Annotated in this window: 47 protein-coding genes and 1 pseudogene; 26 read left to right on the forward strand and 22 right to left on the reverse strand. The window is 73.2% G+C overall.

What is annotated here, in order from left to right:
• On the forward strand, positions 1 to 1,761 hold a 1,761-nt coding region (locus MNY60_RS13230), incomplete at its 5' end, for a J domain-containing protein (protein ID WP_242360771.1).
• 6 nt (positions 1,762 to 1,767) lie between these two features.
• Entirely contained in the window at positions 1,768 to 2,235 is a 468-nt protein-coding gene (gene yhbY / locus MNY60_RS13235; protein WP_242360773.1) for a ribosome assembly RNA-binding protein YhbY, read from the forward strand.
• A 176-nt stretch (positions 2,236 to 2,411) separates the two neighbouring features.
• On the opposite strand, the gene MNY60_RS13240 is transcribed toward yhbY, so the two are convergent.
• Positions 2,412 to 2,714: a hypothetical protein gene (locus MNY60_RS13240; protein WP_242360774.1), complete on the reverse strand. Its 303-nt coding sequence runs from the start codon at positions 2,712 to 2,714 to the stop codon at positions 2,412 to 2,414.
• 110 nt (positions 2,715 to 2,824) lie between these two features.
• Here MNY60_RS13240 and MNY60_RS13245 point away from each other — a divergent pair, with 110 nt between their 5' ends.
• A complete protein-coding gene (locus tag MNY60_RS13245; protein ID WP_308197131.1) occupies positions 2,825 to 3,445 on the forward strand; it encodes a putative metallopeptidase in 621 nt (206 codons plus the stop codon).
• A gap of 139 nt (positions 3,446 to 3,584) precedes the next feature.
• Here MNY60_RS13245 and MNY60_RS13250 read toward each other — a convergent pair whose 3' ends face one another.
• Positions 3,585 to 4,178 carry a fumarate hydratase C-terminal domain-containing protein gene (locus tag MNY60_RS13250; protein ID WP_242338323.1) on the reverse strand — a complete coding sequence of 198 codons (594 nt, stop codon included), beginning with the start codon at positions 4,176 to 4,178 and terminating at the stop codon, positions 3,585 to 3,587.
• A 220-nt stretch (positions 4,179 to 4,398) separates the two neighbouring features.
• Here MNY60_RS13250 and MNY60_RS13255 point away from each other — a divergent pair, with 220 nt between their 5' ends.
• Positions 4,399 to 5,334, forward strand: coding sequence for an RluA family pseudouridine synthase (locus tag MNY60_RS13255; protein ID WP_242338325.1), 936 nt, complete (start codon positions 4,399 to 4,401; stop codon positions 5,332 to 5,334).
• Between the two features lie 95 nt (positions 5,335 to 5,429).
• On the opposite strand, the gene MNY60_RS13260 is transcribed toward MNY60_RS13255, so the two are convergent.
• From MNY60_RS13260 to MNY60_RS24305, 4 genes are all read right to left on the reverse strand, one after another.
• Entirely contained in the window at positions 5,430 to 5,885 is a 456-nt protein-coding gene (locus MNY60_RS13260) for a biopolymer transporter ExbD (RefSeq protein WP_242338327.1), read from the reverse strand.
• A 2-nt stretch (positions 5,886 to 5,887) separates the two neighbouring features.
• Positions 5,888 to 6,304 carry a biopolymer transporter ExbD gene (locus MNY60_RS13265; protein WP_242338329.1) on the reverse strand — a complete coding sequence of 139 codons (417 nt, stop codon included), beginning with the start codon at positions 6,302 to 6,304 and terminating at the stop codon, positions 5,888 to 5,890.
• A gap of 43 nt (positions 6,305 to 6,347) precedes the next feature.
• Positions 6,348 to 7,106 carry a MotA/TolQ/ExbB proton channel family protein gene (locus tag MNY60_RS13270; protein ID WP_242338331.1) on the reverse strand — a complete coding sequence of 253 codons (759 nt, stop codon included), beginning with the start codon at positions 7,104 to 7,106 and terminating at the stop codon, positions 6,348 to 6,350.
• A 65-nt stretch (positions 7,107 to 7,171) separates the two neighbouring features.
• Positions 7,172 to 7,915 carry an energy transducer TonB gene (locus MNY60_RS24305; RefSeq protein ID WP_242338333.1) on the reverse strand — a complete coding sequence of 248 codons (744 nt, stop codon included), beginning with the start codon at positions 7,913 to 7,915 and terminating at the stop codon, positions 7,172 to 7,174.
• 488 nt (positions 7,916 to 8,403) lie between these two features.
• Here MNY60_RS24305 and MNY60_RS13280 point away from each other — a divergent pair, with 488 nt between their 5' ends.
• Both MNY60_RS13280 and MNY60_RS13285 read left to right on the forward strand, forming a co-directional pair.
• Positions 8,404 to 11,820 carry a TonB-dependent receptor gene (locus MNY60_RS13280; protein ID WP_242338335.1) on the forward strand — a complete coding sequence of 1,139 codons (3,417 nt, stop codon included), beginning with the start codon at positions 8,404 to 8,406 and terminating at the stop codon, positions 11,818 to 11,820.
• A gap of 22 nt (positions 11,821 to 11,842) precedes the next feature.
• Positions 11,843 to 12,397 (forward strand): hypothetical protein, encoded by a 555-nt coding sequence (locus MNY60_RS13285; protein ID WP_242338337.1) that lies wholly within the window; start codon positions 11,843 to 11,845, stop codon positions 12,395 to 12,397.
• 279 nt (positions 12,398 to 12,676) lie between these two features.
• Here MNY60_RS13285 and tsf read toward each other — a convergent pair whose 3' ends face one another.
• The 3 genes from tsf to MNY60_RS13300 all read right to left on the reverse strand — a co-directional run bounded on the left by tsf (position 12,677) and on the right by MNY60_RS13300 (position 15,814).
• Complete coding sequence (tsf, locus tag MNY60_RS13290; protein WP_242338339.1) at positions 12,677 to 13,336, reverse strand: translation elongation factor Ts; 660 nt, start codon at positions 13,334 to 13,336, stop codon at positions 12,677 to 12,679.
• A gap of 83 nt (positions 13,337 to 13,419) precedes the next feature.
• Positions 13,420 to 14,373: a 30S ribosomal protein S2 gene (gene rpsB, locus MNY60_RS13295; RefSeq protein ID WP_242338411.1), complete on the reverse strand. Its 954-nt coding sequence runs from the start codon at positions 14,371 to 14,373 to the stop codon at positions 13,420 to 13,422.
• A gap of 421 nt (positions 14,374 to 14,794) precedes the next feature.
• Positions 14,795 to 15,814, reverse strand: a complete 1,020-nt coding sequence (locus tag MNY60_RS13300) for a competence protein CoiA family protein (protein ID WP_242338341.1) — start codon at positions 15,812 to 15,814, stop codon at positions 14,795 to 14,797.
• A 122-nt stretch (positions 15,815 to 15,936) separates the two neighbouring features.
• On the opposite strand from MNY60_RS13300, the gene bcp reads away from it, so the two are divergent.
• Genes bcp through mutM form a run of 3 tightly spaced genes read left to right on the forward strand, consistent with a single transcriptional unit; the run spans position 15,937 to position 18,631 of the window.
• On the forward strand, positions 15,937 to 16,392 hold the full coding sequence (gene bcp / locus MNY60_RS13305) for a thioredoxin-dependent thiol peroxidase (protein WP_242338343.1): 456 nt from the start codon (positions 15,937 to 15,939) through the stop codon (positions 16,390 to 16,392).
• A gap of 44 nt (positions 16,393 to 16,436) precedes the next feature.
• The gene (locus MNY60_RS13310) at positions 16,437 to 17,750 is read left to right on the forward strand and encodes an RsmB/NOP family class I SAM-dependent RNA methyltransferase (protein ID WP_242338345.1); all 1,314 of its coding nucleotides are present in this window, start codon (positions 16,437 to 16,439) and stop codon (positions 17,748 to 17,750) included.
• A gap of 53 nt (positions 17,751 to 17,803) precedes the next feature.
• The gene (mutM, locus tag MNY60_RS13315) at positions 17,804 to 18,631 is read left to right on the forward strand and encodes a bifunctional DNA-formamidopyrimidine glycosylase/DNA-(apurinic or apyrimidinic site) lyase (protein ID WP_242338347.1); all 828 of its coding nucleotides are present in this window, start codon (positions 17,804 to 17,806) and stop codon (positions 18,629 to 18,631) included.
• A gap of 203 nt (positions 18,632 to 18,834) precedes the next feature.
• On the opposite strand, the gene MNY60_RS13320 is transcribed toward mutM, so the two are convergent.
• Positions 18,835 to 19,221 (reverse strand): GFA family protein, encoded by a 387-nt coding sequence (locus MNY60_RS13320; protein ID WP_255821299.1) that lies wholly within the window; start codon positions 19,219 to 19,221, stop codon positions 18,835 to 18,837.
• A 165-nt stretch (positions 19,222 to 19,386) separates the two neighbouring features.
• Between MNY60_RS13320 and MNY60_RS13325 the strand changes: the two genes are divergently transcribed.
• From MNY60_RS13325 to MNY60_RS13365, 10 genes are all read left to right on the forward strand, one after another.
• Entirely contained in the window at positions 19,387 to 19,824 is a 438-nt protein-coding gene (locus MNY60_RS13325) for a VOC family protein (RefSeq protein WP_242338351.1), read from the forward strand.
• A gap of 145 nt (positions 19,825 to 19,969) precedes the next feature.
• Complete coding sequence (locus MNY60_RS13330; protein WP_242360776.1) at positions 19,970 to 20,314, forward strand: dihydrofolate reductase family protein; 345 nt, start codon at positions 19,970 to 19,972, stop codon at positions 20,312 to 20,314.
• Positions 20,311 to 20,634, forward strand: coding sequence for a hypothetical protein (locus MNY60_RS13335; protein ID WP_242338355.1), 324 nt, complete (start codon positions 20,311 to 20,313; stop codon positions 20,632 to 20,634). Before MNY60_RS13330 ends, MNY60_RS13335 begins: the two co-directional genes overlap by 4 nt.
• Positions 20,635 to 20,755: 121 nt before the next feature.
• Complete coding sequence (locus tag MNY60_RS13340; RefSeq protein ID WP_242338357.1) at positions 20,756 to 20,965, forward strand: hypothetical protein; 210 nt, start codon at positions 20,756 to 20,758, stop codon at positions 20,963 to 20,965.
• A 284-nt stretch (positions 20,966 to 21,249) separates the two neighbouring features.
• Positions 21,250 to 21,384: a hypothetical protein gene (locus MNY60_RS23860; RefSeq protein WP_277956999.1), complete on the forward strand. Its 135-nt coding sequence runs from the start codon at positions 21,250 to 21,252 to the stop codon at positions 21,382 to 21,384.
• Between the two features lie 402 nt (positions 21,385 to 21,786).
• Positions 21,787 to 22,752 carry a ribonuclease HII gene (locus MNY60_RS13345; protein WP_242338361.1) on the forward strand — a complete coding sequence of 322 codons (966 nt, stop codon included), beginning with the start codon at positions 21,787 to 21,789 and terminating at the stop codon, positions 22,750 to 22,752.
• Positions 22,753 to 22,868: 116 nt separating this feature from the next.
• Positions 22,869 to 24,482 (forward strand): CCA tRNA nucleotidyltransferase, encoded by a 1,614-nt coding sequence (locus MNY60_RS13350; protein WP_242338364.1) that lies wholly within the window; start codon positions 22,869 to 22,871, stop codon positions 24,480 to 24,482.
• A 90-nt stretch (positions 24,483 to 24,572) separates the two neighbouring features.
• Positions 24,573 to 25,322 carry a UMP kinase gene (pyrH, locus tag MNY60_RS13355; protein ID WP_242338365.1) on the forward strand — a complete coding sequence of 250 codons (750 nt, stop codon included), beginning with the start codon at positions 24,573 to 24,575 and terminating at the stop codon, positions 25,320 to 25,322.
• An 18-nt stretch (positions 25,323 to 25,340) separates the two neighbouring features.
• Positions 25,341 to 25,904 carry a ribosome recycling factor gene (gene frr, locus MNY60_RS13360; RefSeq protein WP_242338367.1) on the forward strand — a complete coding sequence of 188 codons (564 nt, stop codon included), beginning with the start codon at positions 25,341 to 25,343 and terminating at the stop codon, positions 25,902 to 25,904.
• Positions 25,901 to 26,110 (forward strand): hypothetical protein, encoded by a 210-nt coding sequence (locus tag MNY60_RS13365; RefSeq protein ID WP_242338368.1) that lies wholly within the window; start codon positions 25,901 to 25,903, stop codon positions 26,108 to 26,110. The genes frr and MNY60_RS13365 overlap by 4 nt, the downstream gene beginning before the upstream one ends.
• A 141-nt stretch (positions 26,111 to 26,251) precedes the next feature.
• Here MNY60_RS13365 and MNY60_RS13370 read toward each other — a convergent pair whose 3' ends face one another.
• From MNY60_RS13370 to MNY60_RS13380, 3 genes are all read right to left on the reverse strand, one after another.
• The gene (locus MNY60_RS13370; RefSeq protein ID WP_242338370.1) at positions 26,252 to 26,689 is read right to left on the reverse strand and encodes a hypothetical protein; all 438 of its coding nucleotides are present in this window, start codon (positions 26,687 to 26,689) and stop codon (positions 26,252 to 26,254) included.
• Between the two features lie 147 nt (positions 26,690 to 26,836).
• Entirely contained in the window at positions 26,837 to 27,172 is a 336-nt protein-coding gene (locus MNY60_RS13375) for a hypothetical protein (protein WP_242338372.1), read from the reverse strand.
• Positions 27,173 to 27,264: 92 nt separating this feature from the next.
• Positions 27,265 to 28,971: an NAD+ synthase gene (locus tag MNY60_RS13380; RefSeq protein ID WP_242338374.1), complete on the reverse strand. Its 1,707-nt coding sequence runs from the start codon at positions 28,969 to 28,971 to the stop codon at positions 27,265 to 27,267.
• A gap of 69 nt (positions 28,972 to 29,040) precedes the next feature.
• Here MNY60_RS13380 and MNY60_RS13385 point away from each other — a divergent pair, with 69 nt between their 5' ends.
• The 3 genes from MNY60_RS13385 to MNY60_RS13395 all read left to right on the forward strand — a co-directional run bounded on the left by MNY60_RS13385 (position 29,041) and on the right by MNY60_RS13395 (position 32,240).
• Positions 29,041 to 30,024: an ABC transporter substrate-binding protein gene (locus MNY60_RS13385; RefSeq protein WP_242355277.1), complete on the forward strand. Its 984-nt coding sequence runs from the start codon at positions 29,041 to 29,043 to the stop codon at positions 30,022 to 30,024.
• A gap of 253 nt (positions 30,025 to 30,277) precedes the next feature.
• Positions 30,278 to 31,639 carry a serine protease gene (locus tag MNY60_RS13390; RefSeq protein ID WP_242360778.1) on the forward strand — a complete coding sequence of 454 codons (1,362 nt, stop codon included), beginning with the start codon at positions 30,278 to 30,280 and terminating at the stop codon, positions 31,637 to 31,639.
• Positions 31,640 to 31,898: 259 nt separating this feature from the next.
• Positions 31,899 to 32,240: a LuxR C-terminal-related transcriptional regulator gene (locus tag MNY60_RS13395; RefSeq protein ID WP_242338380.1), complete on the forward strand. Its 342-nt coding sequence runs from the start codon at positions 31,899 to 31,901 to the stop codon at positions 32,238 to 32,240.
• Between the two features lie 168 nt (positions 32,241 to 32,408).
• Here MNY60_RS13395 and tkt read toward each other — a convergent pair whose 3' ends face one another.
• The 4 genes from tkt to MNY60_RS13415 all read right to left on the reverse strand — a co-directional run bounded on the left by tkt (position 32,409) and on the right by MNY60_RS13415 (position 39,667).
• Positions 32,409 to 34,409 carry a transketolase gene (gene tkt, locus MNY60_RS13400; protein WP_242360781.1) on the reverse strand — a complete coding sequence of 667 codons (2,001 nt, stop codon included), beginning with the start codon at positions 34,407 to 34,409 and terminating at the stop codon, positions 32,409 to 32,411.
• A 112-nt stretch (positions 34,410 to 34,521) separates the two neighbouring features.
• Positions 34,522 to 34,968, reverse strand: coding sequence for a histidine phosphatase family protein (locus MNY60_RS13405; RefSeq protein ID WP_242338384.1), 447 nt, complete (start codon positions 34,966 to 34,968; stop codon positions 34,522 to 34,524).
• A 3-nt stretch (positions 34,969 to 34,971) separates the two neighbouring features.
• The gene (locus tag MNY60_RS13410) at positions 34,972 to 38,028 is read right to left on the reverse strand and encodes a malto-oligosyltrehalose synthase (protein ID WP_242360783.1); all 3,057 of its coding nucleotides are present in this window, start codon (positions 38,026 to 38,028) and stop codon (positions 34,972 to 34,974) included.
• A complete protein-coding gene (locus MNY60_RS13415) occupies positions 38,012 to 39,667 on the reverse strand; it encodes a 4-alpha-glucanotransferase (protein ID WP_255821296.1) in 1,656 nt (551 codons plus the stop codon). Before MNY60_RS13415 ends, MNY60_RS13410 begins: the two co-directional genes overlap by 17 nt.
• Positions 39,668 to 39,774: 107 nt before the next feature.
• On the opposite strand from MNY60_RS13415, the gene gluQRS reads away from it, so the two are divergent.
• Complete coding sequence (gene gluQRS / locus MNY60_RS13420; RefSeq protein ID WP_242338392.1) at positions 39,775 to 40,734, forward strand: tRNA glutamyl-Q(34) synthetase GluQRS; 960 nt, start codon at positions 39,775 to 39,777, stop codon at positions 40,732 to 40,734.
• Positions 40,735 to 40,818: 84 nt separating this feature from the next.
• On the opposite strand, the gene MNY60_RS13425 is transcribed toward gluQRS, so the two are convergent.
• On the reverse strand, positions 40,819 to 41,349 hold the full coding sequence (locus tag MNY60_RS13425) for a hypothetical protein (protein WP_242338393.1): 531 nt from the start codon (positions 41,347 to 41,349) through the stop codon (positions 40,819 to 40,821).
• 123 nt (positions 41,350 to 41,472) lie between these two features.
• Between MNY60_RS13425 and MNY60_RS13430 the strand changes: the two genes are divergently transcribed.
• Together MNY60_RS13430 and MNY60_RS13435 are read left to right on the forward strand one after the other, a co-directional pair.
• A complete protein-coding gene (locus tag MNY60_RS13430; RefSeq protein ID WP_242338395.1) occupies positions 41,473 to 42,039 on the forward strand; it encodes a tRNA-(ms[2]io[6]A)-hydroxylase in 567 nt (188 codons plus the stop codon).
• Positions 42,040 to 42,316: 277 nt separating this feature from the next.
• The gene (locus MNY60_RS13435) at positions 42,317 to 43,357 is read left to right on the forward strand and encodes a zinc-dependent alcohol dehydrogenase family protein (protein ID WP_242338397.1); all 1,041 of its coding nucleotides are present in this window, start codon (positions 42,317 to 42,319) and stop codon (positions 43,355 to 43,357) included.
• Between the two features lie 65 nt (positions 43,358 to 43,422).
• On the opposite strand, the gene MNY60_RS13440 is transcribed toward MNY60_RS13435, so the two are convergent.
• Complete coding sequence (locus MNY60_RS13440; RefSeq protein ID WP_242355265.1) at positions 43,423 to 44,511, reverse strand: histidinol-phosphate transaminase; 1,089 nt, start codon at positions 44,509 to 44,511, stop codon at positions 43,423 to 43,425.
• Positions 44,512 to 44,649: 138 nt separating this feature from the next.
• On the opposite strand from MNY60_RS13440, the gene MNY60_RS13445 reads away from it, so the two are divergent.
• Positions 44,650 to 44,964 (forward strand): hypothetical protein, encoded by a 315-nt coding sequence (locus tag MNY60_RS13445; RefSeq protein ID WP_242338401.1) that lies wholly within the window; start codon positions 44,650 to 44,652, stop codon positions 44,962 to 44,964.
• 131 nt (positions 44,965 to 45,095) lie between these two features.
• On the opposite strand, the gene MNY60_RS13450 is transcribed toward MNY60_RS13445, so the two are convergent.
• The 3 genes and pseudogenes from MNY60_RS13450 to MNY60_RS13460 all read right to left on the reverse strand — a co-directional run.
• Positions 45,096 to 46,202: an arginase family protein gene (locus MNY60_RS13450; protein WP_242355263.1), complete on the reverse strand. Its 1,107-nt coding sequence runs from the start codon at positions 46,200 to 46,202 to the stop codon at positions 45,096 to 45,098.
• Between the two features lie 65 nt (positions 46,203 to 46,267).
• The gene (locus MNY60_RS13455; RefSeq protein WP_242338406.1) at positions 46,268 to 47,848 is read right to left on the reverse strand and encodes a leucyl aminopeptidase; all 1,581 of its coding nucleotides are present in this window, start codon (positions 47,846 to 47,848) and stop codon (positions 46,268 to 46,270) included.
• Between the two features lie 122 nt (positions 47,849 to 47,970).
• Positions 47,971 to 48,556, reverse strand: a pseudogene (locus MNY60_RS13460) (serine/threonine protein kinase); the annotation flags it as partial.

Below are 48,556 nucleotides of genomic sequence, written 5' to 3' on the forward strand. Positions count from 1 at the left end.
TACCGTCCTCCGCCCGCCCGCCCCACGCCGCCGCCGCCGGGCACCGCCCCCGCGGCGGCGGGCGCGCCGGAGGCCGCTGCGCCGCGCGCGGCGTACGGCCTCGCCGAGCGAGAGGTCACCGCCGCCGCCGCGATCGCGGCGGGCTTGCCGCGCGAGGGGACGCTCGCGAGCGACGGCGCGCTCCGGCTCTTCCTGCTCGCCGCCGCGAACCAGGCGCACGGCCGCCTCGCGCTCGCGTCGGGTCAGGCGCGGTACGCGCTCACCTTCCGCCGCGGCGCCGTCGAGCACGCCGCCTCGGCCGCACCCGAGGACGAGCTCGGCCGGTTCCTGGCGCGGCGCGGAGCGCTCACCCCCGAGCAGCTCGTGCGCGCGGAGGGCGCGCGCGCCGGCACGGGCGGCGACCTGGTCTCCGCCCTCCTCGCGGAGCGGCTCGTCGCGCCGGCGGACATCGCGGTCTTCCTCGCCGACCACGGCGCCGCCATCGTCGCGCGCGCTCTCGCGCTCGAGGCGGGGAGCTGGGGATGGGAGCCGGGCGTGGCGCCGCCGCCGTCGGGCTTTCCGCTCGGCAATCCCTACGCGATGGTCTCCGCCGCGGTGCGCGCGCTCGACGTCGTCGGCGCGGAGCGGCGCCTCGGCGAGCGCATGACGCGCGCCGCCTCGCGCGTCGTCGGACGCGTGCGGCTCGAGGACCTGCGGCTCACGCCGCAGGAGGCGCGCGCCGCGGGGAGCTTCGACGGGCGGAGCCCGGCCGAGCTCGCGGCGGCGCAGCCGGCCGAGGCCGCGACCCTCCTCCGCGTCGCGTTCCTGCTCGCCGAGGCCGAGCTGCTCGCGTTCGGAGCGCCGCGGGCGGCCCCGCGGGCGGCCCCGCGCGGCCCGGCTCCCACTGCGAGCCCGCCCCCGGTCGCCACTCCCGCCGCGCGCGCGCCCTCGGCCGCGACTTCGCCCATGCCCTCGCCCGGACCGCCCGCCGCGCGACCCGCCTCGCCCGCGAAGCCATCCCCCGTCGCTCCGCGACCCCCGCCCGCCGCCACCCGTCCGCCGGCGGCGCCCGCGGGGTCCCGCCCGAGCGCGCCCCCGCCGCCTCCTCCTCCGCTCGACGCCGGGGAGCTCCGAGTCCTCCTCGAGGGGCTCGCGAGCGCCGATCACTTCGAGGTCCTGGGCGTGAAGCGCGCGGCGACTGCGGCGCAGGTGAAGGTCGCCTACTTCCGGCTCGCGAAGACCTACCACCCGGACGCGGTCCCGGCGGACGCCCCCGCCGAGGTGCGTGCGCTCTGCGCCGACGTGTTCGCGAAGGTGAGCGCCGCGTGGAGCGTGCTCGGTGACGAGGCGCAGCGCGCGAAGTACGAGGAAGAGCTCGCGTCCGGCGGGGCCGCAGACGTGGACGTCATGCGGATCCTCCAGGCCGAGAACGTGTTCCAGGCGGCGACCGTCCTCGTCCGCGCCCGCCGCTACGCCGAGGCGCTCGCGAAGCTCCGCGAGGCGATCGTGCTCAACGCCGACGAGCCGGAGTTCGCGATCTGGGCGGCGTGGTGCGAGTTCCTCGTCGCGAGCGAGCCGCGGGCGCAGCACGCGGCGAGCGCCGCCTCCATCGAGGAGGGGCTCCGCCGGAACTCCCGCTGCGCGCCGGGGTACCTGTTCCTCGGCCAGATGGCCAAGCTCGTGGGGGACCTCTCCCTCGCCGAGCGCCACCTCAGGCGCGGCCTCGCGGTCGCGCCCGAGCACGTGGACCTCGTCCGCGAGCTCCGCTATCTCAGGAAGTGAACGCACATGCCTGCTCCCACGAACCCGAAGAAGCGCGCCCTGATGGCCTCGACCCGGCTGCGCAAGACCCTGCGCGCCGCCGGACACCACCTCTCGCCCGTCGTGCAGGTGGGCAAGGAGGGCGTGACCGAGGCGGTGCTGCGCCAGCTCGACGACGCGCTCGGGACGCACGAGCTCGTGAAGGTGAAGATCGGGACCGAGACCCCCGAGGATCGCTTCGAGGCGGCGGACCGGCTCGGCGCCGAGACCGGCGCGCAGGTCGCGCAGATCCTCGGGCGCACGATCCTCGTCTACCGGCGGCACCCCGAGAAGCCGCGCTACGAGGCCGCCCCGGCGCGCCCCGCGGCGGAGGCGCCCGAGCGTCCCACGCGCGCGCGCGCGACGAAGCGCACGTCGGCGCGCAAGTCGACGGCGGCTCGCGCGAAGCCCACCCGGGGCGCGAACCGGTCCGGACCCCGGACCCGCACGCGCTAGGGCCCGGCTCACGGGCCGGTCAGCGCCGTCTCACGTCCGCAGGGAGGGATGCAATCCCTCCCGGCGGGGAACGGTCGCGAACCCGCGAAGCGGGCGCGACCGGTCACGGGCCCCGCCGCGCAGGGGTGGGGCCCCAGCGGCTCTGCCGCTGGGGCGGGGACGCAGTCCCCGTTGGATCAATTCAGCTCGCCGTCGCGCGCCCGGTCGTAGCCCGAGGGCGCGTCGGCGATGAAGCGCCGGCGCACCGCCTCGATGTCGTCCTCGTCGGCGACGCCCTTCTCGAGCAGCACGTTCTCGGCGATCTCCGCCTGCGTGACGGCCTGGGCGACCTCCCCCTCGGCGGCCTCGAGCCGCATCCCGAGCTCGCTCACGCGCTCTCCCAGCTCGGAGACCTCGGCGACCAGGCCGCGCTCGCGGCGGACGAGCCGCACGAGCGCGGTGGAGAGCAGGGCGACGGCGACCGTGAGGAGCAGGACCATCGGCGGCCATCGTATCGGGCCGGCCCGGCGAAGTGAAGGATGCGGGTGCGGCGAACGGCGTCGCTGTGGGAGCTTGTCGCCCGGGCGGCGCTGGGCGATCCTGGCCCTGCGTGGCCCGGCTCAACGTGACGCTGGCGGTGAAGCGGCTCGTGCGCGACGTCGCCGCGCGGATCCCCGAGCTCGCGCACGTGCGCGCCTCCCGCATCCTCGTCGTCGCCGGCGAGGCGCGGCGCGCCTCCCGCGCCACCATCCGGCCGGCCCACTTCAGGCAGACGCGGGCCCGCGGCGACGCGGGCCGGAAGAAGCCGCTCATCCGCGTGAAGGGCCGCAAGATCCTCTACGTCGTCACGCTCCGACCGCTCTGGTTCCGCGCCTCGACGCCGGAGCAGCGGATCGGCACGATCCTCCACGAGCTCTACCACGCCTCCACGCGCTTCGACGGCACGCTGCACCGCGGCCGGCGTCACTCGCGGCTCGCGCGGGGACCCTACAACCGCAAGATCCGCAGGCTCCTCGAGCGCTACCTGGCCGAGGCGCCGGCCGAGATCGTCGCGCCCTTCTCCAAGCACGGGATCGTCCGGGCGCGCATGTGGCTCGAGCGGCCCTGCGGCTACTACCGCGAGGAGAGCTACCGCGGGCGGCAGACCTACACGGAGGCGCAGCTCTTCTACGGCCTCGTGCGCATGGAGCCGCCCGAGCGCCGCCGCGCGCCGCGCCGCAAGGCGCGGTGAGCGTTCGCGGGGCGGGGCGCCCGCGGGGCACTCACGGCCGGCCCGCGCGGCTCGAGCTCCTCGCCGAGGCGCCCGAAGGCGTCGCCGCGGGGCAGCCTTTCGCCTCGGCGGGAGCCGCACCGCCCGAGCGCGAACGCAATCAGAGGCTCGTCCGCTCCAGCAGCGCGCGCGCCGCCTCCGCCTCGCGCTCGAGCGTCGCGTGCAGGCTCTCGCCGTGCGCGTCCATGGTGACGATCGCGGGGAAGTCCTTCACCTCGATGTCCCAGATCGCCTCGCGCACCCCGAGCTCGTCGAGCCTGTGCACGCCGTGCACGCGCACCACGCGGCGGGCGAGCGTCACGGCGAGCGCGCCGACCGCGTGCAAGTAGACCGCGCCGTGGGCGGCGAGCGCGGCGAGCGTCGCGGGCCCCATGCCGCCCTTTCCGACGACGCCGCGCACCCCGTAACGCGCGATCACCTCGGCCTGGTAAGGCTCCTCGCGCAGCGACACGGACGGGCCGGCGGCGGCGAAGCGCCAGGCGTGCGTGGCCGGATCCTGGGCGACCACCGGGGCGCAGTGATAGATGAAGCGCCCTTCGACGAGCCCCTTCACGGCCGGATCGAGCGCGCGCAGGAGGGCGCGGTGGGCGGCCTCGCGAGCCGTGATCATGCGACCGCTGAAGAGCACCTCGTCGCCGACGTGGAGCGAGCGGACGGCCTCGTCGTCGAGGGGCAGGGTGAGCGAGGTCGGCATGATCCGGTCCTAGCCGGAGGTGGGGCGCTGCGCCGCGGCGGGGCGGCCGCTCGACCGGGGCGCTGCAGGCGAAACGCGGTTGCCTCGCCGGGCGGAGAGGCTCTATCTCCCTCTCGGGGCCGAGCCTCCCCGATAGCGTGGCGCCGCGAACCCGGCGCCGAACGGGGCCCAGGGGCTGGCTCCGCAAGAGGCCGCGCCAGGGGCGCGGAGAACGGATCGCATGCGACGGGAGATTCGACTGCCGCTCACCGCCTCGGGGCGGCTCGATCGGGCGCTCGCGGACGCGCTCGGGCTCGGGCGGGCCACGGTGAAGCGCGCCTTCCAGCTCGGCGAGGTGCGGGTGCGTGGACGCCGCGCGCGCGCGAGCGACGCGGTCGAGCCGGGCGCCCTGGTGGAGATCGACGTGGAGGCGCCGGCGGGTCCGCCCGAGCCCGAGCCGGAGGCTCCGCTCGCGGTGCTCGTCGAGACGCCGCGCCTCGTCGTCGTCGACAAGCCGGCGGGCATCGCCGTCCACCCGCTCGCCCCCGGCGAGGGCGGGACGCTCGCGAACGCGGTGGTCGCGCGCTTCCCCGAGTGCGCCGGCGCGTCGCCGGAGCCGCGCGAGGGCGGCGCCGTCCAGCGGCTCGACATCGAGACGAGCGGGTGCGTGCTGTTCGCGCGCGACGCCGAGGCGTGGGAGGCGCTGCACTCCCGCTTCTCGCTGCGCGAGGTCGAGAAGGTGTACCTCGCGCTCGTCGTCGGGCGGGTCGCCTCCGGCGGGGTCTCGTCCGTCCCGCTCGCGCAGCGCGGCGGCCGGTCGGTGCCGGTCCCCGATCCGGAGACGGAGGAGCGGCTCCTCGCGAAGGGGCTCCGGCCGCGACCCGCCGAGACGCACTGGGAGGTCGCGCGACGCTACGAGACGCACACGCTGCTGCGCGTCCGCATCGTCACGGGCGTCATGCACCAGATCCGCGCGCACCTCGCGAACCTCGGTCACCCGGTCGCGGGCGACGCGCTCTACGGCGGCGCGGCGTCCGAGCTCCCGGGGCTGCGCCGTCAGTTCCTGCACGCCTCGCGGCTGGCCGTGGACGGCCCCGACGGCGCGCGCGTCGAGGCGATGAGCCCGCTCCCGACGGAGCTCGAGGCGGTGCTCGAGCGGCTCGGCGCGGCCCAGTAGGGCTGGGGCCCCGGAGCCTGGGATCGGGGCGCGCCGCTAGTAATGAGAAGGGCCGGCGCGAGCCGGCCCTTCGAGACGCTCCGCCTGGAGCGCGGCTACTGCGGCGCGGGCTGCGCCGCCGCGGCCTGGGCGGTGATCGGCGGGTCGGTCATCATGCCGATGGTGTTCACGCCGGAGCCGTGCGCCTGGTCGAGCACGTACACGACCTGGTCGTACTTCACGGTGTCCTCGGCGTTGAAGAACAGCACCTTCGAGGGCCGTCCGTCGTACGCCACGTGGAGCCGCTGCATCGCGTCGGCGACGCTCATCTCCTGCTTGTTGAGGAGCACGTTCCCGTTCTGCAGCGCCGTGAGGATCGTCTGGTCGGGCGGCACCGAGTCGGGCGGGACCGGCTGCATCTCCGGCTGGTAGTCGGGGACGCGGATGAACTTCTGCTTCTCGGCGAGCGGCGTCAGCACCATGAAGATGATGAGCAGCACCAGCACCACGTCGATGAGCGGCGTGACGTTGATGTCCGAGGCGGGCTTCTTCGTCCCGAGCGCCATCCCCATGGCTATCTCTTCTCCTTGATCTCGCTCGCGGCGAGGCTCACGCCGAGCAGGTGCGTCTTCGAGACCTCCAGGATGATCTCGCGGACGCGCTTGTAGTCGACGGCCTTGTCGCCCTTGATCATCACGGGCGAGCCGGGCGCCATCTGCATCGCCACGTTGAGCTCGGTGGAGAGCTCTTCGAGGGGCACCTCCGCCTTGTCGATCCAGGCCTTCCCATCGGCGGTGATGGAGAGGAGGACCGGGTCGCCGCCGCCCTTCAGGGCGGAGACGTGCTTCGCGTCGGGGAGCTGCACCGGCTTCCCGCGCTGGAGCATCGGGGTGATGACCATGAAGATGATGAGGAGCACCAGCACGACGTCGACGAGCGGCGTCACGTTGATGTCGCTCTTCACCGACTTGCTGCCGACATCCATCGACATCGCGTTCGGCTCCTGAGAGGCGTCCCGGAGGTGCGCGCGGCGGCTACTTCGCCTCGCGGCCTTCCTTCATGAAGAAGTCGACGAGCTCCGTGGCGGAGTCGGTGATGTCGACCTGCATGTCCTCGACGCGGTTCGTGAGGTAGTTGAACATCATGACGGCGGGGATCGCGACGAGGAGGCCGAAGGCGGTGTTGATGAGCGCCTCGGCGATCGCGCCGGACACCGTGCCGAGACCGCCGGAGCCGGTGGCCGCCATGTTCTGGAAGGCCTTGATGATGCCCCACACCGTGCCGAGGAGGCCGACGAACGGGGCCGTCGAGCCGATCGTCGCGAGCGAGCCGAGGCCGCGGCGGAGGTCGTTGACGGTGCGGAGCGAGCTGCGCTCGACCGCGCGGTTCACGGCCGCGATCACGTCGAAGTCGCCCACGTCGTGGGGACCCTTGGTGCGGACCGCGTCGACGCCGCGGCTGTACTCCTCGATCGCGAGGCCGAGCACCTTGGGCAGGTGGCCGCGCTTCAGCTTCTTGGAGAGCTCCACCGCGTCGCCGAACTTCCCGCCGGGGAGGAGGTCGCGCAGGCTCGCGGCGTACTGGCGGGAGGCCTTGTTGGCGCGGGAGTAGGTCACGAGCCGCTCGGCCATCACGCCGAGCGAGTAGATGCTCATGATGCCGAGGATCGCGGCGACCACGATGCCGAAGCCCTCGATCGACTTCACCATGTTGACGAGATCGAAGGTGCCCGGGGCGGCGCCGGCGGCCTGGGCCATGACGAGGTTGTTCAAGGAAGCGAGCGGCTGGAACATCGACATCTCCTGTGGGCTGAAACTACTTCTTCGAAAGGTGAACGCCTCGACGCGGGAACGAGCGCCTAGCCTGCGGTGAAGCGGATGGGGAGGATCACCCAGATGGACACCGGGCGGCCCTGGGCATCCGCGCCCGGCACCCAGCGGCACCCCTGGACCGCCTGCCAGATCGCGGTCGAGATGCGCTGGTCGGGGACGTTGGTCATCACCTCGAAGCGCGACGGCGAGCCGTCCGGCCGGATCGCGAACTTCACGGTGATCGGGCCGGAGATGTAGCCGGCGAGCTGCTGCGGGATGCGGACCGAGCGCTGGACGCAGCCCGGCTCGGCCATCTGCGGCTTGCGGTAGCCCGCAGTGGCGAACGCGGGTGCGTCCTCGATCTCGTTCGTGGGCCGGGCGCCGACGACACCGCCGACCACGCCCTCGCCCTCGGCCGCGTCGCCGTAGTCGTACTCCGGCTCGGGCGCCTCGTTGGGATCCGGCGCCTTCATCTCAGGCTGGATCTCCTGAGGCTGGATCAGCGCCTGGGGCGGCGGCGGCTTGGGCAGATCCGTCCGCGGCTTCGCGTCGGGCGGCCGCTTGCGGGCCGCGGGGGGCGGCGCAGGCGGCGGGGGAGGGGGCGGCGGCGGCGCGGTCTTGACGAACTTCACGTCCACGACCGGCTCGTCGATCACCTTCGCCTTGATGGCTGCGGAGGCGGTGATGATCGCCGCGATGAGAATGCCCTGGAAAAGCGTGGAACCGAAGACGTAGCCCGCGCGACGCGCAGCGGCCTTACCGCCTTCCTTCTTGGTGACTTCGTCGAACACGCGCCGGCGGCCTCGCTGCTGCTGCGGTTGACGGCAGAATCAGCCGGAAAAATTGAAGACGCTTCCTAGTCTCCGCGCCTGCACGTTGTCAACAGCGCTGGCGAAAATAGTGCGCATGGCGCGGAGGCGAAGGCAAACCGTTGCGCGTGCTCGATGTGCGCTGACCACGGCCGGCCGACCTTCCAGCCGCTCGGGATCCCCCGAGGGCGTGCGAGCAGCGTCCCTTCTGCGGTGCCCTCCACGCCCTAAGCGGAACGTCGCGACTTGCCGGGGCTTTCGGAAAAAGCACGTAAACTCGGAGTGTTACGTCCCGGGCGGGGTGTAAGAGACAAGCTCGGCTAACAGTCGGCGTCGTCTTGACATTCCTCATAACGACTGCCTACAAGGGCGCACTGACCCGTCGGTCGATCGCTATGTGTGCCGTGATGTGCCCACACGAGCGATCGCCCGCCTGGCTGCGGCTGAGTGCTCTCTCCCTGGAGGAAGTCATGAGGAAGAAGTTGCTTCGCCTCGCGCGCCTCGCGCCGCTCGCGTTGCTGTTCGCGAGTGTCGCCTCCGCGCAAACCACCGGCACCATTCTCGGTGTGGTAACCGATGCTTCGACCGGAAAGCCGGTCGCCGGCGCCGTCATCGTCGCCACGAGCCCTGCGCTTCAGGGTGAGCAGACGGCCGTCACGGACAACAACGGCAACTTCCGCTTCACCCTTCTCCCCTCCGGCGCTTACCGCCTCGCGGTGCAGCTCGAGGGCTACAAGTCCACCGAGCGCTCCGACGTCACGCTGCGCCCCGACAAGACCATCCGCGCGAACCTCGCCGTCGTCCCCGAGGCGGTGCAGATGGAGGAGCAGGTCGTCCGGACGGGGGCCGCACCCGCGGTGAACGTCGGCTCCGCCGAGGCGGGCGCCGTCGTCTCCAAGGAGTTCATGTCGAGCATCCCGGTCGGCCGCGGGTTCGACGCCATCGCCGTCGTCGCCCCGACCGCCAAGCTGGACGCCACGGGCGTCGGGTTCGCCGGCGCGCAGGGCGCCGAGAACCAGTACATCGTCGACGGCTTCAACACGACCGACCCCGCGTACGGTACGCGCGGCGGCAACGGCGGCTTCAACGCCCCGCCCTCGCTTCGCTCGAACTTCCTCCAGGAGATCGACGTCAAGACGAGCGGGTTCAACGCCGAGTACGGCCGCGCCACCGGCGGCATCATGAACGTCATCCTGAAGTCGGGCTCGAACGAGTTCCACGGGTCCGTCTTCTCCACCTTCACGCCCAGCATGCTCGTCGAGCCGACGGGCAAGACGACGGGCGGCCTCGGCGAGGCGCTCGCCTACCGCGCCAAGCCGGACGAGGGGTCCTACGGCCTCGACTTCGGCTTCGAGGTCGGCGGCCCGATCATGAAGGACAAGCTCTGGTTCTACGCCGGGTTCTCGCCTGTCACGAGCCGGACCATGTACCAGCGGTTCGCCCGCCAGAACGCCACCGAGCTCAACTCGGGCGGCACCTGCCCCGCCGGGACGACGCCGGACGGCGGTCACGGTGAGTGCGTGGACGCGCTCCTCAACCCGATCCAGACCACGATCCCCGGGACGGAGCGGAACCTCCGGACGAGCCGCACCACCTACCAGTGGGTCGGCAAGCTCACCTACCTGCTCGACGAGAACAACAACTTCACCGTCACGGGCTGGGGTGCGCCGTCCTCGCGCACGTCGCTCAACGCCGGCGGTCCGTTCTACGGCGCCTCGCCGGCCGCGGCGGCCCGGAGCCGCGAGCTCCTCCCGCTCGACGAGAACCAGCTGTCGGTGCTCGGTCGCTACGGCGGCAAGTTCCTGGACAAGAAGCTCATCACCGAGGTCTCGGGCGGCGTCTACCACTCGAAGACCTCTCCCCAGGACAAGACCGTCGGCGGCGTCGACCAGTTCAAGACCGCCGAGGTGGAGTGGGGCGGCACGGAGCTGAACCTGACCGACTTCGAGGCCCTTCCGGCCGGCGCCGTGGCGCAGGGCTTCTGCAGCAACCCCGCCGACACGGCGGCGTGCCCGCTCGACGCGTACACGACGGGTGGCCGTGGCACGGTCTTCGACAGCACGAGTGACCGCTTCAACGGCAGGGCGTCCGCGGCGTACCTCGCCGAGCTCGCCGGCCAGCACACCCTCAAGGGCGGCGTCGACCTCGAGCGCGTCCAGTACAAGGTCGACGGATATCACTCCGGCGGCGCGATCTGGTACTTCGCGCCAGCGACTTCTACCCTGCCGGATCGCTTCTACGCGTACCGGTCGTTCGGCACGATCGTGAACCCGGGCGGCGGTCCGCTTCCGACCAACGCCAGCACGGGTTTCCCCGGCCTGGAGCTGTCTGCTATCCAGGCCGCGGCCGCGGCTGGTACGCCGGTCGTCACGCGCACCACCCAGACCAACAAGTCCGAGACCGACAGCTTCGCGTACTTCCTCCAGGACTCGTGGCAGCCCGGGTTCTTCCCGAACCTGACCCTCAACGCGGGCCTCCGCCTCGAGACCCAGTCGATGAAGAACCTGTCCGTGAAGAACGGCAGCTCGTTCGACATCACCGACAACTGGGCGCCGCGCGTCCAGGCGATCTGGGACTTCACGGGGAACGGCCGCGGCAAGCTCGCCGGTGCGTGGGGCCGCTACTACTACGCGATGCCGCTCGACATGGGTAACCGGTCGTTCGGCGCCGAGGTCCAGCTCCAGTACTTCCTGAACGCGTCGAGCTGCGGCTTCGCCGGGAACTTCGGCTCGTTCGACCCGAAGAGCCTCGACTTCCCGTCGGCGCTCGGCAACGGGTTCAACTCGACCTCCTGCGCGATCCAGCCCCGCTCCGGTGGCAACAACGACGTGCGCCTGTACGGTGGTGCGACCCCGATCGACCCGAAGCTCAAGGGCTCGTACAACGACCAGTTCGGCGCTCAGGCCGAGTACGAGATCCTCCCCGATCTCGCCGTGGGCGTCGATTACCAGGGCCGCCGCCAGGGCGCCGTCATCGAGGACATGTCCTCCAACGACGGCGGTACGTTCTTCATCTCCAACCCCGGCGAGCGGAGCGGTGACATCACCGTGAACGGGGTGGTCGTCGGCAACGCGACGAACGTGCAGACCTACGACCCGATGACGAACAAGACGGTCACGACGAAGTTCCCGAAGCCGGAGCGTTCGTACGACGGCGTCACCTTCAAGGCGACGAAGCAGTTCTCGAACAGCTGGCTCGCCCAGGCGAGCTACACGTACTCGTCGCTGCGCGGCAACTACTCCGGCCCGTACTACCCTGAGTACGGCCAGCTCGACCCGGGCATCACCGCCGCGTACGACCTCGCGTCGCTCATGGCGAACACGACGGGCTACCTCCCGGGCGACACCACCCACCAGGTCAAGCTCTTCGGCGCGTACACCTACAGCTTCAGCCCCCGCCTGAGCGCGACCGCCTCGGGCGCCTACAACGGCATCTCCGGCACGCCGGTCAGCGCGATGGGCGCCCACCCGGAGTACGGCTCGAGCTCCGCGTTCATCATCCCGCGCGGCCAGGCCGGCCGCACGCCGTTCGTGAACACGATCGACGTCGGCGCCGGCATCGGCTACACGGTGAAGCCGCCGTACGCGCTCAACTTCCGCGTCGACGTGTTCAACGTGTTCAACGCGCAGGAGACCCTGGAGTACGACCAGGACTACACGTTCGACACGGTCACTCCGATGAACGGGCTGAACTGCGACTCGAAGAACTCGATCGGAAAGTCTGACCCGATCGGCGCGATCCAGAAGGACTGCCCGGGGCTCGCCTACCTCAAGAGCGTCGACGGCCGTCCCGTCACCGTCAACCCCAACTTCGGCCGTCCGAGCCGCGCCACCACCGCGTACCAGCTGCCGATCTCGCTGCGGCTGGGCGTGGCGCTCTCGTTCTAGCCCGGTCCAGGGAGGAAACGACATGAAGAACACCAAGTGGTTGTCCCTGGTGGCGGTGGCGGCGCTCGCCGTCGCCTGTGATCCGTACTCGGACGCGAAGAAGGGCTCGCCCCAGATCGTCGCCGTGACCGCGGCGAACCTGGCGGGCGGTGCAGACGCCGTCTCCGCAGACCGGACCGGCGAGGCGTGGAGCTCCGCGGGCACCTGCGGCGGGATCCTCGACAAGGATAAAGCTGTCGTGAATCCTGGCCAGTTCGACGCGACGACCATCTTCGTCACGTTCGATCGACAGGTCGACGGCGGCCTCGTGCAGACGTCGCTGACCGACTGCACGCCCGCGGCCGGCTGGCTCACCGTGACGCCCGCCGCTCCGGCGGGATCGGCCTGGTACTCGTGCTACTCGCCGTCGTCGCCCAGCGCGGCGGAGGGCGGGTCGGTCGTCGTGTACCTCGGCCCCGCCGCCGGCTCGGACGGCTGGGGGGACGCGGAGTTCATCGACGGCTCCGCTCCGGTCCACATCACCGGCACCGTCGCTGGCAGGGCCATCGACGTGACGCTGGGTGCCTGCGCGCCGTAAGCGTCGCGAGCACCACGTAAGACATGAGAGGGCCGGCCTCCGGGCCGGCCCTCTTCTATTTGCGGGTGACGCCAACAAGCCCGCCCCAGCCCCCCGCGCGACGCGACCGACCCGCGACCCCCGCGACCCGACCGAGAGTTCTCGCGTTCGTCCGGTGAGTCCGTCCCGCGGACGGTCGCGCTGCGGCGCCCGCTCCGTGGAAACCCGTGCCACGACAAAGCCCCGGCCCGCTTGCGCGGACCGGGGCTTCGGATGCTGCGAGGCTTCTGGAACCGCTGCCTACTTCTGCAGGCCGGCCGCCTTGGCGACCTCTTCGGCCAGGTTCTCCTGCTTCTTCTCGAGCCCCTCGCCGAGCACGAAGCGGGCGAACCGGCGGACCTGGATGTTCTCGCCGATCTTGGCGACCGCGTCCGTGAGGACCTCGGACATCTTCTTCTTGTCCTCCTTCACGAACGGCTGGTCGAGCAGGCAGAACTGCTCGTAGAACTTCTCGAGCTTGCCCTGGGCGATCTTCTCGAGGATCGCCTCGGGCTTCTTCTGATCGCGCATCTGCGCCTTCGCGATCTCGAGCTCCTTCGCGACGATCTCGGCGGGGACCTCCTCGCGGCGGACCCAGGTGGGCGACGCGGCGGCGATCTGCATCGCGATGTCCTTCACGAGCGCCTGGAAGCCGTCGGTGCGAGCCACGAAGTCGGTCTCGCAGTTCACCTCCACGAGGACGCCGATCTTGCCGCCCATGTGGATGTAGCTCGCGACCTGGCCCTCGGTGGCGGCGCGGGAGGACTTCTTGGCCGCGGCGGCGAGGCCCTTCTTGCGGAGCACCTCCTCCGCCTTCGCGAAGTCGCCGCCGGCCTCGGCGAGCGCCTTCTTGCAGTCCATCATCCCGGCCCCGGTCTTCTCCCGGAGCTCCTTCACCATGTTCGCGTTCACTTCGGCCACGGGTGTTCTCCTTCGTGCGTTGAAAAAGGATCGGGGGCGGACCCGCCGGGCCCGCCCCCGGAAAGCTCCGGGATGCGCCGGGTCTACCGGTTCGCGTCGCCGCCGGGCGCAGGCTGCGCCGGCGCCGCCGTCACGTCGCCCTTGCGGACGACCTCGACGTTCGCGCTCGCGGCGGCGCGGTCCTCGCGCGGCTCGCGGCGCTCGCGGTCACGGCCACCTCCGCGGCGGTCGCGGCGGTCGCGGCGATCCTTCTGCCCGCGCTCGCTCGACGCGTCGCGATCCTCCTCGCCCGGGCGCCGCTCCTCGCCGTGCTGCGCGGCCCAGGCGGAGTAGCGGGCGCGGCCCTCGATGCAGGCCTCGGCGACCTTGCCGGTGAAGAGGCGGATCGAGCGGATGGCGTCGTCGTTGCCCGGGATGACGTACTCGATGCCCTCGGGATCGCAGTTCGTGTCGACGACCGCGACGACCGGGATGCCGAGCCGGTTCGCCTCGTGCACCGCGATGTGCTCCTTCTTCGTGTCGATCACGAAGATCGCGGCGGGCAGGCGGCTCATCTCCTTGATGCCGCCGAGGTTCTTCTCGAGCTTCTCGCGCTCGCGCTCGAGCTGGGCGACCTCCTTCTTGGGGAGCCGCTCGTAGGTGCCGTCCGCCGCCATCTTCTCGATGGTCTTCAGCCGGTCGATGCCCTGCTTCACGGTCTTGAAGTTCGTGAGCGTGCCGCCGAGCCAGCGGTTCGTGACGTGGTACTGGCCGGAGCGGGAGGCCTCCTCGCGGATGGCGTCCTGCGCCTGCTTCTTCGTGCCGACGAAGAGGACCATGCCGCCCTTCGCGGTGGCGTCCGAGACGAAGCGGAGCGCGCCGCGGGCGAGGCCGACGGTCTTCTGGAGGTCGATGATGTAGATGCCGTTGCGGGCGCCGAAGATGTACGGCTTCATCTTCGGGTTCCAGCGCTTCGTCTGGTGGCCGAAGTGGACGCCCGCCTCGAGGAGCTGCTTCATCGTGATGGCGGTGCCCGTCGTCGTGAGGGCGCTCGCCATCGTGGGCTCCGCGGCCTGGGCGGCGGGGGCCGCCTCCGGCGCCTCGGGCGTCGGCGTGGGGGGAGCGATCGGGTCCTGCTGCTGCGGCTGCTGCTGGTTTTCCATGTGATCTCCGGTTTGTGTCCGCCACCTCGCCGGGACTGAAGACGCGCCTTTTGACCCACGGGACGGGCGAGAAGCCGCCGTCGCCGGGAGCACCGGAGCGCGCCGATGCGGGAGGTGTGTGAATTTGCTGCGCCACGCGTCCCAGGCTGCGGGTCGCGCCACCGCGAGCCACGAGGGCGCACGGGGGACCGTCCTCTAACACAACGGACTCCCCGTCGCAAGGCGACCCGACGTGGACGGCGAGTGGCGGAGGATGTCGAAAACCTCCGTGGTTGCCGCGGCTTGCGGGGGACTTTCCTGCGCCCTCCGTGAAGGGTCAGCGCCGCCACCAGGACAGCGCCACGACCGTGCCGTCGTAGCCCCGCCAGGCGACCGGCCGCGCGGTGCGATCGGGGCAGGCGTGGCGGGCGATGCGCGCTCCGAAGCCGAGCTCCCCGCCGCCGCACTCCGGGCAGCGGAAGCGCTCGGCGAGGTCCGCCCGATCAGCGTCGGAGAGCGGTGCGTCCCCCTTGGCCGCCGCGGGGGTGGCGGAGGCCAGCGCCGGCCGGGCGCCGAAGAAGCCGCGCGCCCGGTACGCCTCGAGCTCGGCGATCTCCGCGTGCTCGCCGCCGAGCGCCCGATCCGCATCCGCCCGCGCCTCCGCCGCGCAGGCGGGGCAGGGGCGAAACCCCAGGCTCCGGAGGCATGCGACGGAGATCCCCTCCGCGTCCTCTCCCTCCCACTCCTCTCGAGCGTCGATCTCGACCGCCGGGACGCCCGCCGCCGAGAGCGCCGCCTCCTTCTCCGCGTCCACCGCGTGCGTCACGACCACCTCGATCGCGAGCGCGGGACGCTCCCCGGCGAGGACGAGCACGTCCGCGCGGAGCGCGCCGACGGCGCCCTCGGTCAGGGCCCGATCGCCCTCGCGGGCGAGGTCCCGGGGCGCGGCGCGCCGGCACGAGGGGCAGCGCGCGAGGAGCGTCACGCGGCGGCGGCCGGCGAACGCGTCCTCGCAGAGCGCGAGCAGCCGCTCCTTCGCGTCGAGGTGGAGGGCGGTCTCGGGCGCGGTGAGCGGGCAGGCCGAGCCGGCCCGGTGGGCGAAGTGGCGCCTGCGCACCTTGCCGAGGTGCGGCACGAGCTCGTCGCCGCAGCCGAGGCAGGTGAACGGCGCGCGGCGGCGGCGGTCCGCGGGGTCGAGGCGGAGCGCGTGGACCTTCCTGCCGTCGCGGTCGCGCGCCCAGGCGAGGAGCACGTCGTCCGCGGCCCCCGGCGCGGTCGGACGGGCGCGGGGAGCCGCGGGCGAGGCTCCGGGCGGCGCGAGGGTAGGGCCGTGCCTGGGCTTCGAGCGGCGGCGCATCGGTCGGAGTGTAGCGCCGTCCCCGCCCGGGATCCTGCGCCCGCGCTCCGCGCCGGGTACGGGTACGCGGTCGCTTCCGACAGCCGGTCGTGACCGCGCCGGCGGGAGCCCGAGGAGGATCCATGGCGCTCGAGGTGGGCCAGAAGGCCCCGCAGTTCGCGCTGCCGGACGAGGAGGGGAACGAGGTGAAGCTCTCCGACTTCGCCGGGAAGCGCGTCGTCGTGTTCTTCTACCCGAAGGCCGACACCCCCGGTTGAACGCGGGAGGCCTGCGACTTCCGTGACGAAGTCGACGCGTTCAAGAGGAAGAAGGTCGCGGTGGTGGGGATCTCGAAGGACACCCCCGCCGCGCAGAAGAAGTTCAAGGAGAAGTACGACCTGCCGTTCCCGCTCCTCTCCGACCCGGGCGCCGAGGTGATGCAGGCCTGGGGCGTCTGGAAGGAGAAGAACATGTACGGGAAGAAGACGATGGGGACCGAGCGGACGACCGTGCTCGTCGGCCCGGACGGCAAGGTCGAGCACGTCTTCCCGAAGGTGAAGGTGGAGGGGCACGTGGCGGAGGTGCTCGAGAGCCTGTAAGGTCCGCGCGCCCGCCGGCCCCCGCCGGCGGGCCCCCGACTGCCATGCCGCGCAAACCGCTCCGACCCCGCCCGAACCGCCTCGACCTCGTGGACCCGCTCGTCCTGGAGGTCTACGGCCTCGTGCGCGACCAGGGCTGGCTCGCGGATCGCGCCCTGGAGCGCGCGCTCCGCCGCGACCCGAAGCTCTGGGCCTCCGAGCGGCGAGCGGTCGCCGAGTCGGTCTACGGGCTCATCCGCTGGCAGGCGCAGCTCGACTACCTGCTCGGCGGCGCGCCGGATCTCGCGACGCGCTACGCCGCTTGGCTCGTCCGCTTCGAGCACCTCGCCCCGGCGGACGCGGCGCGGCGGCTCGCGGTCTCCCCGGCGGCGCTCGCCCGGCTCGAGGGCGCCGAGGCGCGGATCGCCGCGATCGCGGACCCGATCGAGCGGCTCGCGCTCGAGGCCTCCTTGCCCCGCTGGATCGCCGAGCGCTTCGCGGGCGAGCTCGGCCTCGACGAGGCGCGCGTGCTCGCGGCCGCCATGAACGCGCGTGCGCCGCTCACGGTCCGCACGAACCTCCTCAAGGGCGACCGCGAGGAGCTGCGCGGCAAGCTCGGCTCGGAGGGCGTCGCCGCGGAGCCGACCCGCCACTCTCCATGGGGGCTCGTCCTCGACGGCCACCAGAACGCCTTCGCGCTCGGCTCGTTCCGCGAGGGCCGCTTCGAGATCCAGGACGAGGGCAGCCAGCTCATCGCGCTCGCGTGCGGCGCGCGGCCCGGCAAGATCGTGGTGGACGCCTGCGCGGGCGCGGGCGGCAAGTCGCTCGCGCTCGCGATGGAGATGCACAACAAGGGCTCGCTCCACGCCCTCGACACGGACGCGGACCGGCTCGAGGACGCGAAGAAGCGCGCCCGCCGCGCCGGCGTGCACAACCTCCGCGCCCGCGTCATCGCCGCAGGGCCCGAGGCCGAGGGGCAGCTCCAGGACCTCGCCGGTCAGGCCGACCTCGTGCTCGTGGACGCGCCGTGCAGCGGCCTCGGCACGCTGCGCCGCAAGCCCGACGCGCGCTGGCGCCTCACGCCCGAGGACCCGGTCCGCTTCGCCGGGATCCAGCGCACCCTCGTGCGGCGCTTCGCGGCGCTGCTCAAGCCGGGCGGGCGGCTCGTCTACGCGACCTGCTCGATCGGCCGGACCGAGAACGGTGAGGTGGCGGACTTCGCCGAGCGCGAGGTCGGGCTCGTGCCGGTCCCGCTCGCGCCCTTCCTCGGCGAGGAGCGGGCGAAGGTGCTCGGGGTGGACGGCGCGCGGCTCGAGCTCTTCCCGCACCGGCACGGGACGGACGGGTTCTTCGTGGCGGCGTTCGAGAAGCGGAAGTAGGGCGACGGCGGTCGCGGTGGGGATCGAGAGCGGGCTCGAAGCCGAGGTCACGCGTGCCTGAGCTTCCCGAGGTCGAGATCGCCGCGCGTAATCTCCGCCGCTGGACGAAGGGCCGGCGCATCGAGCGGATCGAGCCTGACCCGAAGGCGCGCTACGTCTTCCGGCCCGCGAGGCCGGCCGCGTTCGCGCGCGGCCTCGAGGGCGCGCGCTTCGGTTCGATCCGCCGGATCGGCAAGCAGCTCCTCGTCACGCTCGAGAAGGACGGCGCGCCGGTCGGCCTCCTCGCCCACCTCGGCATGACGGGCAAGTGGCTCCGCCGCGACGGCGACGGCGTCCCGACCCGCTTCTCCCGCGCGCGTTTCCACCTCGACGACGGCGCCGTGCTGCACTTCGACGACATGCGGCTCTTCGGCCGGCTGCGGGTCGTGCCGGGCGCGCGCTTCGAGGAGGTGCCCGAGATCGCCGAGCTCGGGCCCGATCCGCTGGAGCAGGGCATCGATCTCGAGCGGCTCGCGAACTCGCTCGGCCGCTCGAAGCTCCCCGTGAAGGTCCGCATCCTGGACCAGGCGCTCCTCCCCGGCGTCGGCAACATCCTCGCGAGCGAGTCGCTCTTCCGCGCGAAGATCGATCCACGCCGGCAGGCCCGCTCGCTCACGCGCGCCGAGGTTCGACGGCTCGCCGACGGGATCCTCGCGACAGTGAAGGAGACCATCGCGCGCGAGGAGGGCCCTGAGATCACCTACGTGGAGGAGGGGGCGGAGAACCCGTTCCTCGTCTACGCGCGCGAGGGCGAGCGCTGCCCGCGCTGCCGGCGGGCGGAGATCGTCCGCATCGTGCAGGCACAGCGCTCGACGTTCTACTGTCCGCGCTGCCAGCGGTGAGGGTCACGGCCGGCTTCGGGACGAGGAACCGCACCCGCGCGCCAGATTGCGATTTCGAATCGTTCTCCCGCGGACCTCGACCCGAATTCTCCGCCTCGCGACGTGAGCGCCACCGAGACGTGGGCGCTTGGCTCGCTACGGCGAGCCGGAAGGAGCGGGGCGATCAGCTCCCACGTGCCATCAGGAATGTTCCGGCCGTCGCTCTAGAGCGCCTTCCCGTTGATGACCTGGACTTCTAGGGAGAGAACATCGAGGTCATGAACGCAGCCGAGGTTGACCCGATAGTCCCCCAGCCTTGCGGGTCCTTGGTAGTCGGGTGGTACGGACGCCACCGTGCTGAACGGAGATATGCCGCAGGTGCGGCAGAAGAAGTGGTTCATGGCCTTGTCCCCGAACTGGTAGAGGGCCAAGTGCTCTTTACCTTCCACGTCGACATCCGATGGGCGGAAATAGTTCGAGGACATGACCGCCCCCTTGCGGATGCAGATGGAGCAGTTGCACCTTCGGCCGCTCGTGATCTCCTCGCACGTGAACGTGAAACGGACGGCACCACAATGGCAACTGGCGCTGTAGGTTCTCGGTGTTGTCATGTCATGCCTGATTAGCCGCTTAGCGCCGGCCACGAATTCGCGACATCCGAGCCACTCCGGCTCGCTACGCTGACCCGCGCGAGACCGTGCATCACGAGGCGTGACCTCCTAAGTCAACGGATGGCGAGCACGAGGCGGATACAGGTACTGGAAGGCATAGCGTCGATGACGGTCAAGCGCATGGACAACGTCGGGATCGTGGTGGAGTCGCTCGATACCGCGATCTCGTTCTTTGGTGAGCTGGGCCTGAAGCTCGAAGGACGAGCCACGATCGAAGGAGAGTGGGCGGGGCGCGTTACCGGGTTGCGCGACCAGCGCGTCGAGATCGCCATGATGCGCACGCCGGACGGCCACGGCCGGCTCGAGCTGTCTCGATTTCTCACGCCCCGTGTGGTCGCCGATCACCGGAACGCCCCAGTGAACGCTTTCGGTTACCTACGTGTCATGTTTGCCGTCGAGGACCTCGACGATACGATCACCCGGCTCCGCAAGCGCGGCGCAGAGCTCGTCGGCGACGTGGTCCAGTACGAAGACACGTATCGGCTCGCCTACATACGCGGGCCCGAAGGACTTCTCATCGGGCTCGCCGAAGAACTCGGCTGAGCGCTCGAGAGTGTATGCGATGCACGGACCCCGTGTGGCGGCCAGGTGATCCCCACAACGACATGAACATCGCCATCTACATCGCCACCTCCGCGACGGCTTCATCTCAAATGCCCGCAACGTCCCCGACAGCGAGGGGGGCCTCGTGGTGGTGCTCACGAGCCACGCGGGCGCGGCCACCCCGAACCCGAGCGTCGTGTTCACGAGCGCCCGTCCCCACGAGATCGTCTCGATGCTCGAGGGGAAGGGGTTCTCGGAGGCGGTGATCGTCGGGGGCACGTTCACCATGAGCCAGTTCGTCGATGCTGGGCTGGTGAACGACATCATCCTGGTGGTGGAGCCGGTGCTCTTTGGTGGCGAGGCCCTACCGCTGCTGAGAGGGGTCGCACACGACCACGAGCTCCACCTGATCGACAGCGCAAAGCTGAATGACGACACGATTCGGCTGCACTACCGGGTCGCCGCGCGAAGCCGTAGCCACTCCACGTGAACGACGTGCCAGACCCGATCGACGACATCGTCAAGATCTCCCCGGAGATCCACGAGGTCATCTTCGAAAACGACCGGATCCGTGTGCTCAAGGTAACGGTCAAACCCGGCGACCGGGTGGCCATGCATAGGAACCCGGAGAACATCAACTACATCCTCAAGCCGGGTACGCTGCGCCTTACCAGCCTCGACGGCTCGGTCGTCGACGTGGCGCTCACCGACGGGCAGGTGATCCCTGCTCCCGTGGGCTCACACGCGGTCGAGAACGTCGGCGGCACGGTAGTGCAGACCATCTGCATCGAGCTCAAGAGCGGGGGATGACCGCGCCGTTCCCGCTGCTTGCCGTCCCGGATCCTCACCATCCAGATGTGGGTGCGCAGCAGCACGTTCCGGCGGTCGTCAGCCCGGGATCGTATTCTGGGTTCGAAGCTATGAAGCGATCGTGGCCATCTGGCTGAGAATCTCCACCGAGCGCCAGAAGATCGACTCGCAGAGGAATGCCGCCGAGCGTTACATAAGGGTTCCCGCTGCCGTCGAGCGAGCCTCCGAAAACCTCGAGCGGCTTGGAAAGACGGAGGCCGCGGCTGCGTTGGTAGCGATCGAGAAGGAGCAGGTGGAGAGGGATCGAGCCGAGCGAGAGGTGATCCGATGATGATAGGTCGATCCGGGAAGAAGCTGGCCTGGGCGCTCGCGCGTATGAAATGGACTGCAGTGGCCGCTGCTGTTCCGTTGTGGTGTGGGTGCTTCGGGCCGTGCGATGTGAAGGTGATTTCAGAGATGGTCGCACCATCGGGTCAACGTCGTGCGGTCGTGTTTCGGAGAAGTTGCGCGACTGTTAGCGATTCCGTGCAGGTATCCGTCCTGAGTGTGGGCGAGCGTCTGGGGGACAAGCCGGGGAACGCGTTCATCGCGGACGCCGGGGATACGGGCGCACGTTTGACGGTCGGAGTGCGCTGGGACTCCGACGACACCTTGAGGGTCAACTACGATTCGCGCCTGCGCCTGTTCCGGAACGAGGCGAAGGTCCGCCGCGTGGACGTGAAGTACGTTCCAGTCACGGGTACGCCGTGACGTCGTCGTGTGGCGCTGTTCTACGCATTTCCGATCCGGTCTTCCGGTGAGCTAGGTAACGCGCCATGACGGAGTGGCTGCAATCGGTGCCCGGCCTGGTCATTGGCATATTGTTGATACTGTTTCGCAGGCGCTTCGCCGACCACGTTGTCGACTCCCAAAATTGGGTGCTCGGGATTCGTTTAGGCGAAAGAGATCGGCAGGGGATTGTGCTTGTTAGTTGCAGCCGGGGGCTGCTTGATGATCGGCATGTCCATCTTTGGTCTCGCGGGGTGGTTACCCTGAGCAGGTAATGTCGCTGATCGGTCGAGCTCGTCGAGGTGAACGCCTTCGGCCCGTCGCTGCGGACCGCGGCGTGGTTCGCCCTTCGCGCCGCGACGAGGTGGCGCTAGACTCGCCCCGATGCGCCCCGAAGACCTCGCGCGGATGTCCGTGGCCGAGCTGCGCGAGCGGTTCCTCGACCGGAACCGCGCCCTCTCGCCCGAGTGCGAGGCGGCCCTCACGGTGGACCCGCGGGCGGGCGCGCGCGAGGTGCTCCGCCAGATCCTGAAGCGTCGGCACGCCAACCGCGCGGAAGGACAGCGCCTTCGGCATCTGCTGCGCTACGAGGGGGAACTCTGGGACAGGGGCGTCACGCTGGTCGCGGGCGTGGACGAGGCCGGCATGGCGCCGCTCGCGGGGCCGGTGGTGGCGGGCGCGTGCATCCTCCCGCGCGACTACCGGCCGCGCGGCATCGACGACTCGAAGCAGCTCGACCGGCGGGAGCGCGAGCGGCTCGCGGAGGACATCCGCGCGAACGCCATCTGCTGGGCCGTGGCGCGCGCCGAGGTCGAGGAGATCGACCGGCTCAACATCTACCGCGCCGGCTTGCTCGCCCTCACGCGCGCCGTGCAGGGGCTCGCGACCCTCCCCGGGCACGTGCTCATCGACGCCCGCAAGCTCCCCGAGCTCCCGCTCCCGCAGACGCCCATCATCCACGGCGACGCGCTCTCGCTCACCATCGCCGCGGCGAGCATCCTCGCGAAGACCGCGCGCGACGCGCTCATGACCGAGCTCGACGCCGTCCACCCGGGCTACGGGTTCTGCCGCCACAAGGGCTACCCGACCGCCGAGCACTTCGAGGCACTCAGGCGGCTCGGCGCCTGCCCGGTCCACCGGCGCTCCTTCCAGCCCGTGCGTGAGGCGCTCGGCCTCGAGCCGCTGCAGGGCGAGCTGTTCGCGCCGCCCGTGAGCGACGAGGACCTGCCTCCTGGCGAAGAAACACCGTGCGGCGTCGCCGAAATGGTTCCGGAGCAGGGGGACCCGGACGCGACCGCGGCCCTGGACGCGCGTGAGCCGCGCACCCCCGCGATCGCACGACGGGTTTGACCAAAGCCGCGCCGCTCGCTACAACGCCCCCAAGGACGAGCCCGACGGTGCAGGCGCGTTCCCGCGAGCCGGGGAGTTCACCTCGGCGCGGGACCGCCCCCCGATCCGGCGACTGCATGCACGACCGATCTCCGACCGATCCGTTTCCCGCAACGCCCGAAGAAGAAGTCGAAGAGAGCCGCCCGCACCGCCCGCCACCCGGCCTCGCGCTCGATCCTCCCGAGGAGCCGCCGCCGGAGCACCCGCCCGAGATCCCGCTCGATCGGCTCGACTCCGACGCGGTGAAGGTCATCGCGCGGCTCAGGCACATGCGCCACCGCGCGTACTTCGTCGGTGGCTGCGTGCGGGATCTGCTCCTCGGCGCCAAGCCCAAGGACTTCGACGTCGCGACCGACGCCCACCCGGGCGAGGTCCGCGCCATCTTCCGCAACTGCCGCCTCATCGGCCGGCGCTTCCGGCTCGCGCACGTCTACTTCCGCGGCGGGAAGGTGATCGAGGTCGCGACCTTCCGGAAGAACCCGGTGGACGTGGGCGAGGACGTCCCCGACGACAGCGACCTGCTCATCACCCGCGACAACGTCTTCGGCACCGCCGAGGAGGACTCCGTCCGCCGCGACTTCACGGTGAACGGCCTCTTCTACGACGTCTCGACCGGCGAGGTGATCGACTACGTCGGCGGGCGCGAGGACCTCGAGGCGCACCGGATCGCGACCATCGGCGACCCCGAGATCCGCATGCGCGAGGACCCGGTGCGGCTGCTCCGCGCCGTCCGCTTCGCGGCGCGCCTCGGCTTCACCATCTCGCCCGACACCTTCGAGGCCATGCGCCGCCACGCGGGCGAGCTCGCGCGCTGCGCGCCCGCCCGCGTGCTCGAGGAGATCTTCAAGATCCTCCGCTGCGGCGGGTCGGCGCGCGCGTTCGAGCTGCTCCGCGCGAGCGGCGCCTTGCCGGTCATCCTGCCGTCGCTCGCCGCGGCCCTCGAGGGCTGGGAAGAGCGCGGGCGACGCGCCTTCTTCGCGCACCTCTCCGCGCTCGACCGGCTCGTCCGCTCGGGCGAGGAGGTCTCCGACGCGGTCCTGCTCGGCGCGATCGTGATGCACCTCGGCGGCCCCGCGATCGCGGCGCCCGACTCGGACGCGACGGGCGACCACGCCGGCCCGGAGCGCGGCCACGACACGGCGGACGCGCTGCTCGCATCGCTCGTCCAGACCTCCCGCCTGCCGCGCAAGATCGCCGAGCGCACCCGCCTCGCGCTCCACGCCCTGCGGACGTTCCGCGAGCCGTCGAAGAAGCGGCGCCGCCGCGGGCGCGGGCTCGCGGGCCAGAGCTACTTCCAGGACGCCGTGCAGCTCCTCGAGATCTCCGTCGCCGCGACCGGCGAGGGGCAGGAGCTGCTCGAGCGCTGGCGCGCCTCCGCGGGCGGCCCGCCGCCTCGCGAGGAGCACGAGGAGCGCCGCCCGCGGCCGGAGCGCGGGCCGGAGCGCCGCCGCGGTCCTGCGGCCGCTCCCGCTCACGTCGAGGGGAGCACACGGGAGGTTGTCGCCGAGGCCGGACCGGGTGGCGCGACGGAGACCCCGTCGGTCGAGGTTACGGCCGGGGGCGAGAGCCCCCGTACGGGCGCCGAGGGCACTCCCGAGGCCGCCGAGGGCTCGCGCCGCCGCCGTCGGCACCGCGGCGGGAAGCGCCGTCGGCGTCGCGGCGCGGGGGCCCCGGCCCCGGCCGGATCATGATCCCGGCGCGCCGCCCGCGCGTCGGGTAGAATTCCGCACGAACCGCGCCGCCTTGACCGACTCGGCGGCCTTCTGTAGAACGCGCCGACCATGCCGAGCGACCGAGCCGCGACGCCCAAGCCCAGCTACAAGCGCATCCTCCTCAAGCTTTCGGGCGAGGCGCTCATGGGCGACGGCAAGTACGGCATCTCGCCGAAGACCCTCTCCGCCATCGCACAGGACGTGAAGGACTGCGTCGAGCTCGGCGTCGAGGTCGCGCTCACCATCGGCGGCGGCAACATCTTCCGCGGCGTGTCCGGCGCGACGGAGGGCATGGACCGCTCCTCCGCCGACTACATGGGCATGCTCGCGACGGTCATCAACGCGATGGCCCTCCAGGACGCGCTCGAGAAGATCGGCGTGAACACCCGCGTGCAGTCGGCGATCGAGATGCACCAGGTCGCCGAGCCCTACATCCGCCGCCGCGCGATCCGCCACCTCGAGAAGGGCCGCGTCGTCATCTTCGCGGCCGGCACCGGCAACCCCTACTTCACGACGGACACCGCCGCCTCGCTCCGCGCCATGGAGATCCACGCGGACGTGCTGCTCAAGGCGACCAAGGTCGACGGCGTCTACACCGACGACCCGAAGAAGAACCCGACCGCCACCAAGTTCAAGCAGCTCAGCTACATCGACGTCCTGAAGAAGAACCTGAAGGTGATGGACTCGACGGCGATCAGCCTCTGCATGGACAACGACCTGCCGATCATCGTGTTCGACTCGACGCTGCGCGGGAACGTGCGCAAGGTCGTGCTCGGCGAGGCGATCGGGACCACCGTCGGACGGCTCGACGAGAAGTAGGACGCGAGGAGAGGGGCCATGAGCGTCGCGGACGACATCCTGAACGACCTGCACGGCGGCATCGCGAAGACGCTGGACGACCTGCGGCGCGAGCTCTCCGCGGTGCGGACCGGGCGCGCGAGCCTGCACCTCCTCGACGGCGTCAAGGTCGACTACTACGGCACGCCCACGCCGCTCAACCAGGTGGCCACGCTCTCCGTCCCCGAGGCGCGGCTCATCATGGTGAAGCCGTGGGAGAAGAACATGATCCCGCCGATCGAGAAGGCGATCCGTGACGCCAACCTCGGCGTGAACCCCCAGTCCGACAAGGACCTCGTCCGCGTCCCGATCCCGCCGCTCACCGAGGAGCGCCGCAAGGAGATCGTGAAGCAGGTGAAGCACAAGGGCGAGGACCACAAGGTCGCCATCCGCAACCAGCGCCGCGACGCGAAGGAGCTCATCGAGGTCGCGGAGAAGGACGGCGACATCTCGGCGGACGACGCGAAGAAGGCCCTCGAGAAGATGCAGAAGGAGACCGACGAGGGCGTGAAGAAGGTCGACGAGATCACCGCCGCGAAGGAGAAGGAAGTGATGCAGGTGTGAGCCTCCCCCGCTCGCTCCCGTCGCTCCTCGTCGTCTTCGGTCCCCTGTTCCTGCTCGGCTTCGGCGCAGGCGCGCTGCGCGCGCTCGCGTCCCGCCCCGGCACCAACCACCGCCGGCGCCGCGCGCTCCAGGCCGCGTGGGTGCTGCTCCTGCTCGGCGGCACGCCGCTCTGGCTGTTCCTCGCGGCGGCGCTCGGGTTGTTCTGAGGTCCTGTCCGCGCCGCGGGCGCGACGGTCCGTGACCTCCCGTGGCTCGACGGGCGCACCGGGAGCAGACCGGCGTCGACGGTTCCCCAGGTGAAGGCCGCTCCCCCGAGCCTGTCGCAGGGCGAGCGGTCGCGTCACCGATCAGATGGGGAACACCATCGTCGCGAGCGCGATGAGCCAGAGCGTGTGGGCCATCCCGGACCACATCGCCATCCGCTTCACGGCAGGATCCGCGGGCGGGACGTCCTGGCCGCCCCCGAGCCGGGCGGCGATCGCGCGCCACGCCGGCCTGAGCCCGACGAGCACCACGACGATCCGGATCAGCGTGAGCGTGAAGCCGATCATGATGCCGGTGCGCGGGTGGACGCCCTGGAAGGCGAGCACGAGGAGCCCGGTGAGCACGGTCGCGACGCCCATGACGACGTCCAGCGTGATCGCGGGTGCGACGCGCGCCGCGAGGCCCGCCGGGTAGGGCCGCCCGAGCGCCAGCGTGCGCCGCACGTCGCCGGCGACCCAGAGCGTCGCGCCGAGCCAGGCCGAGGCGGAGAGGATGTGGAGGAACCGGAGCAGGTCGTTCAAGGTGTGTTCCCTCCGAGGAGTCGGGCGCCGCAGCGCCCGGGCGGAGCTTAACGGAGGCTCGCTGGCCGGCTCGTCACGCAGAGGTGCTGCGCAAGGTCGCACGCGTTCGCCATAGGTGCACGGCGGCCTCGCGCGGCCGGACGTTCGTCACCCACGCCGCAGCACCTCGTCGAGCCGGCCGGTGAGCTGGCCGCGGGTGAGCACCTCGTCGACCCCGGCCTCCTCGGCTGCCTCGATGAGGTCCGCCTGCAGGTGGCCGAGAAACCCGACCACGCGCGCGCCGGTGTCGCGCTTCAGCGCCGCGAGCTCACTCACGATGCCGGGCTGGTTGAGATCCGCGAGCACGCTCGCGCCCGGCGCTTCGCGGACGACGTCCGCGAGCGGCCGGTCGCGCGGCACGAGCACGATGGGCACCGCGAGCCGCTCGGCGGCGGAGGTGATCTTGGAGCGGAAGAGCAGATCCCGGACGGCGACGACGATCATGGGGTGGGCTTAATGGCGGCGGCGCGTGAAGGCGAGCCGCACCGCCGGAGAAGAGTCGGCGACCGTCCGGGGTGCGGCCGCGGCGCCTCTCCTCAGTACCGGTACCCGTGCGCGATCGGGAACCGCCGCCCCTCGCCGAACGCCTTCTCGCTCACCTTGAGCACCGGCGCCGCCTGGCGGCGCTTGTACTCGCTCGCGACGACCATGCGCAGCACGCGCCGCACGACCGGCTCCGCGTGGCCGCGCGCGACGATGGCGTCGAGCGGGAGCCGCTCCTCGACGTAGGCCTCGAGGATGTCGTCGAGGATCTCGTAGGGCGGCAGCGAGTCCTGGTCCACCTGGCCGGGCTTCAGCTCCGCGGAGGGCGGCTTCGTGAAGGTGCGCTCGGGGATGAGCGTGCGGCCCGCGCGCGCGTTCGCGGCGCGTGACACGCGGTAGACGAGCGTCTTCGGCACGTCGCCGATGACGGCGAGGCCGCCGGCCATGTCGCCGTAGAGCGTGCAGTAGCCGACCGCGAGCTCGCTCTTGTTGCCGGTCGAGAGCACGAGCCCGCCCGTGTCGTTCGAGATCGCCATCAGGATCTGCCCGCGGATGCGGGCCTGGACGTTCTGCTCGGCGAGGTCGCCGAGGGGCTTCCCCTCGGCGCGCTCGAGCTGCGCCATGAACGCGGCGTGCATCGGCTCGATCGAGATCTCCTTGAAAGGGAGACCCAGGTTCTCCGCGAGCGCGGCGGCGTCCTCCCGCGAGTGGCTCGAGCTGTAGCGGGACGGCATCGCCACGCCGAGGACGTTCTCCGGCCCGAGCGCGTCGGCGGCGAGGCAGGCGGTGAGCGCGGAGTCGATCCCGCCGGAGAGCCCGACGACCGCGCTCCTGAAGCCGCACTTGCGCACGTAGTCGCGGACGCCGAGCACGAGCGCGCAGTGGACCTCGTCCGCCTCGGGATCGGCGGCGCCCGCGGCGACGGCGACCTTCTCGCCGTCGAGCCGGATGGTCGCAGAGGCGCCCGTCGCGAGGTCGGCGACGAGGAGCACCTCCTCGAAGAGCGGGGCGCGCGCGAGGATCGCGCCGTCCCGGCCCACGAGCATCGACCCTCCGTCGAAGATGAGCGCGTCGTTGCCGCCCACCTGGTTCACGTAGGCGATGGGTGCGTGGTGGCCGGCCGCGCTCGCCGCGAGCATCCGCTCGCGCAGGGCGGGCTTGCCCATGGCGTAGGGCGAGGCGGAGATGTTCACGACGAGCCCCGCGCCGCCCGCCTTCACGAGCTCCGCGATGGGGTCGCGCGCGTAGCGCGGGTGCACCCAGAAGCGCTTGTCGTTCCAGACGTCCTCGCAGACGGACAGGCCGAGGCGGAGCCCCACGCCCCCCGCGTCGGCCGCCGTGGACGCCTCGGACGGCAGGAAGTAGCGCGTCTCGTCGAACACGTCGTAGGTGGGCAGGAGCGACTTGCGCCCGACCGCGACGACGCGGCCCTCCGAGATGAGCGCCGCGGAGTTGTAGACGCCCGGCGGCGGCGCGCCGGGGACGCCCTCCGGGAAGCCGACGACGACCGCGATGCCGCGGGACCACTCGGCCGGCGCGGCGAGCTCGGCGAGCGTGCGCGCCGCGCGCTCGAGGAACTCGGGGAGATCGAGGAAGTCGCGCGGCGGGTAGCCGCAGAGGGCGAGCTCGGGGAAGACCACGAGCGCCGCGCCGTCGGCGCGCGCGCGCTCCGTGACGGCGCGGATCTTCGCGGCGTTGCCGGCGAAGTCCCCGACCGTGGTGTTCACCTGCGCGAGGGCGATGCGTCCTTGGGGGGCCACGCGAGGATGTTACATTGCCGGGCGCGCGCCGCGCCCGCACTTCCGCGAGGCGCCTCGCCCGAGGCCGCAATGACCGCCATCGCGCGCCGCCGCGTCCTCGCCGTGCTCCCGCTCGCGCTCGCGCTCGCGCTCGCCTGCTCGCGCCCGGCGCGGACGCTCCCCGAGGTGAAGGTCTTCGTCGCGGCGGAGCTGCCCGCGGACGTCCTCGTCGACGTCGCCGCGCACCGCGGGGTCGCGCGCGTCGTCCGCGTCGCCCGCGCCGACGAGGCGGAGCTCGTCTGGGCCGGCGATCCGGCCCAGGCGCTCGCGCTCCGCGAGCGGCTCGACCCCGGCAGCGCCCCGGCCGCCGAGGACGTCCCGGCGCGCTGGCGGGACGCGCGGCGCCGCTTCGCGCCGCTCGGCGCCCGCGCGCGCGTGCTGCTCGTGTCGCCCCGCGCCCGGCTCCCGTTCGCGCCCTCGAACCTGCGCGACCTCGCCGACCGCCGCGCCCGCGGCAAGCTCGCGCTCGTCCCGCTCGGACAGGGCGCCGGTCCGGTGACCGTCGCCGCGCTCACCCTCGCGTACGGCGAGAAGAGCGCCGGCCGGTTCCTCGCGCTCGTCGCCGAGAACGCGCCGCAGCTCGCCGCCTCGGACGGCGAGGTCCGCGCGCGCGTCGCCTCGGGCGGGGCGGCGTTCGGGCTCGCCAGCTCGCTCGAGGGCGCGGCCGCCGCCGCCAGCGCGGCGCCGCTCGAGGTCGTCTACCCGGATCAGGTCGGCGCCGGCGCCGTCGCGCTCCCCACGGCGGTCGCGCTCCTCCGCGGCGCCTCCCACGGCGCGCGCGCCCTCGCGGGCTGGCTCGCCGGCCCCGAGGCGGAGCGGATCCTGGTCGCCCGCATCCCCGGGCTCCTGCCGCTGCGCCCCGAGGTGCCGGTCCCGGTCGGAGTCGAGCCGGCAGGGAACCTCGTGACGCTCTCGTTCGACTGGGACGCGCTCGCCGCGGAGACGGCGCGGCAGACGGCGCGGCTCGCGCGCTGGCCGGAGGGGTTCACGAAGGGGACGCCCGGCGCCAGGTGATGGGTGAAGGCGGCGAGCCGCCGCCCCCGCGCCATCGAGGCGCAGGAGCCCGGAGCCGAGGCGGGCACCCGCAGCGACGCGCACCGAGGCGCGCCTCCGACGGGAGCCGCAGCCCAGCGGCGCCTCGCAGTGCGCCGCAGGCGCAAGGAGCGAGGACGCCCGCCGCGGGCCCGGGATCGTGCGCCGAGGGACCGGCCGGGAGGACCCTTCGTCGCAGGCGCCACACGCTCGGCGGGCACCTAGCTTCCCCTCGATGCACGTCCGCGCCGCCCGTGCGCTCCTGCCCCTGGCCCTCGGCGTCGCCGCCGCGGCCCCCGCACCGGCCGCCGATCGCGGCGCGCCGCGGGTGGAGTGCGCCGGGCGGTACGCGGACACCCTCTCGGCGATGAAGCCCGGCGCGCGCGCTCGCGAGGCGCGGCCCGCGGCGGACTACGTGTACTGCCTGCGCGCGACCGCGGTGTACGAGCAGCTCTCGTACGGCCGCGGGGGGAAGCTCCGCCGGCAGTACTACACGAAGGTCCGCCACGGCACCGGCTTCGCCTACCGGCTGCGCGGGGAGGAGGCGCTCCTCGCCACGAACCACCACGTGGTGGACTTCCCCGAGGTGACCGGCGACGGGGTCGAGCTCGAGGGCGTGCCGCCCGGCTCGCGGCGCGTGCGCGAGGAGATCCGGATCGTCGCGAACGAGGCGGAGCCGGACGCGCCGGCCCAGCTCGCGCTCACCCCGGTGGTGTCCGACCCGGCGCTCGACGTGGCGGTGCTCTCGGCCCCGGCGAAGCTCCGGACGATGCCGTACCGCACCGGCAGCGCGGAGGAGCTCCGCGTCGGCGACGCCGTCCTCGTGCGCGGCTTCCCGCTCGGCGCGTTCCCCGCCGCCAACGCGGGGCGCGTCATCGCGGTCGGCCAGCGCGACCTCGACCGGGGTTGGGACCACGAGGACTTCGCGGTGGACGCGCTCCTCAACCTCGGCAGCTCGGGGAGCCCGGTGCTCGCGGTCTCCTGCGCCACGGGCGAGCCCGAGCTCGTCGGCATCTACCACGCGGGCTACCGCGGGGCGCAGGGGCTGAACGTCGTCATCGGCATCGACCAGCTCCGCGGACTCCTCACGGAGCTGCGCCCCTCGCCGCGCGAGCTCGCCGGGCGCGAGCCCGGCGCCGATCCGGCCGCCGCGCGCGCGGCGCTCGCGAGAGGGCCCATCGTGATGCCCTTCGGCGGGCGCGCGGTGCGCGTCGAGGCGACGGGCGGCGGCGTGCGGTTCTCCCTGCTCGACGCGAGCTACCCGCTGTCGACGCGCGTCGAGCTCGCCGTCCTCGGCGGGGCGGGGGCGGGCTCGGGCGAGAGCGAGCTGCGCGACGCCCTCTGGGAGCAGCTCGCCCTCGTGCTTCGGTACCGGCGGGCCGAGGACGGCGGCGACGGCTCGGGCTCCGAGCTCGTGCGGGCGCGCGTGGCCGAGCGGATCCGCGAGCGCGAGGAGGAGCAGGCGGACCTCGTCGCGGCGACCCAGGCGGGCGCGGACGGGCTCGCGGTGATCCGGCCGCCGGGGCGGGAGCCGGCGAACGGCGGCACCGTCCGCGACGGCAGCGGGGCTCCGCTACCGAGAAACCGGGTCCCGTGAAGCGGGGATACAGCTGGGGGAGCAGACGGGCATCCGCCTCAGCCCCTGCCGGGACCACGAGCCATAATTGAGCCGTCGAAACGGGGGGTTAGAAAAAAGTTGTGCCCGGGGGGTGGCAACCGTGTGGGGCGTTATTATCGTCCCGATCGCCGACGACGGGCGACCGAGCAGGGGTGCGGTGGGGCAGCAGTTGCTCGGCTGAGTCTCGATTTGGTCGGCGAAACGGCCCTACATTCAGGGCCCTTCCGGGGAAGAAACGATGGCTCAGATCGATATCGAGATCCTCACGCCGTTCGCCGCCAAGTTCATGGAGGGCACGACGCTCACGCCTGCGGAGCGCGCCGAGGTCCTCCGGATCGCCCAGGGCTTCGCCTGCAAGGACTCCGCGGCTGCGGCCGGCGTCTCGCCGGAGACCATCCGCGCGCGCCGCAAGCGCATCTACCGCAAGCTCGACGTCCCCGGCTCCGGCGAGCTCCTCGCGAGCCTCCTCGCCCTCTCGCTCAAGATGCTCGCGAAGGGTGAGCGGATCGAGCCGCGCCCCGTCGTCCCGGCGCAGCCGCAGCCTGCCGCGACGGCCTCCTCCGCCGTCGTCGCTCGCTAGCAGCACGCAGGTCGTCGCCCCACCGCCGAAGCGGCCGGGCGCAGTCACTCGATCGCGTATCGACGCCGCGCGCTTGCCGCGCGCCCCGTGGAGGGGTGCGGGGCGGGCGCGCGATGCGTTTTGAAGGTGCCGTGGCGCAGCGCCGCGAGGGACGGCGCGCGCCGAGGGTCACCGGGTCGCGAGCCAGGACTCGACGCGCGCCGCGACCTTCGCGGGCGTGAAGCCGAACTCCTCGGCGAGCGCCTTCTCCGGGGCGCTCGCCCCGAAGCGGTCGATCCCGAGGACGAGCCCGTCCTTGCCCACGAGCTTCCACCACTCGATCCCGCGCGCCGCCTCGAGCGCCACGGCCGGAAGCGCGGGCGGGAGCACCTCGTCCCGCCAGCCCTTCGGCTGCGCCTCGAAGCACGCGAGGCACGGCACCGAGACGAGCCGCCCGCGGAGCCCCTTCTGCGCGAGGAGCTCGAGGGCGGCCTGCGCGAGCGCCACCTCCGCGCCGGTCGCGAGGATCGCGAAGCGCGCGCCCTCCGGACCCGCGACGACGTAGGCGCCGCGGAGCGCCGCCTCTGCGTCGAACTCGGCGTCGCGCTTCACGGGCGCGATCTTCTGGCGCGAGAGGATGAGCGCGGTCGGGCCGTCGCGCCGGGTGAGCGCGTGCGCCCACGCGACCGCCACCTCGTCGCCGTCGCAGGGCCGGCAGACGTGGAGGCTCGGGATCGCGCGCAGCGCGGTGAGGTGCTCGATGGGCTGATGGGTCGGGCCGTCCTCGCCGAGGAAGATCGAGTCGTGCGTCCAGACGAAGATGTTCTGGAGGCCGGAGAGCGCGGCGAGGCGCACCGGCGGGCGCATGTAGTCGGCGAACTGCAGGAACGTGCCGGTGAACGGAACGTGGAGCCCGTCGTAGGCGAGGCCGTTCGCGATGGCGCCCATGGCGTGCTCGCGGATGCCGTAGTGGACGTTCCGGCCGGCCGGGTTCGCGGGCGAGAACGAGCCGCCGCCCTTGATGTCGGTGAGGTTCGACTCCGCGAGATCGGCGGAGCCGCCGACGAGGCACGGCACGAGCGCCGCGATCTTCTGGATCGTCGCGGCGGAGAGCTTGCGGGTCGCCTCCGCGCCGGCGGCGCCGTCGAGGACGCGCTCGAGGATCCGCTCCGGCACCCAGCGCTCGACGTGCACGTCGAGGAGCGCCGCCTTCTCGCCGTGGGCCTGCCGCCAGCCGCGCTCCTTCGCGCGCCAGGCCTCGACCTCGCGCGCCTTCTCGGCCTGCACCTCGCGCCAGAAGGCGCGGACCTCGTCCGGCACGAGGAAGCGCGGCTCCTCCGGCCAGCCGAGGTTCTTCTTGGTGGCGGCGAGCTCGGCCTCGCCGAGCGGCGCGCCGTGCGCGGACGACTTGCCTGCCTTGGCCGGCGAGCCGAAGCCGATGGTGGTGCGGACGCGGATGAGCGACGGCTTCCCCGTCTCCGCCTTGGCCGCCACGATGGCGCGGTCGATCGCCTCGTGATCGCGGCCCTCGACCTCCTGGACGTGCCAGCCGTAGCCCTCGAAGCGCTTCGTCACGTCCTCGCCGGTGAAGGCGATGGAGGTGTGGCCGTCGATGGTGATCTCGTTGTCGTCGTAGAGGTAGACGAGGCGGCCGAGCGCGTTGTGGCCGGCGAAGCTCGCCGCCTCGGCGGCGACGCCCTCCATGAGGTCGCCGTCGGAGACGATCGCGTAGACGAAGTGGTCCTCGAGCGGATTCCCCGGGCCGAGCTTCGCCGAGAGCATCGCCTGGCCGAGCGCGAAGCCGACGCCGTTCGCGAAGCCCTGGCCGAGCGGGCCGCTCGTGATCTCGACGCCCGGCAGGTAGCCGAACTCCGGGTGGCCGGGGGTGCGGGAGTGGATCTGCCGGAACTTCTTGAGATCCTCGATGGTGCAGTCGAAGCCGGCGAGGTGGAGGAGCGAGTAGAGCAGCATCGACCCGTGCCCGGCGGAGAGCACGAACCGGTCGCGGCCGAGCCAGCGGGGCTCCTTCGGGTCGAAGCGCAGGTGGCGCGTCCACAGGACGAAGGCCATGTCGGCCGCGCCCATGGGCATGCCGGGGTGGCCGCTGTTCGCCTGCTGCACGGCGTCCGCCGCCAGCATGCGGATCGTGTTGACCGCCTTCTCGACGAGATCTCTGCTCGCGCTCGGCACGGGGTTCCTCCGTAAATTCGCGGGCGCAACATCGCGCAGCGGGGGAGGGAGATCAAGGGGGACCGCCGCCGGGCGGCTGCCTGGCCGATCGCGCGGTGCCCCCGCGGCGCCCTCAGGCGCTCGGAGCCCGGAGCCAGGCGAGCGCGATCGCGCCGTCGGGCGCGAGCTCCAGCGCCGCCACCGCGCCGGGCGGCACGGCCAGCTCGCGGCCTGCGGCGAGCGCGACCGCCTCGGCGATCTCCGGGTTGTGGCCGACGAGCGCGGTCCCCGGGGACACCCGCCGGGCGAGGGCGAGGAGGGCGCGCCCGGTCGAGGCGCCGGAGGCGAGCGCAGGCTCCTCGTCGACCGGCGCGGCGGTCGCGGCGGCGAGCAGCGCGGCGGTCTCGCGGGCGCGCTCGAGGGGCGAGGTGAGCACGGCCGCGAGCCCGAGCGACGGCGCGAGCGCGCGCGCGTGCGCCTCGAAGCGCGTCCGGCCCGCGGGCGTGAGGGGCCGGGCCGCGTCGGTGGTCGTCCGCGGGGCGGCGTCCGCGTGACGGACGAGGTAGACGCGGCCGGCCACGGCTCACTCCGAGACGAGCAGCGCGACCGGGAAGTCGGAGAAGAGCGCCTCGAGGGGGAGCGCGTCGCCCTCGCGCACCGCGCCGGTCACGACGTCGCGCCAGCGGCGCGGCAGGCCGTGCGGCACGGGGATCGCCCCCTCCCAGCGGATCCGCCCGCCGCCCGCCTCGATGAGGCCGAGCACGAGGCGCGGCACCACGCAGAGCGCGGCGCGGCCGCCGTTCCCGGCGTGCGCCCGCGCGAACGCGAACACGCTCCGCGCGTGCGGCCCCTCGGCGAGCGCCGGCCGGTAGTCGCCGGCGAGGAAGAGCTCGCGGTGCTCCCGGCGTGCGTGCAGCGCCGCGTGGAGGAGGAGGAGCTTGGCGCGGCCGTCGGCGAGCGCCTCCGGCGCGGACACCTGCCGCGCGAGCGCGCGCCGCGCGTGGGGGCCGCGCGCGACCTCCGCGTAGAGCGCCTCGAGCGTGCGCGCGCGCAGCCCGTAATCCACGGGGCGCCGGTTGTCGGGATCGACGAGCGAGAGGTCCCAGAGCTCGCAGCCCTGGTACACGTCCGGCACGCCCGGCGCGGCGCACTTCACCGCCACCTGCGCGAGCGAGGACAGCCGCCCCGCCGCCGCCGTACGCCCCGCGAAGGCGGTGAGGTCGGCGAGGAAGGGGGTCGCGGAGAGGCACCGCTCGACGAAGGTCCGGACGCCGGACTCGTAGTCCTCGTTCGGGCTCGTCCAGCTCGTGTGCACCTTGGCCTCGCGGATGGCCTTCTCCATGTAGCCCTGGATGCGGCCCACGAAGTCGGCGTGGAGGCGGGTGCCCGGCTCGACGCCGCCGTCCGGGAGCGCGCCGACGAGCGTCTGGTAGAGGAGGAGCTCGTCGGCGCGATCGGGGGCGCTGCCGTTCTCGCCCCCCACGTGCGGCCGGTTCATGCGGTGCCAGCGCAGGACCGCGCTCCGGAACTCGGCCGGGATCTCCGAGAGCGCGTCGATGCGGGTGCGCACGTCCTCGCTGCGCTTCGTGTCGTGCGTCGAGGTGGCCGAGAGCGAGCCGGGGAAGCGCGCCTGCCGCTCGGAGAGGAGCGCGTGGACCTCCTCCGGCGTCGAGCCGAAGTGGCGCGGCTCGCCCCCGACCTCGTTCAGGGACGCGAGCCGGACGTAGCTGTAGAAGGCGGTGTCCTCGACGGCCTTCGCCGTCACCGGCCCGGTGACCTGCTGCAGCTTCAGCGTGAACTCGAGCCACTCGTGCCGCTCGTCCTCGGTGAGCCCCTCCGGATAGCGCTGCAGCACGACGTCGCGCAGGAAGTCGTAGATGGACGGGTCCACCACCGGGCTCCGCCGCCGCGCCCGCGCGATGGTGCGCTCGACGAGCGCCCGGTCGCGATCGTCCACCTCGCCGCGGCGGGTCACGTAGGTGCGGTAGACCGGGAACAGCGCGACGAACTCCACGAGCGCGCGGGTGAGCTCGTTGAGGGTGAAGTCGCGCGTGCGCCGGTTCATCTCGCTGATGCGGTTCAGGCGGTGCGCGAGGGTGTTCACCTCGCCGGCCATCGAGGAGGACATCACGAGCCGCTTCTTGTCCACCACCACGTCGGCGAACTGCTCGCGGCGGCCGGAGAGGCGCGTCCACATCCCGTCGAAGGCGCGCTCCGCCTCCGGCTCCACGAAGAGCCCGTTCACGGCGGCGAGGAACTCGTAGCCCGTGGTGCCGTCCACGTCCCAGCCCTCCGGCATGCGCTCCGGCGCGACCAGGATCTTCTCGACCACCACGTAGAGCGGCCTCGCGGGGAGCCGGCCCGCCTCGAGCGCCTCGAAGATGCGCTCGAGCACGAGCGCCTCGGTGTCCGCGTCGAGCGGCGTGCCGCGCCGGGCCGCGAGCGCGCGCGTCCGCTCGACGAGGTAGGACGCCTGGAGCCGGCGGAAGTAGGCGGGCGGCGCGTACAGGCCGTCGGGGTGGTCGATGCGCAGGCCCGTGATGTGCCCGTCGCGCAGCAGCCCCAGCACGAGCCGGTGCGCCTCCCGGAAGACGCGCGGCTCCTCCATGCGGATCGCCGCGAGCGCGTTCACGTCGAAGAAGCGGCGGTAGTTGATCTCCTCGCCGGCGACCCGCCAGAAGGCGAGCCGGTAGGCCTGACCCTCGAGGAGCCGCTCGAGCAGATCGAAGCTGCTCCGGTCGCCCTTCCTGCCGTTGAAGACGCGGATGTTCTCGTCGACGAAGGCGCGCACGCGCGGGCTCGCGTCGCAGAGGGCCGCGAGCCGCCGCTTCGCCACCTCCTTCTCGCGCGCGCGGTCGGCCACGGCCTGGGGCGAGGTGTCGGTGCGCGGCGCCAGCTTCTCGAGCGAGACGCAGATGGACTCGAGCTCCTGGAAGTGGACGTCGCCTTCGCCGAGCTCGGCGCGCAGCTCGGGCAGGCGGTGGCGGAGGAGCTGCGGGACGGAGCGCGGCGCCACCGGGAACACGTGGTCCCAGTAGCGGACCTCGAGCGCGCCGCCCTCGCGCGCGAGCTTCAGCTCGCCGGCCTCGAGCACCTTGCCGAACTGATCGCCGAGCAGCGGGACGAGCACCTTGTGGCCGAGCTCGGTCTTGAGCGGGCGCCACTCGACGTCGAAGGCGGGGGCGTGGACCGACGACGGGCCGTTCTCGAGGACGTCCGTCCACCACGGGTTCCTCGCCCCGATGCCCATGTGGTTCGGGACGAAGTCGACGAGGATCCCCATGCCCCGCTCGGCGCACGCCGCGGCGAGCCCGAGGAAGGCCTCCTCGCCGCCCAGCTCCGGGTTGAGCCGCCCGTGGTTCACGACGTCGTAGCCGTGGCGCGAGCCGGGCGCGGCCTCGAGGATGGGCGAGAGGTAGAGGTCCGTGACGCCGAGCGCGTGGAGGTAGGGGACGACGCGCGCGGCGTCCTCGAAGTCGAAGTCGCCGTGGAGCTGAAGGCGGTAGGTCGAGGCGGGGCGGCGCGTCACGCCGGTGCCGTGCGAGAGCTCCTGCCCGAGCGCGAGGATGAGCTCCTCGGCGAGCGCCGCCCGCGCGATCTCCGCCGCCGGCTCGGTCCCCGTCTCAGTCGCGTCCGCCACCCGAGGTCCTCGCGATTCGCCCGCTCCGCTCGGAGAGCGCGCGCAGCCGGTCGCGCGCGGACAGGTCGGCGGCGAGCGCGCCGAGGTCGCGCGGCATCCGGTACGTCCAGTTCTCGTCGTTCACGGTCCCCGGCACGTTCACCCGCTCGCGCAGCCCGAACGCGTCCTGGAAGGGCAGGAGGAGGAGGTCCGACCCGGCGCCGTAGACGAGGGCGAGCAGCGCGTCGCGCACGCCGTCGTCGAAGGGGACCTGGCCGCGCGCCCGCAGCGGGGCGAGCTCGGGGAGGGCGAGGAAGGCGGCGCGCTCGTCGCCGGGCATGCCGTCCCACCAGTCCGCGAGCGCGTCCGTGTCGTGCGTTCCGGTGGTGGCCACGGACAGGGCGGGCCACGCGCGCGGGTCGCGGAACGGCTGGCCGGGCGCGTTCCACTCCCGCTCCCAGCGCAGCACGCGGTAGCCCGGCACGGCGATCCGCTGCAGCGAGGCGCGCACGAAGTCCGGGACCGTCCCGAGGTCCTCCGCGATGACGCGCGCGCCGGAGGAGAACAGCCCGAGCACGCGCTCGCCGTTCTGGATCTGCGCCGCCTCGCCCTCGGGGATGAAGGCCGGCGGGCTGCCGTCGTTCGGGAAGAAGTAGGTCCGGTAGAGGCCGACCACGTGATCGACGCGGTAGAGGCCGTAGAGGTCCGCCATGCGGCGGGCGCGCTCGGAGAGCCAGGGGTACCCCTCGCGCTCCATCACGTCCCAGCGGTAGACGGGCAGCCCCCAGTCCTGCCCGGTCGCGCTGAACGCGTCGGGCGGCACGCCGACGCGGGCGTCGAGCCGGAAGTCGTCGCGCCGCGCCCAGACGTCGGCGGAGTCGGTCGCGACCATGAACGGCAGGTCGCCGGCGAGCTCGACGCCGGCGCCGTTCGCGGCGTGCCGGGCGGCGCGCCACTGCTCCTCGAGCTGCCACTGGAGCCACGCGTAGAACAGGATCGCGCGGGAGTGGCGGGCGCGCGCGTCGGCGAGCGCCTCCGGGGCGCGGTCGCGCAGCGGCTCGGGCCACTCCATCCAGGCGCGGCCGCCGAGCGCGTCGTCGTGGATGGCGACGAAGAGCGCGTAGTCCTCGAGCCACGCGGCCTCCTCGCGCCGGAACGCCTCGAGCGCCCGGGCGCGCGCCGTGCCGCGGGACCACTCGTCCCGCTCGAAGCGCGCGAAGGCGAGCTCGAGCGCGCGCCGCTTGAGGGCGCGCACCTCTTCCCAGCGCACCGCCGGCGCCGCCCGCACGCGCGCGAGCCGCTCGCGATCCTCGGCGGAGAGCGCGCCCTCGCCCCCCGCCGCCTCGAAGTCCTCGAGCCCGCCGAGGGCCAGGTAGACCGGGTCCACCGCGAACGCGCTGAGGGCGGCGTAGGGGCTGCTCTGCCCGCGCGAGGCCTCGTTCACCGGCAGCACCTGCACGATGGAGAAGCCCGCGCCCGCGCACCAGCGGGCGAACGGGACGAGGTCCGGGATCTCCCCGACGCCCCAGTCACGGGCGGAGCGCATGGAGAAGAGCGGGAGGAGGACGCCGGCCTGTCGGGGCATGGAGGAGCGGGCTCGTGAGCGGGCCCTTCGGCCGCGCTCGAAAGGTTTGGGCTTGTGGCGATCGGGGGCAGGCATTATCAGGAGGCGCGCCCATCCGGCACCTGAAAAGCGGGGCGATACGCCACCGGCGCGCGGCCGAATCCCCGCATCCAGGCCGCGCGCGCGGCCACGCAAGGCACGCCTTGATCCGCGGCCGCTTCGCACCGTCCCCCACCGGTCCGCTCCACCTCGGCAACGCCCGGACGGCGCTCCTCTCCTGGCTCGCCGCGCGGGCGCCCGGCGGCCTCTACGCCCTGCGCGTCGAGGACCTCGACGGCCCGCGCGTCCGCCCCGGCCTGGAGGCGCGCATCCTCGACGAGCTCGCCTGGCTCGGGCTCGACTGGGACGAGGGGCCCGACGTGGGGGGGCCCTCCGGACCTTACCGCCAGTCCGAGCGGCTCCCGCGCTACGCCGCCGCGCTCGAGCGGCTGCGCGCGGACGACCGCGTCTACCCCTGCTTCTGCTCGCGCGCCGAGGTCGCCGCCGCGGCGCAGGCGCCCCACGGGCCGTCCGACGAGGGCCCGCGCTACCCGGGCACCTGCCGCGGACTCTCCAGGGCCGAGCGCGCCCTCCGCGCGCGCACCCGCGCGCCGGCGTGGCGGCTCCGCAGCGAGCCGGGCCTCGTCGCGTTCGAGGACGGGGTGCACGGGCCGCAGGCCTTCGACGTGGAGGGCTCGGTGGGGGACTTCGTCGTGGCGCGCGCGGACGGCCTCCCGGCCTACCAGCTCGCGGTCGTCGTCGACGACGCGGCGATGGAGGTGACGGACGTCGTGCGCGGCGACGACCTCCTCCCCTCGACCGCGCGCCAGCTCCAGCTCTACCGCGCGCTCGGCCTCGCGGCGCCGCGGTTCGCCCACGTCCCGCTCGTCGTGGGCGAGGACGGAGAGCGGCTCGCGAAGCGGCACGGCGCGCTCTCGCTCGCCGAGCTGCGCGAGCGCGGCGTGGCGCCCGGGGCGGTGGTGGGGCTCCTCGCCGAGCTGTCCGGGCTCGCCTTGCCGGGCGCGCGCTGCCGTCCCGCGGAGCTCGTCGGAGGCTTCACGCTCGGGCGGATCCCGCGCCGGCCGGTGACGCTCGGCGCGGCGCGGGTGGCGGCGCTCGGCTGAGGTGATCGCGGAGCCCGTGCGCCGGGCGCGGGCGGCCTCGCCGGCCGCGCGGTGGTGCCCCGGGGGCGCCCGCCGCCGGTCGCTCTAGAAATCCACCCCGACGCGCCCCAGCATCCCGAGGGCCGGCTCGTGAGAGTCCATGCCGGGCAGCCCCCAGCGCGCGAGCCCCCACACGCCGAGCCGGAGCGGGAACACCGGGAGCTTCAGCGAGACGCCCGGGCGCACGCCGTAGAACGTGGACCAGTTGCCCGCGACGGCCTCGCCGAGGTCCGAGCGCGTGCGAAGGTTCGCGGCACCGACCTCGCCGAGGAGCTCGATCCGCAGGAGGGGCAGGACGTCGAAGGAGAGCCCCGCGAGGCCGCTCGCGTCGTACCGCTCGAGCTGCGAGCGGTGGAAGTAGCCGCCGGCCGCGGCGCCCAGCGCGAGCGTGCCGACGCGCAGGAGCACCGTGCCGCCCAGCTGTCCCATGGGCAGGAGCGCCTCGTTGGAGAGCGGCGCGCGCTCCACCCCGAGCTTCTCCGCGCCGATGGTCGCCTCGACGCCCAGCGACACGCCGGCCCGCGCGACCCCAGCGCCTGCGAGCAACGCCACCGCCACCACCGTCCGAACGCGCATGCGCTCTCCCCCCCGCTCGAGTTCCAGCCTTCACTCGAAAGTGCGCACGCGCGCATCCCCGTCCGAGCCCATCCCGGGGGGGCGGACGAGCGGGGGAGGGGCACGGCAGCTACAACCCCGGCCGTGTCGCTCCTCCGCTCTCGCACCGATCCCCGCTGGCTCGAGGTCGCGCTCGCCGACCTGCCGTCGATCCTCGCCGACCACGCGCACTGCGAGAAGAAGGCGGCCGCGAGCGCGGTGAAGCTCGTCGCCGAGCACCCCGACCGCCCGGAGCTCGTGCGGGCGGTGGCGCGGCTCGCGCAGGAGGAGCTGCAGCACTTCCTCGCGGTGCTCGCCGAGATGGGCCGCCTCGGCGTCGCGCTCACGCCCGACGGGGGCGATCCCTACGCGCAGGCGCTCCTGCGGCGCGTGCGCGGCGGCGAAGGTCGGCTCGTGGACCGCCTGCTCGCGGCGGCGCTCATCGAGGCGCGGAGCTGCGAGCGCCTCGCGCTCCTCGCCGGCGCGCTCGAGGAGCCGCGGCTGCGCGAGCTGTACGCCCGGCTCGCGCAGTCCGAGGCGGGGCACGAGCGGCTCTTCGTCGAGCTCGCCCGGCGGCACGGGGCGGGGGACGTGGACGCACGCCTCGCCGAGCTCGCGGCGGAGGAGGCGCGGATCGTCGCGGGCCTGCCGCTCCTGCCCAGGATTCACTGACAGCGCGGTGAACACCTGCGCGCGCCCAGCGCGGGAGCCCGCGGCGGGACGCGGACGAGCGCTCGAGGCCGGCGGCCGGGCGCGGGCGGAGATCGCGCCCGCCGCGCCGGCCTCGGTGCGCGGGCTCGGCCGCTCCACTTCGGAGGGACCCCGGGGCTCCGGAAAAGCGGCGGGGCTCCGTCGTGGTCCTGCCATTTCGGCCGTGGTCTGGGAGGCTGCGGGAGGTGCGGCGCGTTCGCTCCGCGCTCCAGGCGCTCCACGAAAGGAGGAGGTTGCGATGAAGGCGCTCGTCTATCACGGCCCCGGGAAGAAGGCGTGGGAGGAGAAGCCGAAGCCGACGATCAAGGAACCGACCGACGCGATCGTGAAGGTGGTGAAGACCACGATCTGCGGCACCGACCTCCACATCCTGAAGGGCGACGTCCCGGCGGTCACCGACGGCCGGATCCTCGGGCACGAGGGGGTCGGCGTCGTCGAGGAGGCGGGCGCGGGCGTCACGACCTTCAAGAAGGGCGACCGGGTCCTCATCTCCTGCATCACCGCCGACGGCAAGTGCGAGGCGTGCAAGAAGGGGATGTACTCGCACTGCGCGAACGGGGGCTGGATCCTGGGTCACCTCATCGACGGGACGCAGGCCGAGTACGTCCGGATCCCGTACGCCGACACGAGCCTCTACGCGGTGCCCCCGGGCGTGGACGAGGGCGCGCTCGTCATGCTGAGCGACATCCTCCCCACCGGCTTCGAGGTCGGCGTCCGCAACGGCGCCGTGAAGCCGGGCGACACGGTGGCCATCGTCGGCGGCGGGCCGGTGGGCCTCGCCGCGCTCCTGACCGCGCAGTTCTACTCTCCGGCCGAGCTCATCATGGTGGACCTCGACGACAACCGCCTCCAGGTCGCGAAGAGCCTCGGCGCGACCCAGACCGTCAACAGCGGAGACGGGAAGGCGGTCGAGAAGGTCATGGCGCTCACCGGCGGCAAGGGCGTGGACGTGGCCATCGAGGCGGTGGGGATCCCGGCCACCTTCGACGTCTGCCAGGAGATCGTCGCGGCGGGCGGGCACGTCGCGAACGTCGGCGTGCACGGCAAGAGCGTCTCCCTGAAGCTCGAGAAGCTCTGGATCCGCAACGTCACGATCACGACGGGGCTCGTGGACACGAACACGACCCCGATGCTCCTCAAGAACGTCGTCGCGGGGCGGCTCGCGCCGCGCAAGCTCATCACCCACGAGTTCGCGCTCCACGACGTCGTGAAGGCCTACGACACGTTCGCCAACGCCGCGAAGGAGCGGGCGCTGAAGGTCATCCTGCGAGCGGAGTGACGGCCCGGCGGGCGCGAACCCGCCTCGCGTGCCCGCGAGGCCGGTTCGCGCGCCGTACGCGTCACCTAGAGCTTGGCCGCCGCCGCGAGCAGCGCGTCGTTCTCCTCGGGCGTCCCCACCGAGATGCGGATGCACCCCTCGAGCCCGGCGTAGTGATCCTGCCGGCGCACGAGGATCCCCTTCGCGACGAGCGCGTCGAACGCCGCCTTCGCGTCCGGCGTGCGCACGAGCACGTAGTTCGCGGCGCTCGGGTAGGGCTTCCAGGTCGGGTGCGCGGCGAGGCCGGCGAGGAGCCTCGCGCGCTCCGCGCGGATCCGGGCATGGATCGGCGCGAAGGCGCCCGGCGCCTCGAGCGCGGTCAGCAGGATCGCGCCGGTGTGCGCGGGGATGCAGAACGGCGGCACGAGCGCCCGCACGATCGAGGCGACGCGCGGCGCGGCGAGCAGGTAGCCCGCGCGGATGCCGCCGAGGCACCACGCCTTCGAGAAGGTGCGCAGGATCGCGACGTTCGCGTTCGCGCGCGCGAGCGGGCGCGAGTCGGTGCCCGCGAAGGCGTGGTACGCCTCGTCCACGACGAGGAGCCAGTCGCGCTCGCGCGCCCGCGCCGCGAGCCGCTCCACCTCCGCCGTCTCGAACAGCCGCCCGGTGGGCGCGTGCGGGTTCGGCAGGAACAGGACGCCGGGAGGGCCCTCCATGGCGGCGAGGAGCGCGTCCACGGGGAGCGCGAAGCCTTCGCCGAGGGGGATGGAGCGGTACGGGGTGCCGGCCGCCGTCGCGCCCCCCTTGTAGTAAGGGAAGGCCGGGGCGGTATCGAGCACGGAGCGCGCACCCTGCGCGAGGGCGAGGACGAGCAGGTTCGAGCCCGGGGCGACGACGATCCCCTCCTCGGGCCACTCCTCGTGGCGCGACAGCGCCGCGCGGACGTCCTCGGCGTGCAGCTCCGGGTAACGGTTCCAGGGCAGCGCCTCGAGGCGCGCCAGGGCGCGGGCCTTGAGCTCCGGCGGGAAGTCCTCGGGGCTCTCGTTCTGGTCGAGCTTCACGCGCGCGTCGACCTTCGCGTACGGATAATCGGCGACTGCGACAAGGTGCGGCTTGAAGGCGTTCACGGGGTGAGGGTAGCACCACCCGGGCGGCACCGCGCTGTCGGGCGGCATGGCGGGCGCGTCGGGAATCCCCGACACGGCCGCGTGGAAGCCCGCGGAACGAGACGCGAACGAGCTGGCAGGCGAGATGCACATTGGCGAGGGTGGGTGGCCGGACGGACGGCCCCGGGACGAAAAGGAGAAACGGTCATGACGAAGAACTCGAAGGTTCCTGCTCTCGTTGGCGCCGGCGTCGGTCTCGCCCTCTTCCTCGCGGTCGCGCTCCTGCCCGCGCTCCTCTACGGCGGCTACGCGGGCGTGATGCTCGCCGGGGGCATCTTCGGCACGCCGGTCACCGCCTCCTTCGCTGCCCGGGCGCTCATCGTCTTCGGCATGGTCCTCGGCGTCACCGCCATCGGCTCGCTCTTCGCCGTCGGCGGCGCGGCCGCGGGCGCGGCCATCGGCGCCATCATCGGGCTCACGCCCGCGACGCCCAAGAAGGCCGCCGAGAAGGCGAAGGCGTAACGACCCGACGAGCGACCCGCTCGATCCCGTCCGAACACCCGAGGCCCCGGATCCGACGGATCCGGGGCTCTTCTTTTGCGCGGCCGCGCCTTTTCCCGGCCGCGCGCCGGACCCCGCCGGGCGGCGCGCCCCTAGCTCCCGAGCCCCGCGTCGATCGTCTCGCGCAGGTACCGCGCCGCGAGCGCGACGGTGCGCGGCCCGCCCCCGGCGCTGCGGGCGACGTTTGGAGCGACCTCCATCACGTCGCCGCCCGCGAGCCCGACCTCCCGCCCGAGCCGCGCGACGAGCGCGGACACGAAGTCCGGCGCGAGCCCGTCCGGCTCGGGCGTGCCCGTCGCGTCCGCGAAGGCCGCGTCGGTGCCGTCGATGTCGTTCGAGAAGTAGACCTCCCGCACGCCGGACGCCCTGACGTGGGCTAGGATCGCGTCGAGCGCCGCCGCGGGATCGCGGCGCACCTCCGCGGCCCAGAACTGCCGGACCCCGAGCGTCGACTCCCAGTGCTTCCGATCGCGCCCGGACGCCCGCGTGCCGACCTGGACGAGCCGGCCGCGGCGGCCGAGGAGCTCGTTCGCGTGGAACGACCAGGTCGCGAAGCAGTAGCGGACGCCGAGCCGCTCGGCGAGGAGGTCGGTGTGCGCGTCGATCTGGACGATGCCGAGGCCGGGGCGGGCCGCGGCGAGCGCCTTGACGACGGGCCAGGCGGTGGAGTGATCGCCCCCGAGGGCGAAGACCCGCGCGCGCGGGTTGGCGGCGAGGACGAGCCCGAGGGCGCGCTCGGCGATCGACAGGGGCGAGACCGGCCAGGTCCGGCGCTCGGCGTCGGCGAGGTCGGGGTAGAGCGCGCGGGCGCTCGCCTCGCGCTGCGCCTCCGAGAGCATGGCGTCCTCGAGGAGCTGCGGGACGACGAACACGTCGCCGAGATCGACGAGCCCGGCCTCGCGGGCCCGCTCGGCCCACCGGGAGTCGTCCTCCAGCAGCTGCGCGCGGATCGCGCCCGGCCCGAGGTTCGCGCCGCGCTGCACGCCGCCGCCGGAGTCCGACGGGATCCCGAGGAGCACCGCGCGCGCCCCCGCGGCGCGGCCGAGCGCCTCGCGCCAGCGGGCGCGGACCGCGTCCTGGTCCGCCGCGCCGTAGAGCCGGCGCTGCAGCTCGAGCTGCTCCGCCCTGCCGGTCGAGACGAGGTGGACCCCGCCGCCGGCGGGCCGCAGCATCCGGACGAGCGCGTCGATCGCGTTCACGGGAGAAGGTTACCCCGGCGGCGGGGGCGCCGCAGCGCCCCTCGCGCGGCCCGGGGCGGGCGCGCTCACCGGCCGAAGCCGCGCACGAACTCGACGAGCGTCCGCACCGCGAACCCGGTGCCGCCCTTCGCGACGTAGCCGCGCTCCTTCGGCGCGTGCGACGGGCCGGCGATGTCGAGGTGCGCCCAGGGCACGTCCTTCGCGAAGGCGTGGAGGAAGTGCGCCGCGCTGATGGCGCCGCCCCAGCGCTCGCCGGTGTTCTTGAGATCCGCGCGGTCGCTCTCGAGCTGCTCCTTCAGCGACTCCGTCATGGGGAGCCGCCAGATCTCCTCGCCCGACGCGCGCGCCGCGGCGAGCACCCCGTCCACCGTCGCGCCGTCCGGGCCGAACAGGCCGGCGGTGGTGTGGCCGAGCGCCACCACGCAGGCGCCGGTGAGGGTCGCGACGTCGATCATCGCCGCGGGCCTCAGCGTCTCGGCCGCCCAGGCGAGCACGTCGCCGAGGACGAGCCGCCCCTCCGCGTCGGTGTTGGTGATCTCGACGCTCTTGCCCGCGTACGAGACGAGCACGTCCGAGGGCTTGTAGGCCTTGCCGCCCGGCATGTTCTCGCAGGCGCCCAGCACCGCGTGGACCGGGAACGGCGGCGCGAGGTGGGCGACGACGCGCATCGCGCCGAGCACGGCCGCCGAGCCCGCCATGTCGGTGTTCATCGTCACCATGCTCTCGGTGGGCTTGAGCGACAGGCCGCCCGAGTCGAAGGTGATCGCCTTCCCGACGAGCACGACCGGGGGCTTCTTCGCCGCCGCGCCCTTCGGCACGTAGCTCACCGTCACGAGCCGCGGCGGCTCGGACGAGCCGCGCGTCACGCCGAGGAACATGCCCATCTTCAGGGCCGCGATCTCCCTCGGGCCGCGCACCTCGACGGCGAGCCTCGCCTCGCGCGCGAGCGCCTCCGCCTGCTCGGCGAGGAGCGCCGGCGTGCAGTCCGCCGGGCCGAGGTTCACGAGGTCGCGCGCCCAGGCGACCGCGAGGGCCACCTCGCGCGCGAGCTCGAGCGCGGCCTTCACCTCGGGGAGCTTCTCCGCGCCCGCCGGGACCGCGACGGTGAGCTCGGCGAGCGGCGCGCGCTTCGGCGCCTCGCTCTTGTAGCGCCGGAACCCGTAGCCGCCGAGGAGCGCGCCCTCCGCCAGCGCGCGCGCCGCGGCGGCGACGTCGCCCAACCCGTCCTCGGGCGGCGCGATCGCGAGGGAGCGCGCGCCGGCCTTGCCGGCCGCGCGGGCGGCCTTGCCGGCGGCGACGCGCAGCGGCTCGAAGCCCGCGGCGGCGAAGGCGCTCGCCTTCGCGCGCGGTCCCACGCCGACGAGCAGCACGCGGCCCGCGGGCGCGCGACCGAGGGTCGGGAGCGCCAGCTCCTGACCGGGCTTTCCCTCGAACCGCTCGGCCTTCGCGGCCGCCGCGAGGCCGCCGCCGAGCATCGCGTCGAGCCCCTTCAGGCGCCCGCGCAGTCCGCCCTTGACGTCCTCCTCGTACACCGGCAGCGCGAGCGCGTCCGCCGCGAGCTCCGCGGCCGGGGTGCCCGACGCCTTCACCGCGGCGGGCTTCGCCCCCGCCGCCGCCTTCGCTGCCGTCGCCTTCGTCCGCGCCATCCGGTCTCCTCGCGAGCCCGTCCGCCCCGCCGGAGCGGAGGGAGGGGAATGGAGTGCGGGCGTCGTTTAGCACGGCCGCGGGCGTCGCGCAGGGCTCCGCGCGGCGCTGGCCTGTTGGGCGCTCAGGGCGCGCGGACCGCCGCCTCGACACGCCGGGCGGCCGCCGCGGCCTCGGCCGCGCCGCAGGCCGGGGCCTGGCGCGAGATGCCGAAGATCCCCTTCGTCTCGACCCGGGCGGCCGCGGCCCGCCGGAGCGCGGGGAGCGCGGCGGGATCGCCGACCTCGCCCAGGCGCTCCGCGGCGGCGCGGCGGACGTCGCAGTCGGGCGCGTCGAGGAGCGCGCCGTACGCGGCGGGCCGATCGAGCCGCTCCTCCACGCCCATGTCGCGCGCGAGCTCGAGCGCGCGGAGCCGCTGGGCGGGCGCCCCCTCCCGCGCGCCGCGGAGCACGAAGGGGACCGCCGCCTCCCCCTCGTCGAGGAGCAGCCGGTGGGCGCGGTCCGCGACGGGCCGCTCCGCGGCGAGCGCCTCGACGAGGTCCGCCCGGGCGGCGTCGTCGAGCGGCGCCCGGGTGCGCGCCGTGGCGAAGGCGGTGACCGCCGGACCCGCGGCGCCGAGGCGGTGCAGCGCCCGCGCCCGGAGCAGGAGGAGCTCCGAGTCCTCGGGGCGCGACGAGAGCGCGCGATCGAGGAGCGCGAGCGCCGGGCCG

This window comes from Anaeromyxobacter sp. SG17 (assembly GCF_022690695.1).
Classification (GTDB): Bacteria; Myxococcota; Myxococcia; order Myxococcales; family Anaeromyxobacteraceae; genus Anaeromyxobacter; species Anaeromyxobacter soli.

Coding starts and splice junctions, on each gene's coding strand:
- MNY60_RS13445 (WP_242338401.1), top strand. CDS start 44,650: ATGACGAAGAACTCGAAGGTTCCTGCTCTCGTTGGCGCCGGCGTCGGT.
- MNY60_RS13265 (WP_242338329.1), bottom strand. CDS start 6,304: ATGTCGATGGATGTCGGCAGCAAGTCGGTGAAGAGCGACATCAACGTG.
- MNY60_RS13455 (WP_242338406.1), bottom strand. CDS start 47,848: ATGGCGCGGACGAAGGCGACGGCAGCGAAGGCGGCGGCGGGGGCGAAG.
- MNY60_RS13310 (WP_242338345.1), top strand. CDS start 16,437: ATGCCGCGCAAACCGCTCCGACCCCGCCCGAACCGCCTCGACCTCGTG.
- MNY60_RS13300 (WP_242338341.1), bottom strand. CDS start 15,814: ATGCGCCGCCGCTCGAAGCCCAGGCACGGCCCTACCCTCGCGCCGCCC.
- MNY60_RS13325 (WP_242338351.1), top strand. CDS start 19,387: ATGACGGTCAAGCGCATGGACAACGTCGGGATCGTGGTGGAGTCGCTC.
- MNY60_RS13435 (WP_242338397.1), top strand. CDS start 42,317: ATGAAGGCGCTCGTCTATCACGGCCCCGGGAAGAAGGCGTGGGAGGAG.
- MNY60_RS13255 (WP_242338325.1), top strand. CDS start 4,399: ATGCGACGGGAGATTCGACTGCCGCTCACCGCCTCGGGGCGGCTCGAT.
- MNY60_RS13320 (WP_255821299.1), bottom strand. CDS start 19,221: ATGACAACACCGAGAACCTACAGCGCCAGTTGCCATTGTGGTGCCGTC.
- MNY60_RS13395 (WP_242338380.1), top strand. CDS start 31,899: ATGGCTCAGATCGATATCGAGATCCTCACGCCGTTCGCCGCCAAGTTC.
- MNY60_RS13385 (WP_242355277.1), top strand. CDS start 29,041: ATGACCGCCATCGCGCGCCGCCGCGTCCTCGCCGTGCTCCCGCTCGCG.
- MNY60_RS13390 (WP_242360778.1), top strand. CDS start 30,278: ATGCACGTCCGCGCCGCCCGTGCGCTCCTGCCCCTGGCCCTCGGCGTC.
- MNY60_RS13260 (WP_242338327.1), bottom strand. CDS start 5,885: ATGGGGATGGCGCTCGGGACGAAGAAGCCCGCCTCGGACATCAACGTC.
- MNY60_RS13280 (WP_242338335.1), top strand. CDS start 8,404: ATGAGGAAGAAGTTGCTTCGCCTCGCGCGCCTCGCGCCGCTCGCGTTG.
- MNY60_RS13350 (WP_242338364.1), top strand. CDS start 22,869: ATGCACGACCGATCTCCGACCGATCCGTTTCCCGCAACGCCCGAAGAA.
- MNY60_RS13285 (WP_242338337.1), top strand. CDS start 11,843: ATGAAGAACACCAAGTGGTTGTCCCTGGTGGCGGTGGCGGCGCTCGCC.
- yhbY (WP_242360773.1), top strand. CDS start 1,768: ATGCCTGCTCCCACGAACCCGAAGAAGCGCGCCCTGATGGCCTCGACC.
- MNY60_RS13375 (WP_242338372.1), bottom strand. CDS start 27,172: ATGATCGTCGTCGCCGTCCGGGATCTGCTCTTCCGCTCCAAGATCACC.
- MNY60_RS13240 (WP_242360774.1), bottom strand. CDS start 2,714: ATGGTCCTGCTCCTCACGGTCGCCGTCGCCCTGCTCTCCACCGCGCTC.
- MNY60_RS13250 (WP_242338323.1), bottom strand. CDS start 4,178: ATGCCGACCTCGCTCACCCTGCCCCTCGACGACGAGGCCGTCCGCTCG.
- rpsB (WP_242338411.1), bottom strand. CDS start 14,373: ATGGCGAGCGCCCTCACGACGACGGGCACCGCCATCACGATGAAGCAG.
- frr (WP_242338367.1), top strand. CDS start 25,341: ATGAGCGTCGCGGACGACATCCTGAACGACCTGCACGGCGGCATCGCG.
- MNY60_RS13425 (WP_242338393.1), bottom strand. CDS start 41,349: ATGCGCGTTCGGACGGTGGTGGCGGTGGCGTTGCTCGCAGGCGCTGGG.
- MNY60_RS13345 (WP_242338361.1), top strand. CDS start 21,787: ATGCGCCCCGAAGACCTCGCGCGGATGTCCGTGGCCGAGCTGCGCGAG.
- MNY60_RS13440 (WP_242355265.1), bottom strand. CDS start 44,511: ATGCCGCCCGACAGCGCGGTGCCGCCCGGGTGGTGCTACCCTCACCCC.
- MNY60_RS13270 (WP_242338331.1), bottom strand. CDS start 7,106: ATGTTCCAGCCGCTCGCTTCCTTGAACAACCTCGTCATGGCCCAGGCC.
- MNY60_RS13415 (WP_255821296.1), bottom strand. CDS start 39,667: ATGCCTGCCCCCGATCGCCACAAGCCCAAACCTTTCGAGCGCGGCCGA.
- pyrH (WP_242338365.1), top strand. CDS start 24,573: ATGCCGAGCGACCGAGCCGCGACGCCCAAGCCCAGCTACAAGCGCATC.